We start from the raw sequence: 57,154 nt of genomic DNA, 5'->3' as shown, positions 1-57,154 counted from the left end.
CAACGCCTTGAATCCTGATGACGTCGGTTCCAGCACCCCTAATCTTAGCTCCCATACTATTCAAAAACGATGCAATATCAATAATTTCCGGTTCCTTAGCAGCATTACTAATGGTAGTAACGCCATTAGCCTTTACCGCTGCCAGAATCGTGTTGATCGTCGCTCCAACCGAGACCATGTCAAAGAAGATCGAAGCCCCATGAAGTCCGTTTTCCGTTGCATTAATATCGACCGAATCATCACTTTCATTGACTTCAGCACCTAAGGCCTTAAAGGCGCGAATGTGCTGGTCAATTGGCCGTGGTCCGATATTGTCTCCACCAGGGAAACTAATCGTGGCACGATGAAACTTGCCAAGGAGCGCTCCCATAAAATAATAGGAAGCGCGTAGACTTTTAATTGCTTTGCCGGGCAGTTCACCCTCAAGTATATTAGTTGGATCAATGTTTAAGACACCATCTGAAAAATCAGATGTTACGTTCATCGACTGGAGAATTAGCATAAGATTATGCACATCCAGGATATCGGGAACCATGTCAAGTTCCACTGGACTATCCGCCAAAATAGCGGCCGGTATCAAAGCGACCGTACTATTCTTAGCTCCGCCAACGGTGACGTCGCCATATAGAGGATGTCCTCCTGATATTTTTAGTATCGTCATAATTGGTAATCCTCACTTATATCATATCTTTCAATAATAATCATAGGAAAGTTTTCACCAAAACACAATACAAAATCAGAAATTATTTTATTAAGATTATAAAGAAGCCTAATTACTTCTTGTGGTTATGCATGTGTTCTTTGTCGGCAGCGGCGACAAACGCCTTGAATAATCCCTCGGGACGATTTGGACGTGATAAAAATTCGGGATGGTATTGTGCCGCAACGTAGAATTGATTATCTGGGACTTCGACCACTTCAACCAGGTGATCATCTGGTGAGGTTCCAGAAATAACTAAGCCAGCATCTTCCAGGTCTTTTCTAAATTTATTATTGAATTCATAACGATGACGATGACGCTCTGAGATTTCCTTCTTGTTGTCGTATGCAGCGGCAGCCTTACTCCCTGCTTTTAACTTGGTCTTATAAGCACCCAAGCGTTGGGTTCCCCCAGCATCCGTAACGTCATTTTGATCGGCCATCAGATCAATCACGTTATGCTTAGTCTGTGGATCAAATTCAGTTGAATTGGCATCCTTATAACCCACAACGTCTCTGGCATATTCGATGGTAGCAATCTGCATTCCAAGGCAAACACCTAAATAAGGCACATCATTTTCTCTAGCATATCGAGCGGCCTGAATCATCCCTTCAACTCCTCGATTACCAAATCCACCGGGAACCAAAATTCCGTCCATTCCCTTTAATTTTTTAGAAACGTTGTCCCTGTCAATCGTCCCAGCATCAACCATGTGAATGTTAACCTTATCGTCAGCCGCATAACCAGCATGCTTTAAAGCTTCATTAACGGACAAGTAGGCATCATTTAGATCAACATACTTACCAACAATGGCAATGTTAACCTCGCCCTTGAGATTTCTGATGTGCTTCTCCATCTTCTTCCAGTCTTTCATGTCAGCCTCTGGAGCCTTAACGTTAAAGTGCTTTAAAATCTCATCGTCCATGTCTTGTTTTTGAAAACTAAGTGGGATTTGGTACAAGTTAGGAGCGTCGATGGATTCGATGATATCCTTAACCGGAACATCACAGAACATGGCGATCTTTTTCTTCATCTCATCACTAACCGGTTTTTCAGCACGAAGAACCAGCATATCGGGTTGAATGCCAATTCCCCTTAATTCTTTAACACTGTGCTGGGTTGGTTTGGTTTTCATTTCCTTTGCGGCGTGCAAGTACGGAACAAGCGTAACGTGAATATAAAAAGTGTTCTCGTCACCGACTTCGTGTTTCATCTGACGGATGGCTTCCAAAAATGGGAGGGATTCAATGTCTCCAACCGTTCCACCAATTTCTGAAATAACAATGTCAGCGTCAGTACTTTGAGCGGCACTCATAATCTTTTGCTTAATCATTCCAGTAATGTGGGGAATGACCTGAACGGTTCTACCAAGATAATCTCCGTGACGTTCTTTTCTTAAAACTTCTTCATAGATTTTACCGGTCGTAAAGTTAGAGTACTTGTTTAAATTGTTATCAATAAAACGTTCGTAATGACCTAAATCAAGATCAGTTTCAGCACCATCATCGGTAACAAAGACTTCTCCATGTTGGTAAGGATTCATTGTTCCTGGATCAATGTTGATATACGGATCAAACTTTTGGATCGTAACGTTAAAACCACGATTCTTCAATAATCTTCCGATTGAAGCCGAAACAATTCCCTTTCCTAAGGAAGAAACTACTCCACCGGTTACAAAAATATACTTAGTCATGCTTAACTCCTCCATCAAATTTAGGTTACAACATAAAAAAAGCTCCCCATTCATTGAATAGGGAGCGGTTACTTATTCGAAATACTTCACATGTCTGTAAAGTGCCCAAATAGTATGTTAAGTGATTCTCCATGATTAGTCAAGTCTAATCATTGTCGTCGTCATCATCTTTTTTATCATCATCGTCATCTGGATTGACCTCTGAGAGGTCTCCTTCAACACCATCATCGTCGTCAATGGCGTCATCATCAGCATCAGGGTTTTCTTCATCAAGATCCTTATGATACTTATCCTTGTCGTCAGGGGTATCATCAAAATCATCCTGATCTTCTGGATCATCATTATCATAGTCGATCACGTCATCATCGTCAGCTGCATCAGCCATAAAAGCATTTACCTTACGATGCTTTTTGGGAGTGTTACTGTTGTCTTCTTCGCCTTCATTGATGGTGGCTTCATTAATTGATTCATATGGGTACCAAGTACGAAGACCCCAAACGTTATTGCCAAGGGAAATAAAGCTCCCATCAACATTAAGGTCTGTGTAGAATTGAGGTAAACGATCACGAATTACTTGGTTACTGTCTCCCAAGTATTTTTGTACTTCGTTGGTTAAATCAACGAATGACATGGTTTTACCAGCATCAGCTAAAATTGCATGAGCCACTTCAACCATTGATAATTCGCTTTTATCTTGCTTGTCTAATTCTTTAAGTTCCAATTCGACCACGCCTTTCTAGATTCCTAACAGACTAATAATACTAGTTTAACATTTAAATTGCAATTTGACTTGGTAGTCGCCGACTTTCTGTCCATCGGTATATAACTCATAGTTAATTTCAATCATTTGCCAACCGTTCTTCTCATCTCTAGATTGCTTAATGCTAGTGGTATGTGCCCCAACTTTCAGATTACCAAAGGGGGTTCGGTACAAGTCTTCGATTGTTTCATTCGGTTTAAAATGAAGTTCAAGATGATTTTTGCCAGCACGAGTTAACCGAATCGCATCTTTTCCAATCCGGTAGGTAACAGGAACATCAGGTTGTCCGTCAACGTGTTCAACGTAACGTAAATAACGATAGCCGTTGAGCATAACTAGTTGTCCATCTTCTTTAAAATGATGATGTTCGACGTTTTCGTCCTGCTTTATTTTGATTGCAATCTCAACTTGAACTTTTTCGATCTTTTCGTTTTCTGTCAAAATATCACCTCACAAATTTGATTTTACGCCGTTAGCAATGGAAATGCACTAACTTTGAGTTTGTCATGACGTTTATTTTTATTTCAGTTATAATGAAGAGAGATTAGTATAAGTGGAGGTCTTTTATTGAAGTATTACAGTCAACCATTGAAATATGACAAAGTATTTCGTGACCCCGTTCTGGGTCATGTCTACGTTGAACACCAAGTAATTCTCGATCTCATTAATACGCCTGAATTTCAACGTCTAAGACGAATCAAACAGTTAGGAACTACTTCATTAACCTTTCACGGAGCAGAACACACCCGATTTAGCCACTCTTTAGGAGTGTATGAAATTACTAGACGAATTTGTGATAATTTTAAGCGAAACTATCCGTCAAAAAAAGCGGGTGATGGCTTATGGGACGATTCAGAACGAATCGTGGCACTGTGTGCCGCTCTACTTCACGACGTTGGTCACGGAGCTTATTCACATACGTTTGAACACATTTTTCACACCAATCACGAACAGATTACCCAACAAATCATCACTTCAAACGAAACGGAAATTAACCACGTCTTAAGTCAGGTTGGTCCCGATTTTCCCGAACGCGTCGCCAGCGTCATTAACAAGACCTACGACAATCCACAAGTCGTCCAAATGATTTCAAGTCAAGTTGATGCCGATCGGATGGACTACCTTCTAAGCGATTCATATTACACCGGAGCCCAATACGGTAAATTTGATTTAGATCGGATTCTTCAGGTGATGCGGCCGTATTCCGGTGGGATTTGTTTTCGGGCAAGTGGTTTACACGCGATTGAGTACTACATTGTTTGTCGTTTTCAAATGTATCAACAAGTCTACTTCCATCCCGTCTCACGTTCAATGGAAGTTATTTTAAGTCATCTACTGATGCGGGCAAAAGAATTAGCCCTGCAACCAAAGAGCACCTTTAAACCAAGTCTTTTAATGCCAATTTTTTCTAACAACTATTCCCTAGATGATTATTTACAAATTGACGACGGGGTGCTTAACACCTACTTCGTCATGTGGCGCAAGTCAGAAGATCCGATTCTTTCAGACCTCGCCAAACGTTTCTTAAATCGACGTCCCTTTAAGTCCGCCAAGTACAACGATCAAACGGAATTTTTAATTCCCAAGCTCCAAAAGATCATCGAAAAGGCCGGATTTAATCCAAAGTATTACACTGCCACCGACAACAGTTTTGATCAGCCCTACGATGTCTATGATCCAAAGAGTAAACATCAAAACGCCCAGATTGAACTGATGGAAAATGATAGTAATCTGGTAGAACTTTCCCAGGCTAGTGACCTAGTTCGTGCCATTACCGGGAAACTAATTGGTGACAAACGCTTTTTCTTTCCGCGTGAAATGCTTAAACCAACGAAGAACGTCGAACTTTTTCAACCCTTGTACGATGAATTTCAAAAATACATTGATAATGACAACCTTATAATTCCAAAGGAGAACTAACATGGATATCAAACTAATTGCCATCGATATCGACGGCACCCTATTAAACGAAAAAAATTTGTTAGCACCCGCTACCATTGAAGCCATTACTAAAGCCCGCAATCAAGGTATACAAGTGGTTCTTTGTACCGGTCGCCCCATTACTGGCGTAAAGCCATACCTCAATAAGCTCGGGATTGACGGAGACGACGAATACGCCATCACCTATAATGGTGCTTTAGTCGAAACGGTTAGTGGCAAAGTGTTAATCAAAGAAACGGTTAAGTACGATGACTTTTTAGAAATTGAAATGATGTCACGCGAAATGGGCGTCCACTTCCAAATTGAAACGGTTGATTCCATTACCACTACCGATCGCGATATCAGTCCCTTTTCCGTTGAAGAAAGCCATCTTGTTTCGATGCCCATTAAATATCGAACTCCGGGCGAAATTACCCGTGACGTCAATATTTACAAACTGATGTACGTCGATTACCCGGACAAGATCACCAAAGCAAAGGGCAATCTACCAAAATCAATCTACGACCGAATGAGTGTCGTTCAGAGTTCACCGGTCTTTCTTGAGTTTATGAACTCAAATTCAAGTAAGGGCAACGCTTTACGGGATCTTTCCGAAAAGCTTGGTTTAAAACCCGATAACGTCATGGCAATCGGAGATCAGGGCAATGACATTTCGATGATCAAGTTTGCGGGACTTGGAGTATCCATGGGTAACGGAATCGATGAAGTTAAAAAGAACGCCCAGTTCGTTACTAAGCCTAATTCAGAAGACGGCGTAGCGTACGCCATCAATAAATACGTTAATCAGTAACAAACGAGCACAAAAAAATAATCTTAGCTTAAATGCTAAGATTATTTTTTTATCCATTATTTTTTCTCGTCATCCTTACTGTAGTCAAACCGGTGACTAAACAGTGGACTAACAGGACGATTTTCGTTAATTCTAGTAATTGCATCCCCAATTAGTGGTGCAACTGAGATTTGTTTGATCTTGTCAATCTTTTTATAGTCAGGCAACTGAATTGAATCGGTCACAACCAATTTCTTAATTGGTGAGGCTTCGATTCTTTCCGTTGCTGGACCAGACAAAACGGGATGGGTACAACATGCATAAACTTCTGAAGCACCAGCATCCATTAGAGCTTGAGCTCCCTTAGTAATGGTTCCAGCCGTATCAATCATATCGTCAATCATGATACAACGCTTTCCCTTTACATCACCAATGATGTTCATAACTTGAGCAACGTTAGCTTTTGGTCGACGCTTATCAATAATGGCAATTGGAGCCTTTAAAAACTCAGCCATGGCACGAGCTCGACTCACACCACCATGATCAGGTGAAACAACCACCGCGTCTTTTGCGAGCCCATTCTTGATAAAGTAGTCGGCAAGAAGAGGTGCACCCATCAAATGATCAACGGGAACATCAAAGAATCCTTGAATTTGAGCAGCATGTAAATCAAGTGCTACCAGACGAGTAATCCCATCTTTTTCCAGCATATCTGCCACTAACTTAGCGGTAATTGGCTCACGACTTCTGGCTTTACGATCTTGTCGCGCATAACCATAGTATGGGATCACTACGTTAATGGTCTTGGCACTTGCTCTTCTTAAAGCATCGATCATGATTAATAATTCCATTAAATTATCATTAACGGGATCAGAAGTTGATTGGATAATATAAACGTTATCGCCACGAATGCTTTCTTCAATATTAATTTGAATCTCACCATCGCTAAAGCGACTGACGGAAGCTTTTCCCAAAGGAACTCCCACTCGTTTAGCAATCTTTTCTGCAAGCGGACGATTTGAATTTAAAGAAAAAATCTTTAATTTTGGATCAGCATACTTTTCAGCCATTATAACCCCCACATTTTTTTCCTACCTAATCAATTCCATTATATTATTTTCAGAAAACAATTTCACTATTTAGCTCAAATTAATTAGCACCTTTAAAGGGCAACTTTTTATAGTAACCGGGCTTGTTAGTTTGACGCTCCCTAGCAATTCCCATGTCGTACTGATCCATGTCGTCAGTAATGGTCGACCCAGCAGCAATAAAGGTATGATCAGCGATGTGGACTGGAGCAATCAGGTTAGAATTGCTTCCAATAAACGAATCATCACCCACCGTTGTGGTGTGCTTATGAGCTCCATCGTAATTCGCAAAAATCACTCCGCAACCAATATTAATGTGTTTTCCAAGTTTAGCATTCCCAACATAGGTTAGATGACCCATCTTGGTTCCCTCACCAATGGTGGCACTTTTAACCTCACAGAAATTGCCAATGTGGACGTTCTTCTCAATCTTAGCACCCGGTCTTAAATGACTATCGGGTCCGATATCAGATCCGGGCATCATCTCAGAATCCTCAATCACCGAAGAGAAGACCTTAACGTTATCATGAATTTTACTGCCAGAAATTTTAGAGTGGGCACCAATGATACAGTTACTCCCAATTTCTGTTCCATTTTGCAGTTGAACTCCTGGTTCAATAATGGTATCTTGACCAATTTTAATGTCACTATCAATGTAGGTATCAGCAGGGTTAACAATCGTAACGCCATTTTGCATGTGCTGACGATTAATCCGGGCTTGCATAATTTGGGTGGCGCGGGCTTGAGCAACCCGATCGTTTACCCCCATCGATTCATTAAAGTTCGCCATCTTATAGGCGGCAATTGTGTGGCCCTCATTTTTTAAAACTTCAATGGCATCAGTTAAATAATACTCACCCTGAGCGTTATCATTATTAATTTTGTGCAAAGCCTCAAATAACGAATGATTATCAAACACGTAAACCCCAGTGTTAATCTCATGAATGCCCTGCTCTTCCGGTGTGGCATCCTTTTGCTCCACAATCTTTTCAACAATCCCAATGTCATTTCTAACAATCCGACCATATCCAGTTGGGTCAGGAGCTTGTGACGTTAAAATGGTTGCAGTGGCCTTTTTTTGTTCGTGATACTCAAAGAGTTGCTTAAGAGTGGAAGCTGTAAATAGTGGTGTATCACCACTAATGACTAACGTCTCACCATCTGAGTCCTTTAAAAGTCCTTCAGCTCGTGCAACGGCATCGCCAGTCCCAAGTTGTTTGTCCTGGACGACATACTCACAACGATTGCCAAGTTCATTTTCCACATCTTCAGCACCATAACCAACAATCGTGATGATGTTATCCATATCTAACTTGGATACCTGCGTCAAAACATGGTCAACCATTGACTTGCCGCAAATTCGGTGGAGAACTTTATATAACTTGGACTTCATCCGAGTGCCCTTACCAGCCGCTAAAATAATCGTATTCTTTGAACTCATTTTTGTTCCCCTTGTAATTAATTTTTAATTTGTACTCCCAAAAATTTTCTGGGCATAATTGCCAGGTTTAATCTCAATCTGATCGTCTTTAATATCCATTTTCAGTAATGAAGTAAAATCAGTCACCTTTCTGTGACCTGGGTCGTCGGTTTCAACAAAAACCGTACTGCCCACTAGATGACAGTCAAACTCATCAATCAGGGACGTCAGACCAGAAATCGTTCCACCACCCCGCAAAAAATCATCAACAATCAAAACGTTGGAGCCTGGCTTCAGGCTTCTTTTTGAGATTGTCATTCGTTTAACTTCTTGACTAGATGCGGAAACGTAGTTAACACTCACGGTCGACCCCTCAGTAATTTGAGAGTCGTGCCTAGCAATTACCAGTGGCACATTTAAATACGTGGCAGAAGCTTCGGCAACTGGAATTCCTCTCGTTGCCACCGTTAGTACTGCGTCAACTTTCTGAAACAGGTATTGGGTGGCAATAATCCGCCCAATGGTTTTCAACTTCTCCGGTTGGCCTAAAATATCGGACATGTAAACGTAACCACCAGGAAGATAACGATCGTTATCGTTTAAGATGTCAGAGACCTCTTTAATAAACTGATCAGCCGACTCTTTTAAAATGTACGGCGTGAATTTAGCGCCTCCAGAAGCTCCGGGAACGGTCTCAACCAGACCAATCCCACGTTGTTGAAATGCTTGCTTCACAATAGCTAAGTCCTCACTAATGGAAGATTTAGCAGAATTGTAGCGCTTAGCGAAAAAAGTTAATGGTACTAATGTATGAGGACGGTTTAATAGATAGTTTGTCATGTCTACTAATCGTTCACTTCTTTTAAATTTCATGCTTTCACCTCGTCATAAATTGGCACACAAGGAAATTTTAGCATAAATGTTCGTGTTTTACTTCACTTTATCGAAAAAAGAGTAAAAAAAAGAGGAACTAAATCAAATTAGCCCTCCCTAAAGTGATTATAAACCAGTGATCCAAAGTAAATGGCAACCTCAATAACAGCAATAAAGAAACTGACCGGCCAGTTCGTGTAGTATCCAAGCGTTAATCCAGCCCAAACTCCGATCAAACCAAAGATGATGGCAAGTCCGATCATTTTTCCGACTGAATGGGCAAAGTATTTAGCACTAGCAGCTGGCAAAGTCAAAAGGATAAAAATCAAAAGTGCCCCAACAATTTGAGCAGCAACTGAGACACTTAAGGCCAGCATTACTAGGAAAATCAATGAGAGAATCCCACTTGGAATTTTCTGAGCTCTGGCCCCTACCGCATCAAACGAGTCAAACTTTAAGTCCCGATAAATACATAAGGTCACGATTAACACAATCACCGATAGCCAAATCATCTGATGGACTTCAGAAGCACTGATTCCAACAATACTTCCGAACAGGATATTGGTGGCGTAACTAGCACTACTGTTTGAAAGGGCTAGAAATAAGACCCCTAGTCCAATAAAAAGAGCTGAAACAGCACTGATGGTATCCTCTCGTCTTTCGGCTACGGAACCGGCACTCATTCTCCCAACGAGAACCGAACTGATAGTGGTAAAGAGCAGCATCCCGTTTAACGGACTAATCCCCACAAACATCCCAAAGGAAGCACCGGCAAATCCAATCTCAGATAAGGTGTGGGTCAGAAACGGCATGTTTCTTGAAACCACAAATACCCCGATGACCCCACAGACCACCGCAATGATGGTACTTGCTAAAAAGGCATTACGCATAAATTCAAAACTAAACATCGGCTTGCCCCTTCCAAAATTCTTCAACATTTAAGTTCTTAATTGGCCCAAATTCATAATTATCCGGACGCAAAAACAGGTATTCGTTTGCAAACTTCTTTGCTAACGGAATGTCATGTGTGACAAAGATGACGGTTAAGCCCCTTTTGACGTTTAGATCCGAAACCACATCTAACAAACTTTCCTTAGCTTCTGGATCAAGACTGGCCGTCGATTCATCCAAAATCAAAAGATCGGGTTTCACTACCAGTGCTTGTGCTAAATAAGCTCGTTGTTTTTCCCCACCGGAAGTTCTTCCTAATGGCTCTTTGGCAATGTCATTAAGATTGGTCTCAGTTAGGACCTGATTTAACGTTTCACGATCTTTTCTTGAAAGCCATGGTAGTTTAAACCCACTAAAAGCCAAAGCAACAAAATCTTTTACCGACAATGGATACTCGGTATCAATATTTCTAAACTGGGGTACATACCCAATCTTGACCTGAGAACGATCTGGAATAAACTGAACCTTTCCACTGGTGGGCTTCAACTGACCAAGAATCACTTTGATCAAGGTGGTCTTTCCCACCCCATTCTGTCCTACGATACTTAAGAAATTACCACGTTTCACGTTAAAGCTTAAATCACTTAAAACGTGTTTATCCGCAAAATTAACGGTTAAATTTTCTACCTTTAAAACTAAGTCATCCATCTTTAAACTCCTACCATTTCGAGCTTCAATAATACTAACGAAACTTACTAACTAATCAATAGTTCTCAACTAATATAACACTGTTATCTTAAGACATGCAACTAACAGCTCGGGGAAATCATGGATTATCTTGACTAATTTAAATACTTTCATCATTTTACTAATAATATAAAGCAAAAAAAAAGACCTTTCGGTCAATTCATTAAACAAAGTTAATCTCGATGTTCTTGGTTAAAATATCAGTATAACTGTATGATACTTGTCCTAACTTCTCGTCTGGATCAAGTGTAATTAAAAATACAGCGGGAAATGTCTCAGCCAGAACTCCATCATATTCGTTTGTTCGTTTTCTTCCGGCTTGTGCAGTTACATGGATTTCCTGTCCAATGTGATTATCTAGAAATAATTTAATTTTAGATAGACTTGTTGGCATCATCAATCACCTCGCGTAGCACTATTATACATTAAAATCAATATAATGTAAAGGTAACCGTGAAAGTGCCTGCTATGACAGCAATCCGCTCACGTGAAACCGATTTGCCATTTTCACAAATTGATCAACCGATAATTGTTCGGGACGATCTGACTTATTAATGCCTAACCGTTTTAAATCCTGTTCAATTTGTTCTTTTACCTCAGGTTTCTTCCCAAAAATGCCCTGCAGATTATTCCAGAGAGTCTTTCTTCGGTGCATGAAGCATCCATGCGCAAAGCCAAAGAAGGCTTTTTCATCGTAAGCAATCACCTTTTTATTGGTTTTCGGAGTTAACTTGACCACTGCAGAATCAACCTTTGGTGAGGGAATAAAGGACTTGGCCGATACGTTAATTGCAATCTCAACGTTTTCTAGATACTGAGTGATAACTGTCAAAGCCCCATAGTCGCGATTGCCCGGCTTCGCACTAATCCGTTCTGCCACTTCCTTCTGCATCATCAACACCGTTGAATCAAATTTGACGTTTCCCTTTAGAATATCCATCAAGATTGGTTTGGTGACGTAGTAAGGTAAATTAGCCACGACTTTTAGGTGATGCTTTCCGTCAAAGTTTTCTTTAATTAATTTGGGTAAATTAGCCTTCAAGAAGTCTTGATTAATAACCTTAATATTGTCGTACGGACTAAGGGTTTCATCCAAGATTGGTAGAAGATTCTCGTCAATCTCAAATGCCATTACGGCATGCGCCGACCGAGCAATTTGTTCAGTTAACGCCCCAATTCCAGGCCCAATTTCAATCACATCATCTGCATCAGAAATTTGGGCAACTTCAACAATCTCCTTTAAAACCCCGAGGTCGTTCAAGAAATTTTGTCCTAAACTTTTCTTAGCGTTCAAACGGTAACGATTCAAAATAGCCTGCGTGCGAGCTGGGCTACCAATTGCGGGAATATTACTCATCTAATCCCTCCTTATCATCAAGTTGTTTTAATGCATCATCAAACTGTTTTTTCGTGATACCAAACATTCGTAATCTTTTTTGCATTTGCTTGGCGTTGACATACCCTAAATGAAGTAGTTCTCCTAATTCTAGACGGCGTTCCTTTGCTTCTTTAGTTCCAACTAAACCAGCTTGAATCAAGTCTTGTTTACTGATGACTTCAGGATTCTCATAACTTTCGGTATATACCTCAGACAACGCATCCCGAATTGCCTCCGGACTAGCATGCTCGACTCCAAGCGATCCCTTCTGTGTATCAGGAACTGCGTCGGATTTTTTCAAAAAGGCGTGCTTAGCTTCCGGAACCTCATCTGAAATTATTTTTCTGATTTTTTCACCGGAAAAATCTGGATCAGTAAAAACGATGATCCCACGGGTTTGTGCCAACCGATCAATTAGATCGAGGGTCTCATCCGAAATTGCAGAGCCCCGGGTTTCAATCGTATCAGCATCAACCGCCCGTTGAATTTGTTTGGTATCGTCTTTTCCTTCAACCACAATTACTTCTTTAATTCTTTTCATTTTAATTATCCAATCCAAATAATCTATTCGTATTTTCGTATGTCGCTTTCGCAACCACATCCGGGTCAAGATCTTTAAACCTTGCGACCGCTTCTAGCGTGTACAAAGAATAGGCTGGTTCATTTTGTCGTCCGCGAAACGGCTCAGGTGTCAAATATGGGGCATCCGTCTCTACCAGAATCTTATCCATTGGAGTTAAACGAGCGGCTTCATGAACCTCTTTGGTTTTCTTAAAGCTCACGACCCCACTGTACGAGACCACCATTCCTAAATCAATGAATTTTTTCATCCACTCACTATCACCGTTAAAACTGTGGATAATGCCACCGACTTCACCAATGTTTTCGTCCTTTAAAATCCGGTACACGTCCTCAAAAGCATCCCGGTTATGGACTGAGATTGGTAAATGCATGTTTTTGGCAATCTCAATTTGTCGTCGAAAGACCCGTTCTTGGACATCTTTGGGCGTAACATCTTGAAAATAATCCATTCCAATCTCACCCACAGCGACCACTTTAGGATTTTCAAGCTGTTTTTCAAGAAGTTCTTCCTGCTCATGACTATAATTCATAGCATCTTCTGGATGCCATCCAATAATTGAATACAGATTGTCGTACTGAGCTGAAAGCTCTAAAGAACGCTTATTTAGTTCAGTATTAGACCCCACGTTAGCCATCCTAACCACACCTAGTCGTTTGGCATGCTGAACGTAGCCATCAATATCATTTTGGAATGGTTGATCGTTTAAATGAGTGTGCGAATCAAATATTTTCATTGCCTATTCCTTTCATAATCGAAAAAGTTTCACTAATCATTGACTAGTGAAACTTTTTTACTACGCTAAAATACTACCATTATCTAAAGTTTGATCAACGGTAGCCACTTTGATTGAACCATCATTTTGTTCAACGGACAAAATCATTCCCTGACTTAATTCGCCACGCAGTTTCTTAGGTTTTAAGTTAGCGACAATGATTACTTTTTTACCAATTAGTTGCTTAAAGTCTGGATACCACTTGGCAATTCCAGAAACGATCTGACGGTCACCGTCATCTCCCGCATCAAGTTGAAATTTCAGTAATTTGTCTGCATTTTCAACCTTAGCCACGTTTTTAATCTCGGCGACCTTCAATTCAACTTTTTCAAAATCATTAAAGTCCAAGGTCTTCTTCTCTGACTTCAAAATCGTTTTTTCTGGGTCAAAGGCTTTCTTTTGATCAGCACGTTTCATCGCCGAACGACCCTTCGTCTTATCAGACTGGGTCATCTGATCCTTAATGAACTTCACCTCAACGTCGCGATCTAAACGAGGAAAAATTGGTTCACCATTCTCAATCACCCTTTGTTTTTCAGGAAGTCCAGAAAGAGCAGCATTCTTAATGTCAAATCCATCCATCTGATCTAAGCCTAATTGACGATACATTTCATTCGCCGCATTTGGCATGATCGGACTCACTAAGATCGCAATCAAACGAAGACTTGCTACCAAGTGGCTCATTACGTTTGCAAGTTTAGCTTGATCGTCTGGATTATCTGTCTTTTTGGCTAGTGTCCAAGGTTCGGTCTGATCGATGTACTTATTAGTTTGTGCAACTAATTTCCAAATCTCAGCCAAAGCATCAGATAAATGAGTGTCATTCATCAAACGCTTGAATTCTGAAACAGTTGTTTTAGCTACCTTCTGCAAATCAAGACTCGGCTGATCATCAGAATCATGATATGCGGGTGTAACACCGTCTTCATACTTATTGACCATTGCAATCGTTCGGTTCAACAAATTACCGAGGTCGTTAGCTAAGTCGTAGTTAATTCGATCAACAAAGTCTTCTGGAGTGAAGATCCCGTCACTTGCAAACGGAATCGCTCTAATCAGGTAGTACCTCGTTGCGTCTAAGCCATAACGATCAATTAGTGTCTCAGGATAGATCACGTTTCCCTTTGACTTGGACATCTTCCCGTCTTTCATGGTTAACCAACCATGACCATAAATTTTCTTTGGCAGTGGAAGCCCAAGCGCGTGCAAAATGATCGGCCAGTAAATAGTATGGAAACGCACAATTTCCTTTCCAACCATCTGTAGATCAGCTGGCCAAAATTTCTTGAACAACTCGTCATTATCACTGTCATAACCAAGGGCAGCGATATAGTTTGACAAAGCATCAATCCATACGTAAACCACGTGCTTCGGATTTGACTTGACGGGAACTCCCCATTTAAAGGTAGTTCTAGAAACCGCTAAGTCATCCAAACCTGGTTTTAAGAAGTTGTTAACCATTTCGTTCATTCTTGAATGTGGCTCAATGAAATCGGGATGCTCTTTGTAGTAATTCATTAACCAATCAGAATATTTACTCATCTTAAAGAAGTAACACTCTTCGTTAACAAGTTGAACCTCGTGTCCCGATGGGGCTTTTCCGCCAATCACGTTTCCATCAGCATCACGATAAACCTCTGCTAATTGCGATTCGGTAAAGTATTCTTCGTCTGAAACTGAGTACCATCCCGAATACTGTCCAAGATAGATGTCACCCTGATCTTGTAACGTTTGAAATATTTTTTGCACGGTTTTTACGTGTTTATCATCAGTGGTTCTGATGAAATCATCGTTGGAAATATCCAAATTAGCCCACAAGTCAGATATTTGAGTGGCCATCTTATCAACGTAACTTTTAGGATCAACACCCAACTTTTCTGCTTTTTGTTCAATCTTTAGTCCATGTTCATCGGTTCCGGTTAAATAAAACACATCGTAGCCAGATTCCCGCTTAAAACGAGCCAGTGCATCACAGGCAACCGTCGTATAAGCGTTCCCGATGTGTAATCTTCCTGATGGATAATAAATTGGTGTTGTAATGTAATATGTTGGTTTCTCAGCCATCCCAATTCGCTCCTTTATTCCTATCGTACAAACTAAATCGTACCAATATTATACTACTTTTGCCCTTTAAAACAGATCGAGTTGCATGGGAGCTAACCCACCAAAGTTCAATCCTAAAATCTTTTTTAACTGAAGGGCATTGTCAGCCGCATCATGACCAGAGTTGTTGTTAAAAATGACGCAAACTACCTTAGCTTTTTGGCGTAGATTATCAACAACTTCGGCAAAATGCTTTAATTCCTCTTCGTTATAACGATACAGAGTCCGTTTCTTACGCCACTGGGAGCTCTTTTCAAACCAGCCCTTTTGGTTTTGACCGTGCAGTCGAAGCATGACGAATTTCTTATCCGTAACAACGGGTTCAAAGGGCACGCCATCTGACAAATTGTGAGGTTCGTCAGCAATCACTTCACTCATTTTGAGGCTCTTGAGGTAGTCATGGACATCATTTGAGATCTCATCACCATACCAACTGGGATTACGAAACTCAACTGAGATAGGTAAACTTCCCATCCACTCACGAACAAGTCTAAGGTACCTAATGTTATCGTTGTTTAAACGGAAGTACGGTGGAAACTGAAATAAAACGGAGGCAAGCTGATTACCATCTACTAGCGGCGCAACCATCTCACCATACCGCATAAATTGCTCTCTTCTAACCTGCTCATTATCTTCACCAAACTGTGGCAAATGATGTTTGGTCATCAAATAATTGGCCTTTAAGATGAATTGAAAATTATTTGGAACCTGCTTTTGCCAATTCTCCACCGTCTTAATCTTGGGGATTCCGTAAAATGGATTATCAACTTCAACAATCGGAAAATGTTGCGCATACTCCGATAAAGTCACTTTGCGATCTTCCCCGTTAATCAGCGATGGATGATCAGACCAGGTTGTCAGTCCAATTAAAATCACGTTACCACCTATACTTTCAGTTTATCAAAGAAATCAACGGCGTCTTCTTGCACCATGGTAAACGGAAACGGAAAATTAAGTTCCTCTTGGTTAATCGCAATCACGTCAGCGTTAGGATTACGATAGTCCAACAGTCCGGCAAACGGGTAGACCCGCATTGACGTTCCAACAATCACAATCAAATCACTTTGACTCATCAGCCTGACACTATTCTCAATTGTCTGGGGATTAATTCCCTCGCCATACAAAACAATGTTAGGACGCAAAATTCCACCACAGTTTTGATGGTACATACTCTTCATGTATTCATGATAATCAACGTGTTTGCCGCACTTTTGACAGTAAATATCATAGAGGTTGCCGTGAAACTCATTCAGGTTCTTTGCGTCAGCCTTTTCGTACAGATTATCAACGTTCTGAGTGATGATACTAGCACGATTTTGACGGGTTAATTCCGCCTGTTTTTTGTGAATAACGTTGGGTTGAGCGTCTGGATAGTACATGTTTTTCTTGACGTACTCGTAGAATACCTCAGGTTCATTTACTAAGCAGTCGTGACTCAAGTAATATTCCGCTGGTTTACTGCTCTTATCATTCGTATACAATCCGCCCTTAGAACGATAATCGGGAATTCCAGAAGGGGTTGAAATTCCGGCTCCCGTTAAAAATACGATGTTTTTAGCATTATTAAACTTTTCTTGAATATTATCTTGATTCATATTGTCACCTTATCTCAATAAATATGGAATCCGTAAGTCTTGATACAACTCTTTAACCGTCTTTGAATATAGTTCTTTGAAGTAGTCTTCACTTGCCTTTTTACCAGCGGGACCACTTGTCACAAATGAATTTTGATCATCCGATTTGGTAAAGCCCACGTATGCTCTTTTGTTAGTCTTGGTCTCTTTTAATTCTGAGTGATAGAGATTAAAAACCTGTTTCACCTGCAAACCGAGTTGGCGCTTTGAGAAGACCGCCGTTAGCATCACAAAATCATTTAATTGTAATGGTGGAAGACCCCAGTTCTTCATCTGTTTATCAAAATCACGGTATAGTTTGACCACATCGCGTCTCAATGTAAATGGTGAATCAACTGGTTTCTCTGTGAGCATTGCGTAGAGTTCCTTGGCAGCTTTTAAAGAAATGGGAAAACTCGTCTGAAACACGTCTTCGTACTGATCAAAGTGGTCACCAAGAAAAATCATGGCATCCAGAATGGTCACCAATCGTAGTGGCATTTCATCGTCGACCTTCCCAGATTCAGGGGTAATCGTCTGTCTGACACCCTTAACATATTCTTTTTCAACCGCTTCATCAACTAAACCGTGCTTTCGCTGTTCAGAATAGACTACGAAGTGACACACATCATCGTACAATTCGGTTCCCATGTACATCAACTGTTCGTCAAGTTGCTTGTCACCACTAGTGAGTGGGAAATAAATTTGTGGGAACCCACGCAAGGTCATTAACAAGTGTAACAACTCATGAGTGGCAGTAAAATCAGGCTCGGTTAGATCTCTGATCTGCACGTAAAGTCGATCCCCATTTTGAACCACCTGTGCCTGATCATGGCGTACATAACCAGACTTTAAGTTCCCGATAAACTGAACTTCCACATCGCCCGGGAAAAAGTGACTCACTTCGTTGATTAGCCCTTGGGTCGTCTTACTTAATTGGACATTATCGTTACTCTCAGTCATCTGGTTTCAACTTCCCTTCTAAAATTCGTTTTGCGTTTTCTAAGTTTCTCTGATTTTTTGGTAATTGTTTGAGTGCGTTAACCACCGTGCTGAGATTATCACTAGTCGCCCCTGCTGACATGGCGAGCGATTTCATCTGGAGGTTCATGTGACCCCTTTGAATTCCATCGGTAACAAGGGCCTTTAGTGCGGCCAAGTTTTGCGCCAGTCCCACGGAAGCAATCACTTCCATGAACTCCATGGCGGAGTTAACGTTTAAAATTTGATAGTTAATCTTACTCATTGAAAAGAGTCGGGTTGCCCCACCGATAATTCCCGATGGAACCGGAATGTTAATTTCACCCTTTAGTCCTTTAGAAGTGACCGTCCATTGACTGACACCTCGGTATTGACCATCCCTAGCAGCATAGGAATGAACCGCACTTTCAACGGCGCGCCAGTCATTACCGGTGGCAACGAGGACGGCATCAATTCCGTTCATAATACCCTTATTATGAGTGGCTGCACGTTTTGGATACTTATTCGCGATGAGAGAGGCTTCGGCAATCTTTTTGGCAACATTTTTTCCGTCTAACTGTCCCCGCTTTAGAGCGTGAAACGGAACCACCCCGGACGCTTTAACCAAATTTTTATCCCCATAGTTCGACAAAATACTCATTAAAGACGACTGACTGGTGTTGATTTCAATGTACGTCGAAAGGGCCTCAAGCATCGAATTCATGATGTTAGCTCCCATCGCGTCACCGACGTCAACGAACAGTTCAATCACCAGATAATGATCGTAAAGAGGTGAGATGGTCAAATCATTTACGCCACCGTATTTATCAATTGTGGGATGAGCATCGTGTGCAATCTGCATCAATCTCACTCGATGAATTTCAACCCATTTAGTAAATTGAACCGGATCTTGAACCTTTAAAATGACCTCACCAGTCAAGATGCGACTCTGAGACTTAGCCTGAATGCCGCCACCAGCACGAAGCATGTTGGCGCCGTTACTAGCGGCCGCAATGACCGATGGTTCTTCAATCACCATCGGAATTAAGTGCTCAACCCCATTGATTACAAAGTTAGTCGCAATCCCCTCGGGCAGTCCGTAGTCGGTAAGGTAGTTTTCAATCATGTGGCTACTAGCGTCCACGAAGTGACTTTCAATCACATCAAGTTGTGTCCGATCAAGATCGGCAAATTCGGCAACCTGCTGCAACCGTTTTTGATATGATTTTTTATAAAATCCATTAAAATCGTTCAAAATGACACCTATTTTCTAAAATGAGGACTATTCTCAATGTATTCATTAATCAGTCCCTCACGAACGCCACCGTTTGAGAAAATGACCCGTTTAGAATCAATGAAATTCATCATGACCGTTAAACAAAGGGAGCCACCAATGATGACGTCAGCACGGTCATTTTCAAGGCCATTAATCTTTTGCCGCTCAGCCAAAGTCCGACTCAGAAACATTTCCACCGTGCTGTTGACCTGTTTTCTGGTTAACTGAAAATTTTGAATGTGATCAACGTGACTTAAGTGTTGGTATTGCCGGTTAATTCTTGCAATTGCGCGGGCCGCCCCACCAATCAAAACAATTGGATAATGAAGTGGTTTTTTAATCCATGGGATCCGACTATAAACCTCGATAACGTAACTCTCAGCCGCAAACAAATCCACTGGCTTCACCCGGTCAATCAGGTGAAATTGTTCCGAAATCTTTACCGCCCCAATGGGAACGCTGATACAATGAATATCCTTTTGGTTTCTAACGTGGATAATCTCGACGCTAGCACCACCCACATCCATTAGGAGATAATCTTTAACCGCCAACCGATCAGAGATTCCCAGATAATCATAGTAAGCCTCTTCTTTGCCGGTTAACACGCGAATCTTAATGTGAAGCTGCTTATAAACATTGTGTAAAAAATCCTTTTGATTTTGAGCTTGGCGCACCGCTGCCGTAGCAATGGCACGAACCACAACGTTTTTATACTTTGAATACTCTGACTTAAAGGATCGAAGCGCCGAGATCGTACGATTCATTGCAGTTATCTGTAAAATGTTATTTTGTCCGATTCCCTCAGACAATCTCGTATCGTTCTTAACGCGTTTAATCTCATGGTAATTTCCATCTGGATCAATACAATAAATTGCCATTCTAACTGAGTTTGAACCGATATCAATGATAACAAAGTTCTCCATTCGATTCTCCTCCTCAAGTATTTATTCATATTTGGTGCTATGACAATTTATCTATTTAAAATAATTAATCCCCATGGCATCGCGAACTTCTTCAAGGGTGTTTTCCGCAACAATGTTAGCCGCGTCGCTTCCGTTTTTTAAGACCTGGTAGACATACTCCGGGTCCTTAGCTAACTTTTCTCGACGTTGTCGAATTGGCTTGAGCTCATCTTGCAAAACTTCGTTTAAATATAACTTAATTTTAACATCTCCAAGACCACCGTGTTGATATTGCTTTTTAAGTTCACTAACTTTTTGCTTGTCGTGAGCGAAAATATCCAGGTACGTAAAGACCGTGTTCCCTTCAACCTGGCCTGGATCATCAACGTGAATGTGTTTTGGATCCGTGTACATGGACATGACCTTTTTCTTAATGGTGTAGGCATCGTCAGCAAGGTAAATGGCATTGTTAAGCGACTTACTCATCTTGGCATTTCCGTCAAGACCGGGAATGCGCCCCATGCCTTTCGGTGGGAAAAAGCCTTGTGGCTCAACTAGCACATCTTTGTGATAAGCACTATTAAAGCTTCTGACAATCTCCCTGGTCTGTTCAATCATTGGCTCTTGGTCTTCTCCGACCGGAACCACGGTTGCCTTAAAGGCAGTGATGTCAGCGGCTTGACTGACCGGATAGATGAAGAAACCGGCTGGTACACTTTCACCAAAATTTTTCTGTTTAATCTCAGTTTTAACGGTCGGATTCCGTTTCAACCGGGAAACCGTTACTAAATTAAGATAAATCATGGTCAGTTCATTTAAGGCGGGGATCTGAGATTGGACAAAGATCGTTGATTGCTTTGGATCAAGTCCAACCGCTAGATAGTCCAACGCCACCTGCAAGAGACTGTTCTGAATCTTCTTTGGATCACGAGCGTTATCGGTCAAAGCCTGCATGTCAGCAATCATGATGAACGGGTCGTAGTTGCCAGAATTCTGTAACTCTAAACGGCTCATTAACGAACCAACGTAGTGTCCAATGTGAAGTTTTCCAGTCGGACGATCACCAGTTAACACGATTTCTTTTTTTGCCATAGTAATTTTCCTTTCTTTAATAAAAAACGTCCTATTGAATAATCAATAGGACGCCTTGCACGTGGTACCACCTAAATTGCAGAGGTTTCTCTGCCACTCAAACTATAAGGTCGTTACCCATTATCCAGTTCGTATCGTCTGACTAATCTCAGTAAACATAGCCTCTCTGTTATTTGACTCCACTACTTACTAAACTAATACATATTAAATTCATTTTATGCGATTTATGACGGGTTGTCAAAGCACGAAAAAATTGACAGTACTGGCTTTTCAAATTAGAATTATTCACGAATTAAAGGGAGGAGTATGCACTTGAATAAGGATGAAAAAAACAAAGAGCAAGAGCGGGTCACCTGGGTTGGTTCCCAGTTGGACGAAAAAATCCAAGATACCCAAACCGAATATCAAAAAGCCAAGGCAGAAACTCAACGAGTTCAAAAAGATTACGGGACTAACACGTCCGCAAATTATTTGGAAGCTGATGACCGGATTGAAACCAGTGCCGACCTGCAACAACAGCGAAGCTTAACTAACAAAGTGGTTGAGGATCAAGCCATTGTTGAGGGTCAACTAGCCACTTATCAAGATCTTAAAAAATCACCCTACTTTGGTCGAATTGACATCTCAGACGAGGGCTTTTCTGACGTTGATCACCTGTACATTGGGAAGGCATCTTTCATCGACAAAAACGGTGAATTCTTAATCTATGATTGGCGAGCTCCCATTTCAAGTGTCTACTATAATGGTACGCTTGGAAAAGTTGCTTATGACACTCCCAATGGAAAACAAAACACCGACCTTTTAAAGAAGCGCCAGTTCCAGATTAAAAACGGTAAGATCATCAACATGTTCGACACTAACGAAACGGTTGGTGACGAACTCTTACAGAGTGCTTTAAGTGATGAAAATAACGAAAAGATGCAAAACATCGTGGCCACCATTCAGCACGAACAAAATGACATTATTAGAGATACCACCAGTAACCTGCTAGTCGTTCAAGGAGTGGCTGGGTCAGGCAAAACCTCGGCACTCTTACAACGGATTGCTTTTCTGTTATATCACAGTCGGGACTCTCTAAATGCTGACCAAATCCTACTCTTTTCTCCGAACCTCCTCTTTAGTAACTACATCAAGGATGTACTTCCAAGTTTAGGGGAACGTAATATGCGTCAGGTTACGTTAGCTGAATTTTTTGCCCACCGTCTTGAAGGCATGAAGGTTCAGACCCTTTTTCAACGTTACGAAGCTTCCGATCATGATTCTGATTCTCAACTTCGCGAATTCAAGAATAGTCAGAACTTCATCGATCAGATTGAAAACTACGTCAAGAATCTCACCTCTGATCAAATTAAGTTCGATGACATTCACTTTAATGGTGAAGTTTACTTTTCAAAAAAGGAAATTCGGAAGATTTACGCTAGTTTACCCAGTGGGATGACCAGCAGTGAAAAACTTCTTCAAACGAAGAATCGTTTAATCAAGAGACTGAAGAATCGCATTCACGATGAAACTAAGAAAAAATGGGTTGCTGACATTATCGACACCATGAGCGAAGAACAGTACCACAATCTTCTGGGTGAAAAACACTTAAATGACTTTGAGGAACTAGACGATGAACGAAACTACATCGCCACGCGACTAGTTAAAGATCGACTTAGTACCGTGTACGATGCCATCTACAATGATGAGTTTTTCGATCCATACGTTCAATACGCTGATTTTCTTGACCACGTTAAGTTGCCTGAAAAGGTTAAGCCAGATGCTTTTAAACAAAGTAAAAATGATTTCCTAAATCACATTGAATTTCACCAAATTGGTTTGGATGACACTGCCCCACTACTGTATCTGAGGGATCGTTTCAGTGGGGAAAACAAAAACGTTAAAATTAAGTACCTCTTCGTTGACGAGATTCAGGACTACTCAATTGCCCAGATTATGTATCTCAAGCTCATTTTTCCAAGAGCTAAGTTCAACCTAATTGGTGATAGTGAACAGGCCATCTTCAAGGACGTTGAATCAGCCCAAACGTTACTGGACAAGCTTAATAATGCCATCCCTAGTAAACATTCCCGGCTAATTCAGCTGAATCGTTCATACCGCTCAACTTACCCCATCACGTCCTTTGCCAAATCATTACTACCAGATGGAAATGACATTGAGGCCTTCAACCGAAATGGGGAAAAACCCGAGTTAATCGTGAAGGACAATTTTAATGAACTAACAAGTTCTTTATTTGACGTTATCAATGACCAACTTCAAAAACACGAAACCGTTGCGATCATTACTAGGGATGCCGCATCGGCCAAACAAGTTTATCAAAAGGTCAACGCTCACTTTGATGCTACATTATTAAAAGATAGTGACCGAGATATGACCTCACCAGTTGTCGTGCTTCCCGTCTACCTGGCTAAGGGACTCGAATTTGATTCGGTCATTGCCTGGGACGTCTCAAAAAAGAATTACCCTGATCAGCACTCACTTGGAGTCCTTTACACAATTCTGACGCGAGCCATGCATTCGTTAACCCTGTTGTGTAACGGCGAAGTTTCGCCATTGATTCCTAAACAAGCCATCAGTGATAATTTAATTAAAGTCAGCAAAAATTCAACGGCCGAATAAAAAACTCTCATTACGATTACGTAGTGAGAGTTTTAAACTATTAAAATAAACGATAAGCCATTCCCGGGAGTCGAACCCGGCACCTTTTCCTTACCATGGAAATGCTCTACCTACTGAGCTAGAATGGCATTCCCATTTTACCACACCAAAAATGGTACACTAGGATAGAATTCATAAAGATTAGAAAAGGACGATAATATGAAACGACATTTTAAACTTTCCCTCCTAGTCACTTGTCTCGTACTACTGATGATTCCACTCACAGCCTGCCACAAATCGGCATCCAATGACCAAAAGAAGATTCAGGTTGTAAGTTCCGTTAACTTCTATGGTGATGCTGCTCAGCAAGTCGTCGGAAAGTACGGTCACAACACGTCCATCATCAATTCAGACGTCGATCCCCATGACTTTGAACCGACAACAAATAACGCCAAAGAAGTCGCTAAGGCGAACGTCGTCATCTCAAACGGAATTGGTTATGACGATTGGATGAACGAATTAATTCATAACGCTGGAAACGACCATCAACAGGACGTAAACGTTGGCAAATTGATGCATAAAAAAGACGGTGACAACGAACACATCTGGTATAAACCTACTACCATGGACAACTTAGTTGACCATCTAGTCACCGTCTACAGTAAGATTGACCCTGATCACCACGAGTATTTTGAAAAAAACGCCCAAGCCTACAAGCATGAATGGGGCAAAACACAACGGTTAATCAAGCAGTTATCAAAGAATTCGCACGGTCAATCAGTTGCAACCAGCGAACCCGTCTTTGACTACTCGCTATCAGCCCTTGGCTACAAACTTAAAGATTATGGATTCTCAAATGCCATTGAAAAGGGCGTCGATCCTTCGGTCAGTGACATCTCCAACCTGCAAAGTGATATGCGCAACCATAAGATTGCCTTCTTCGTTAATAACACTCAGTCTGATAGTCCGGTGGTAACACAAATGGTTAAATACGCTAAAAAGCATCAGGTGCCCATCCTAAACGTATCAGAGACCGCTCCAAAGGGGCAAAATCACATGCAGTGGATGAACAATCAGTACCGCGAACTTGAAAAAATCCAAAAGCAACAATAAAAAAATGATGCTCAAAATTTGAGCATCATTTTTGATTTAGTTAACTTTTAAAGCTTGTTCCATTGCCTTTTGTTCCATCTGATTTTTAACTTTGTTCTGCATTTGCGCCTTAAATTCGTTCCCAGCTTGTTTTTGCAACTTAGCTTGGTCTTTTGGTGACATCTTTGGATTTTCGGCCATAGCTTGTTGCATCTTAGCTGCCACAAACTGTTTCCCAGAAGCGGCCATCTGCTGCTGAGCTTCGGGGTTTTGTTGTGATTGTTTCATTTGAGCGGCTTCTTGTTTCATGGCCTTCCCAAATGCTTTCGCCTGTTCAGGTGTAAATACCATATAACCAGATTTTACGTGGAATGTATTCGTACGTTTAATAAAAGCTTCTTTTTGAGCAAACATGAAAAAGACTTTGTAAAATTTGTTTTTGTAGACCCAATCCTGTTGCTTAGTAACTAGCTTGTTTGAGTCGCCACCCGGTTTGATTTCATTCGTAGTGTCAATCGCAGGTGTCACGGTTGGTTTCTTTTGATTTGCATTCTTTTTGTAGATCACAACTTTATCATTCGTCTGACCAATCTTCTTATACAATATCATGTTGGCTTGTTTATTCACGGATGTAAACGAAGTGGTCTTAACCGTGGTCTTCTTTTCCATCCCGAAATGGTCATGATAATTGGCAATCATTAGACCAATGGTAATGATAATCAAAGCAGCAAATAGCAGCCCTAAAGAGGTCGCTACTTTTTTATTCGCAATCAAATTCCAAGTTAGGAAAAAGGCAATTACAAAAATAATCAATAAAATAAATATCATTATTCTTGGCCTCCTTTATCATCAAAAGCAGCATCTTGGGTAACGTGACCCTTCTTTAAAGCAAACGTCAAAAGAAATGCTACCAGTGAGATTAGAAAGGCAACGCCAAAGGCAGCCATGTAACCCTTTAAGGTTGCATCAATGGCACCAGAACGGTATGCCAATGGATTAATCTTAAGTAAGTGTTTTGCTGGCATATTATTGCTAGTAACATTTGATAGAATTGAAATCATGACAGCAGTTGAAATTGAACCACAAATCTGCCGAAATGTATTATTAGCAGCGGTTCCGTGACCCATTTCTGAGACTGGTAAGGCATTCATTCCAGAAGTCGTTACTGGCATCATCGACATTGCAACTCCAAACATTCGAACTGCATAAAGGATCGTTACATAAATAGTTGGAGTATCCTTAGTCAGAAATAGGAACGGAAGGGTACCAACTGTAAGTAAGAATAATCCACCCATTGCTAAACGACGAGCCCCAAACTTATCAAATAGTCTTCCAGTAATTGGACTCATAAATCCGGTTAAAAGTGCACCTGGTAATAGGGTTAGTCCAGAATGAAAGGCACTCATCCCTCTAACAATTTGCAAGTAGAGTGGCAGTACCATTTCGACTCCAACCATTCCCATGAAGACCACCGCACTAACAATGGTTCCAAGTCGGAATTCACGTGATTGAAAAACATTCAAATTCAAGAACGGATTCTTCATGACAAGTTGACGCCAACCAAAGAGGATAATAAAAATAACCCCGATAATCAGTGACCAAACAACGGTCGGACTGCCCCAGCCGTCATTTCCAACTGATGAAAATCCATATAGTAAACTTCCAAAACCAATGGTTGAAAGAACCAGTGAGAAGTAATCTAACTTACTCTTCTTAGTTGGTAGAACTGGTTTAACAAAAAATAGTCCTAATATAATGACTACGGCAACAATTGGCGCAATAATCCCAAATAGATTTCGCCAAGATGAGGTATCAATCACCCATCCAGATAACGTTGGTCCAATTGCAGGAGCTAACCCAACAACGATTCCGGCCAGTCCCATGGCGGTTCCCCGTTTTTCTGCTGGAAAAATTGACAACATGATGGTCTGAAGTAATGGCATGGCAATACCAACACCAACTCCTTGAATCAAACGAGATCCAAATAAGAACCAGAAAGTCGGAGCAACCCAAGCCCCTACCGTTCCGATCTCAAAGATGATCATCGCTGATAAGTACAGCCATTTAGTGTTAAAACGCCCACTCAACCAGGCACTAACCGGAATCAAGATTCCGTTGACCATCATAAATCCAGTGGTTAACCACTGAACGGTTGAGGTATTAACATTAAAGGCATGCATTAATGTAGGAAAAGCCGTTGACAAAATGGTTTGGTTTAAAACCGTACAGAAAGTTCCAACCAAAAGAATAATGACAAACATGGTTCGATTATACTTTTTGCCATTAGCATCAACAGCAGGAATATTATGCATTATATATGCCCCTTTCAAAAACTTAATTAATTAATGTTTGCTCAAAATTACAACACTGACTACTATACAACCATCCAACGTCTATGTCAATTTAATTGACACGTGCATTATTTTACATATAATTAGTATTGTATTATTTAACGAATTCATCGAGTTTGATTAAGCATAGAAAGTAGGTAACCCCTTGGAAAATGAGAATGATCAAGACGTAGCTGACCTCAACGGACGACTCGGAAAAATCATCAAAAAGAATAACATTTCGGTTGGAATTGGTGACATCTCCAAATGTTCCGGTCTTTCCCAAAGTAAGATTCGCTACTGGGAACAACGAGGATACATCACCTCTTTACCAGTTCAAAAAAACCAAAATAAAAGATACAGCATTCACACCTTAATCACTGTTTTATTAATCAAATCATATCTCGAGTCCGGATTTACTTTAGCAACGGCAGTTGATAAGGCGAAACGCCACGAACAAATCAGCAAAGTTTTTAAAAAGTTAATCCTCGATCGGGTTCAATACGTTAAAACTAAAAATGGTGACTACTGCATTAATATGGGCCCTCTTTCAGATGACCCCAGTAAATCTGTCATCATCAAAGTAAGTGATCGTGGTAGTAAGATCACACTAATGGATACAAAAAAGACACTTCCTAATTAATTGGGAAGTGTCTTTTGGTTTAGACTAAATTATTTGTTTTCGCCTAATTTAACCTTGTCTAAAATGTTTAAGTCAGAATCAATATCGTAAACAATTGGTTGTCCAGTAGCAATCTCAACGTTCATGATGTCTTCATCAGAAATTCCTTCGATGTACTTAGTTAAAGCACGAAGGGAGTTACCGTGGGCAGCAACGATCACGTTCTTGTTGTCTAACAACTTCGGTGCAATGTGATCCTGCCAGAATGGAATAACTCGTTCCAAAGTAACCTTTAAGTTCTCACCACCAGGGATCGCCTTTGGATCTAAGTCAGCGTAACGACGATCTTTAGCAGCTGAGCCTTCATCATTTGCGTCCAAAAGTGGAGGCAAAACATCGTATGAACGACGCCAGATGTGAACTTGTTCCTTACCGAATTTTTCAGCAGCTTCCGCCTTGTTTTGGCCTTGAAGTGCACCATAGTGACGTTCGTTTAAACGCCAAGACTTCAAAACTGGAATCCATAATTGGTCACTTTCATCCAAGACATAGTCTAAGGTTTTGATGGCACGCTTTAAAACTGAAGTGTAAGCTTGGTCAAATTGAATGCCAGCTTCGGCAATTAATTTACCCGCATTCTTAGCCTGCTTAACTCCTTCTTCACTTAAGTCAACGTCAACCCAACCAGTGAATTGGTTCGATAAGTTCCATTCACTTTGACCGTGTCTAACAAATACTAATTTAGCCATTGTAATTACCCCTCTTTTGTTTTTATACTAACTCATTTTACATCATTTAAAACTTTTTTTCACTAACTTACTGATCTTACTGAACCAGCCTGGTTTTCGATTTCTCGCCACTTCGTCAACGTTTTGGACCCCCAAAACATCCAGTAAAAAGGTGAAAACAGGAACCGAAACGATTAATCCCCACGTCCCAAAGATGTGTTCGCCAACCAGTAGGACTACGAACGTAAAGAAGATTGGCAGTTCGGTCTTAGCCGACATAAACTTGGGGTTCAACACGTATGCTTCAAGTAGATGAACCAGCATGATGATGATGAAAATGTATATAACGTATCTAAAACCACCCACCGTGTAACCAATCAAGGTTAGAGGGATTAAAGAAATAATGACCCCAGCCACCGGAATAAGACTCAAGAAGAAAATCATGACGGCGAGGATTAAAAGCTGTGGGATTTGCATAATCCACAAACAAATCGTAGTTATGGTGGTGTTACAGATTGCGATGAAGAATTGAGCTTCAATCACGACCCCAAAGGTTTTAACGAAAGTCTTCGCAAAATACAGGATATCCGAGAAGAACCAACCAAAGGTACTGGTTAAAAACTTCTTAGAAAAGCGCTTCACCTGCTTCAATTCTAAGGTGAAGAAGAAACTCAAAAGTAGTGACATGAACATCGCAATCCCAGTTGAACCAATGCTCGTGATATAACTCCAAATCAGGTTCATGCTTCCCTTAATCTGGTTTGGTACATTAAAGTTTTTTAGTAACCATAGAACCCATGAACGTAATTCGGGGTTTTTAATCGAGTGTGGACTTTCGTAAAAGGTAATCAACGTCTTGGTTATCTCAACCCCCTGCTCAGCGATTTGGGGCAGATACAGAATACTCACCAGCACAATGGCTCCCACGATTAATAAGTAAATCACGATGACCAAGATTGGGATCGGAATCTTAATCCGAGCTCGAATCCAAAGTACCAGCTTGGTTATTAATAACGTAAAGATAAAGGTCAGAAGAATGGTGGTCATCATTGAACGACAGAGATACAAAACCACGATGATTAGTAACAAGACCGCTGCTCGTCTTAACTTCGTGTTATTTAAAAATTTTTGCCACCAATTGGTTAAATTATCCATTTTGGTTTTAATCCATCCCCTCTCCATCCATAATTCTTATTTAACGCTTTACTCAGGTCAATTTTAATAGTAGTACGCAGTATTTTCATTATAGCATCTAATGTAATTTGTTAAAATTCATGTCAGTCTATTTTACGAGTTTCACAAAAAAAGGTTATAATGACCATATAACTATTGAATTAAAGAGAGGTTTTTATATGCTTGAAAAGACGTTTTACAGTGAATTTATCAAACACAGTTTTAATATTCCATTAAAGGTAACATACTGGGATGGTTCTACCAAGACCTATGGTAAGGGTGAGCCTAAAGCTCACATTACCATCCACAAGGCAATTCCAATCAAAGATATTACCAGTAATGCTTCAATCGCTCTAGGTGAAGCATACATGGATGGTGTAATCACTGTTGAAGGGATTTCTTTAGAAGATTTAGTTGCAGCAGCCTACCTTGATAGTAGTAGTTTCTTACACAACAAGAAATTCATTAAGTGGCTACCAAAGTCTTCTCATTCAGAAGCAGCAAGTAAAAAAGATGTCCAAAAGCATTATGACATCGGAAATGAATTCTACAAAATCTGGCTGGATAAGACCATGACCTATTCATGTGGTTACTGGGAAAGTCCAGAGGATAGCCTGTACGATGCTCAGATGAATAAAGTTCATCACATCATCAAGAAACTAAACCCACAGCCTGGTGGTACTCTTTTAGATATCGGTTGTGGTTGGGGTACTTTAATGTTAGTTGCCGCTAAAGAATACGACTTAAAGGTCACTGGTGTGACCCTTAGTCAGGAACAATGCGATTACGTTAACGAACAGATCAAGAAGTACGGTCTTGAAGATGTCGCTGAAGTCCGCCTTCAAGATTACCGTGAACTACCAAAGTCAGAAAAGTGGGACTACATCACGTCAGTCGGAATGTTTGAACACGTTGGTAAAGAAAACCTTGACGAATACTTCAAGGTCGTTTCAGACCACTTAGCCGAAAACGGAAACGCACTCATCCATGGAATCACTAGACAACAAGGTGGTGCAATCAATGGTTGGCTTAATAAGTGGATTTTCCCTGGTGGTTACATTCCTGGTTTGACCGAAAACTTAGACCACATTATTGATAATGGCATGCAAATCTATGACCTGGAATCATTAAGAAGACACTACCAGAAGACGACGGAAACATGGGATAAAAACTTCAATGCACACCGAAAAGAAATTGAAAACATGTTTGATGAACGTTTCTGCCGCATGTGGGACTTATACCTTCAAGCCTGTGCCGCTTCATTTAAGGTTGGAAATATCGATGTTATGCAGTACCTCATTTCAAAGGGACCAGCTGGTGCATCACTTCCAATGACCCGTGACTATATGTACAAATAACTTAATATAATAAATAGTAAAAGACGTAACTTCAACTGATGAAGTTACGTCTTTTTGTTATCAAATATTTATTAAAGGACAAACGTTAACAGAAACACCGCCGCCAGTCCTGCCATCACTGAAACTAGCATGGATCTGGTCCAGTAGGCAATCCCAATTACCAACACGGCAGCGATTAATTCTGGTCCCTGACCACTAATTGAAAAGGCATATGATTGATTAATAAAAATATCCTTTATTACCAGTGAAGTAAACAGACAAATTGGTACAAATTCCATCCATTCGGTAAACCACTTTGGAATCTTGCGCTTTCTAAAAAATGCTAAGGGTATAAATCTTGGAGCTAAGGCAACCAAAAAACACAGCAGTATTAACAGAAAGTGTTGCATCGCATCCCATTTCATAACAATTCTCCCAACTTATTCCTTTGGTGTACCCGCAGGGTTTTTAAACGTCTTAAGAAAAATACTCTTCTTGTTGGTCTTCCGCTTGCGAATTCGGAAATACTTATCCAACAAAAATCCGACAAACGACGCCACTAGGGTAGCTGCTACCAATCCTAGCGTTGATTTTGTTAACACTAAGAAGAAAATTGCAAGACCAGCAGCAAGAAGTGCAATGAACACTTTTAACAGGTCTTTTAACTGCATCACAATCATATACAAGAAGAGCGCTGTGAGTGCAAAATGCACCACAGTCAGATCAATTGTAAGAGCTGACCCAATTAAACTCCCCACTAAGTTACTAATGGTCCAGAAGAATAAAGTAAAGTGTTCCACCTGCAACGCATCCTTCGGGGTCCATTTCTTGTCAGTTGAAAATTTTAAATAGTTCACAGCGTAATTTTCGTCATTTAAAGAACAGGCAAAAAAGAACGTAAAGAGCGTGTTCTGCCCGTGAAGATACTTAGAAAGACTTGATCCTAATAATGCGTATCTCAGCTCTAGGAAGAACAGCATCAACACAATCGTTAGAAGTGGTGAATTAATGGTTAACATGGATGCGATCAAAAATTGGGCACCACCGGAAAAAACCAGCAGTGATACCAAAATCGTGTTAAACGTGTTAAATCCCGCAGCGTGTAGCAAAATCCCACACGCCAAACCAATTGGAATGTAACTCAAGTCTAAGGGAAATGAGACCTTGAAATTGGCTTTCCAAGTAGGTTCATTAGGATTCGGTACTAATTTTGTCAATTGAAATCCTCCACTTGATTTCTCGAATAAATAACCTAAAAAATTAATTAACTTTTTGCGTACATTGTTCATTATAAGAAAAAATGGCAAAATAACAAACCATAATTTTGTTCTAATGGTAATTATCAGAAAAATTCCACGATTTCACGGAACAATCTCGAAAAGAAGCCAACCTTATCAACGCTTTGGCAGGTAACGATTGGCGCTTTTCCACCATCATGATTTAAAAATTCCACCTTCTGATTTTTAAATCCAACTTGATTAGTTCCAATCTTCTGATTTTTAAGCACGGGAGCCGATACCGCATTATCTTTAGCATGCTTTGGATCAAGTCTAATGTGGTTGCTAAACTCATTTGGTTGAGAAACTTTGCCCCACAGGGTAACTGGTTTGCTCATCTTGACTTTAACCGTCCGTTTTTTCCCGTTAATCACCTTTAGATGATTCTCGGTAAACTGCTCGTTATCGTACTTCATGGGGCGATAATTCTTGATTACATGTTCCATTAAGTTCTTAGTAACGATAAATCGTTGATTAGGCTTAGCACCCATGACTACCGTGATAATGCGATGACCATGGTGATTATCTAAAGTCCCTGCGAAGTTTTCGCCCGCTTTCTTAGAAGTTCCCGTTTTTAGGCCATCCACGTTTAGGGCTGGATCGTAATATCGTTGTCCCTTCAACATTTCGTTAGAAGTTTTGACAACTTCTTTCGGTTTCTGGTCGGTATCACCAAAGGTATACTGCGTTTTCTTAGTGGTTTTTAGCACATCCGGATACTGTGAAATGATTTTGGAAGAGATGATTGCCGTGTCCTTTGCTGACATCTCATTTTCAGAATCACCAGTCACCCTTGGTAAGTTCATCGGTGCAACCTGTTTATTAGTCAGACCACAGGCATTATAGAATTTGGCGTCTTTAACTCCCAATTCTCTGGCAGTCTTTCGCATGGTTTTGGCAAAATTCTCACTGTTACCAGAGATTTTATCACCAAGTGCCATCGCACTCGCGTTAGCTGAACCAATCAAGGCCGTTGAATAGAGTGCCCTTACCGTATATTTCTTATGGGCCTCTAATTTAACGTTGGTGAACCCTTTTTTGGTACTTAATTTGGCAACTGCAGGTGAAATATTCACCTTAGTGTCCCATTTCAATTGATGATCATGAACTCGTTTTTGAACTATGTATGCGGTGAGTAACTTACTCATCGAGGCTGCCGGTAAGTTTCTAGCAGAGTTTTTTTGATAAATAATCTGTCCTGATTTAGCGTCTACTGCGATGGCAGCTTTACTATCGATTTCGTTCGAGTTGCCCTTGACCAAGGTCTCTGGAATCATGGCAATAAGCGCTAACGTCATGATTAAAAATGAAACGAGAAATTGATGACCATTATGATTACTTTTCTTGGTTTTCATTTTTCTCTCCTATCACATGTTTATTTTTCCGTAATGGATGCTTAACATCCAATGGAAGGTAAATCTTAAATGCGGTTAATTTTTTCGTTGAAGAAACGTTAATATAACCACCCTGATTGGTGACAATCTCACGAACAATGGCAAGTCCTAAACCAGTTCCACCAGTTTTGGTATTTCGTGACTCCTCAACCCGGTAAAAACGATCAAAGATGTGATCGAGTGAACCCCTTGGAATCTGTTCGCCATCGTTTGAAACGATAATCTCAACTCCCTCACTACTAAACGGCTTAGCAGAAAGATAGATGTGACGGCCACCCTTTCCATACTTAAAAGCATTTGAAATCAGGTTATTAAATACCCGACCTAACGATTCCGCGTTGGCTTTGATCCAAATGTCGCGCTTGAGTGGCTTCATCTCAATCGTCATCTTGTGCTTAGATGCATCAAGTTTAAATGAGGTCTGAAGCTGTTCCAATAGGGCATTCACATCAATGTTATCAATTTTTTGCGACGGCTTAGACTTGTCACCTGCCTTAGCATACTCAAAGAGCCGGTCCACCAACTGTTTCATTTGTTGCGCCTTTAAATAAGCAATATGCGAATACTTTAAAATGTCGTCTTCATTTTGATACTGACCGTCTTCAATAAGACCAAGATACCCCAGAATTGAAGTCAAGGGCGTTCTTAAATCATGACTAACACTGGTGACCAACTTGTCCTTTGATGCTTCCACTTCGCGCTCATCATTCATGGATTCAATGACACTGTCAACGAGCGCATTGATACTCTGAATGACCCGCTCGGTATCTCCCTTTAATTCAAAGGGAATTCGATGGTCAAAGTGCCCGTTCGCAATGTAATGCAATTCCGAAATAATGTGACGGAGTTGCATTTGGTGATAGCGCCGAATCAGCCGCCAGTAAATAATAATGACGTCAATCACACCCATGGCAATGATGAAGAGATTCTCCCAGCTAAGCAATCGAAAGTGCATCGGCCCAAAAGTCACTGACTGCTTAATGATAAAGATTCCGTCCCTAAGACCGGGGTTACTCTCAATTGACTCAGTAATAATGACGGTAATCGCCAAGTTTAAAAGGAGTAATAATATTAAAGTAACTACTCCTTCACCAAATAATTCAGTTTTTTCCTTCGTCGTTAATTTCAAACTCAAGATTCCTTTTATTATGCTTCCACTTTGTAGCCGACGCCCCAAACGGTTTGAATTACTTTTTCACCGCCAGTGGCTTCTTCAATCTTGTCGCGTAAATGACTGACGTGGACCATCACGGTTTTAGCCGAAATGATACTTTCTTGTTTCCAGACGCGCTCAAAAATCTCATCAGCAGAAAAGACCCGGTTCGGATGGCTGGCAAGCAGGTACAAAATGCCAAACTCCAGAGCGGTTAACTGAATTTCTTTGCCATCTTCCGTCTTAACTTCGTGTGAATCTTTGTTGATGGTAAGTGGACCCACGTTTAAAATATCGGGCTTGTCCTTAGTGACGTCGTTTTGGCTTCTTCTAAGCAGGGAACGAACTCGTGCCATGATTTCCAACGGGTTAAATGGCTTGGTCACGTAATCATCAGCTCCAGAGACCAGTCCCTGAATTTTATCCATATCAGCCGTTTTAGCGGACAACACAATGATTGGAATCTGTGAATCTTTGCGAATCTCTTTAATGACGTCGATCCCACTCATTCCGGGCATCATAATATCCAAAATTACCAAGCCGATGTCTGGTTCAGTACGTAAAAGTGAGAGGGCATCACTACCGTTATAGGCCGAGATTGGTTCGTATCCTTCGTTTTTAATATAAATTTCTAATAACTGTGCGATTTCTTTATCGTCATCAACAACTAAAATTTTCATTTTAATTACCTCGAATTCACTATTTTCTTTCAGTTTATCAGATTAAAAACAGAGATTAACCAAAATTGTTTTAATATTATAAACATTTAAACTTTCACATCAAAAAAATCGTAGACCAGTTGATCCACGATTCATTAATTAATTTCGGTTCCCGGTAAATAGTCCATTGGTAATTGGGAAACGATGACGCATGTACAAAATTCCCGCAATTCCAATCACACCAATCACTGCATCAACAATCGGACTGGTAATCGGGTTAATCACTCTCGGAATATACGTTCCACCAAAGAAGACTAACATCCAAATTGCGAACAATAGAACCATCATCAAAGCTCGAATGATGCCATTATATTTATGCTTTACTCCTGGAGCAAACAAGTTAGTCATAAGTGGCATCCCGGCACCAGCAACAATTGAGGAAACGAAGATTCCAGTAATCCCCATTACACCACCTTTTGATGCTTGCGAGGAATTAATAAAGAACATGGCTGCGTATAAGAAACAGAACAGGACCAAAAACCACAAAAAGTTGTACGTGGCATCAATCACATAGGTGATGGGTGTCATCTTCTGGGGTTTCTTTGGCGGGTGAACCGTAACCTGCACTTTTTGAGCAACCGTTCCATACAGATTCTTTGCGGTAACCCCACTCTTTTGAGCCTTTTTTAGTTCGTTTACCATCGTACTGATCTGAGCAGCTTGCTTTTCTGGTTCCAATTTGGTTTCCGAAAGTTCCTGCTTAAACTTATACATATATTCAGCATTTCTCTTGGTCAAACCAACGTGATCAAATTGTTCTCGTTCAGCAATCTTAGTGTTTGAGTGATGTTGATGCTGTTTTGCTTTAGCATTTCGTTTTCGATTATCTTCCTCGCTCATAATTTCCTCCTAGACGTTGAACCTAAATTCGGCAATGTCGCCATCCTGCATGACGTAATCCTTACCTTCAACCCGCAATTTTCCAGCCTCTTTAACGGCATTTTCACTTCCATATTTATCGAGGTCTTCAAAGGACATAATCTCAGCTCGAATAAAGCCCCGTTCAAAATCAGAATGGATAATTCCAGCGGCTTGAGGTGCCTTAGTGCCCTTCTTGAAGGTCCAGGCTTTGGTCTCTTTGCCACCTGCAGTAAAGAAGGTTTCCAGTCCAAGCAATTTGTATGAAGCCCGAATTAACTTATTTAGACCGGGTTCACTAACTCCTTCAGCTTCAAGAAAGTCAGCTTTGTCATCATCACCTAGTTCAGCAATTTCCTGCTCAGTTTCGGCAGCAATCCCAATTGCCTGGGCCCCGTGCTTTTGAGCATAGTCCTTAACCAGTTTGAAATACTTGTCACTTTCTGGATCAGCCATCGATTCTTCACTAATGTTAGCGACATACAAAACGGGTTTAGAGGTTAAAAGAAACAATCCCTTAACAATTTTCTGCTCGTCTTCATCAAAATCAATATCCCGAACAGCTCCACCATCTTCAAGCACCGGTTTAATCTTGTTTAAAACATCCAGTTCTTCCTTGGCTTCGTCCGAGCCCTTTGCTGCTCTTTGAACTTTACCAATTCGTTTATCAACGGCATCTAAATCAGCAATCCCAAGTTCGACGTTGATCGTTTCAATATCGCCAATGGGGTCAACGGTTCCAGTAACTGAGGTGATATTGTCGTCATCAAAGGCCCGCACCACGTGGACAATGGCGTCCACTTGACGAATGTTTTCAAGAAACTTGTTTCCAAGTCCTTCACCTTTACTAGCACCCTTTACAATCCCCGCGATGTCGGTAAATTCAAAAGTAGTTGGTACCACCTTTTTAGCTGGGATCAATTCCTGAATCCGGTCTAACCGCTTGTCTGGCACTTCCACCATTCCTACATTTGGATCAATCGTTGCGAAAGGATAGTTAGCCATTTCAGCACCAGCTTTAGTAATGGCATTAAAAAGTGTTGACTTACCAACGTTCGGCAACCCAACGATTCCCGCTGTTAAAGACATCCTGCTTACCTCTTTTAGTTAATTTCTTCGTGTTTTTCTAGTATTTTCTTTAAACGTTTCTCAAATTGTCGTCGACTAATCATCACAATGTGACCACAACCCATGCACTGAACCTTAATGTCAGCTCCCATTCGAATGATCTCCCATCGATTTGTGCCACAGGGATGCTGTTTCTTCATTTCAACGATATCATTCATTCCATACATAAAAATATCCTCCCTAGTCGAGATGAATATCCAATAGGTCTAAAATCCGGTTCAAATCGTCGTTTGACATGTAATCAATCTGGATTTGCCCCTTACCAATCTTAGAATTGGTCTCATTAATCAAAACTTTGGTTCCAAATTTATCTTGAAGTTGGTCCTCGCTCTCCTTAATGTAGGGAGACTTGGACTTTTTCACTGGTCGTTTACTCTTAGTTGAATGAGCCTTGTTAGCCTTAGCAATCAGCTTTTCTAACTGTCTAACCGTCAAGGTCTCATCTTTGGCTTTCGTAGCTAAACTCAAAAGTTGTGATTTCTCTTTGACTGACAAAAGAGCGCGCGCCTGTCCCATTGACAGTTGTTTTTTCTGCAACATGTCTTTAACTGACTGGGGCAACCCCAGCAAACGAAGATAATTCGCAATATAAGGGCGGCTCTTCCCTAAGCGTTCTGAAACTTGTGCTTGCGTTAAATTCAATTTCGTCATTAAAGTATCGTACGCTTGAGCTTCTTCTAGTGGATTAAGGTCCTCACGCTGTAAGTTTTCCATTACAGCGATTTCCATCATTTGCTCTTCGGTGGCATCACGAATGATTGCTGGAATTTTAGTTTTCCCAGCAGCTTTAGATGCCCGAAATCGACGTTCACCAGCAATAATCTGGTAATTATGATTGTCAACGTCGTGGCGCACAATAATTGGCTGAAAAACTCCTGATTCTTTAATGGATTGGGTTAAATCGTCAAGAGCCTTCTGATCAAACTTCTTTCTTGGTTGATAAGGATTAGGTGAAATCTCGGTCAGGTCAAGATCAACGACTGCTTCGTCATCACTATTAACGTCATTGTCCTTAAACAATGCTTCAATTCCACGTCCTAATCCCTTACTATTTTTGTTGGTCATGGGCAGCTAACACTTCCTTTGTCAATTCCATGTATACTTTGGCGCCTTTTGATTTGGCATCATAGTCAATGATCGGTAGTCCATGACTGGGGGCTTCCGATAAACGAACGTTTCTGGGGATGACGGTGGTGTACACCTTATCTTTAAAAAACTTTCTGACCTCACCATTGACTTGTGCTCCAAGATTAGTACGGGAATCAAACATAGTCAATAACACTCCCTCAATCTTGAGATTGGGATTGAAATGTTTCTGGACCAAACCAATGGTATTAAGCAATTGGCTCAATCCCTCTAGGGCATAATACTCGGATTGAACCGGGATCAGAATCGAATCACTGGCGGTAAAGGCGTTAATCGTGATTAATCCCAAAGAAGGTGGGCAGTCAATTAAAATGTAATCGTACTTGTCAGAGACACTCTCAAGTGCCGTTTTCAAGCGTGTTTCACGCGCCATCATGGGGGTCAACTCAATCTCTGCTCCAGATAATTGAATGGTAGCAGGAACAATATCGAGATTTTGATGAGCCGAATGTAGGATAACGTCTTCAATCGGCTCTTCATTAACTAAAACATCATAAATATCTTTATTAATTTTTTGCTTACTAAGGCCAACACCACTAGTGGCATTCCCCTGGGCATCGGCGTCAACCAGCAGGACCTTCTTGCCCTTTGTAGCTAGATCAGCCCCCAAGTTAACAGCAGTAGTGGTCTTACCAACGCCACCCTTTTGATTTGCAAGCGATATAACGGTTCCCATGTTGTTCCCTCCTTCTTACTTGATCGGATCCTTATTTGGAGTTCCAGCTTTTCTTGGATACTTCTTCGGTGTCTTGGTCACTTTATCAATGACAATTATATTTCTGACTTCATCGTTTTCCGGTAATTTAAACTCAAAGTCATTTTCGACTCTACCACCTAAAGTTGTAATCGCCTTTTTTGCTCCCTTCAGTTCTTCAGGAGCCCTAGCGGCCTTTAACGCAATTAACTTGCCACCAATCTTAACCAGTGGAAGGCACAACTCAGACATCACACTCAACCGCGCCAGTGCCCGTGCGGTCGCAAAATCAAATTGTTCACGATCTTTCGACCGCTTCCCACCAAATTCCTCGGCACGAGCATGAACAAGGCGCACGTTAGTCAGTCCCAGTTCACTAACTAGTTGTTTCAAAAAGATAATCCGCTTATTAAGTGAGTCCACGATGGTGACCTCTAAATCGGGGTTAATAATTCTAAGTGGGATTGACGGAAACCCGGCTCCCGCACCAACATCTACAATTGATCTTGCTTTTTTAAGCTCTGGTATGTAAAAAACGGGGGTAAGTGAATCGTAAAAGTGCTTTAGATACACGTCATCACGTTCAACGATGGTCGTCAAATTCACCTTTTGATTATACGACACTAAGAGTTCGTAGTACTTTTTAAACTGTTCTACTTGAAAGTCCGATAGTGAGATATCGTGCTTTAACAATGCCGCTTTAAACTGTTCTGGATTCATTTACTTCTCCTATGTAAAACAAACAATTGGAAACTACTTAAAGTTAAACCAATTTAAATTAGACCCTTTATTCATTATAACGAAAATTTAAAGATTTCGTTACCAAAAAAAGGAAAAAAATTGCCTAGCAATTTACTCCGTTCCGTTTAATCTTGCATCTTTTGAACTTCAGATTTAAACCAGTCATTAAACGCTTGGGCGTCAATGTCAACGGCAACCTTAGCATTAGTTTGACCATGATGATAAGCACCACGAATATCACCAACGGTGGCACCATTGGCGGGTCCAGTAGTTTGAATATCAATCCACATCTCTTCAGTAGTAAGTAATTCTGGGTGTAGTAGGTAGAAAATCGTATTAACATCATGCATGGCCACGCCTGCATCACTTTGATCCCCATCACTAGTGATAATGGCAGAGAGCATCTCTCCCGCTCGATTCATTTTCTTAATTTCAGCTAAAGTTTCGTTAGTAAGAAGAGCTTTTTTGGTCACATCAAGTCCAATCATCACGATTTTAACGCCACTTTGATACATTATTTTGGCCGCATCTGGGTCAGTAAAGACGTTAAATTCAGCAGCACTGGTCATGTTACCACGTCCAAGTGCTCCGCCCATGGCAACAATCCGCTCTAACTTGGCTTTTACTTCTGGATATTCAGACAGTAGGAGGGCAACGTTAGTATAAGATCCCGTTGCGACCAACGTGACTGGCTCTTCACTGTCCATAATGTGGTCATGAAGGGCTTTCACCGCGGTCATTTTCAATGGCTCTGGCAGTTCACCCGTAAAATCATAACCGCGCATCCCAGACTCACCGTGAATCCGAGCCGCATCTTCAAACGGCTTTATCAAAGGATTGGCGGCTCCACTAGCGACTTTCACTCGCTCACCATCATGAAAAAAATTAATAATTTTGAGGGCATTAATCGTGGTTTTATCAACCGTCACGTTTCCAGCGACGGTGGTCACCAAGTCCACATCCAGTTCTGGCTCATTGAGTGCCACTGACAAAGCCGCAGCATCGTCAATTCCTGGGTCCATGTCCATAATAATTTTTTGCATAATATCCCTCCGTTTTAAATCCGTCGTTATTAGTCAAGTTTACCACACGCATAATTGAATTAGCTGCTTTAGATTAAAAGCAATCAAAAAAGAGACGGCCTAAGCTGTCTCTTTTTTTAAATATGGAAGTAAACTCACTGATGGTCGTTTTACTCGATCGAGAATTCCTAATCCATCTAGAACCGTTCCACCAATTACATTTACTCGATTAATATCTTCAATGTGACGATCGGTCGATTGATTATCATACAACATTACTGGTAAAATCTTGTAAGTTGATAATCCATCCTGAGTTTGTGAATCACCAACCCGACTTGAGGTAACAATCAACAAGTCATCATCCTCTAAAGAATCCATCAATTCTGATAACATGACATCAACTTTCTTCAGTTCCGATGAGAATTGATCCAAATCACCTTCCATAGCGGAGGTTTGAAGATCTGGAACTTGAACGTAAATAAAACCGCTCCGAACCTTTTCCAGTTGATGATTTAATTCAACAAAAGCAGAGGTATTATCGGGTACCTGGATCCGTCTGGAAAAGTCCTGAACCTGAAGATATTCCACAAATCGGGAAATGATCACGGAACTCTTTTCCGCTTTATAAACCTCTTCAAAGACGCTTGACACCCGTGAATTAACGGCACAATCAAACATTTCTCGCAATCCAGAAGCGGGCCGGTTAACCACGGAATTAGTTCGAACTAATCCGTAAGCGCCCTCGGGATTGACTTCATCTGATGAAGAACGACCCCCATCAAAAAAAATGTTAAAAAGGCCCAACCGCCGAAGTGACGGTAAGTCCGACTTTGATGATTGATTCAAAACGTGTGAAAGGATGTTATCGCTTGAAGCGTTAAGTTGTTCTGCTTCATTGTCCGAGCGTAATCCGAGTGATGCTAAATCCACAACAATTACCCTTTTATAACTCACGTTTTCATCTCCCATGCGACTTAATAAAATTTAATTATATTCTATAATGCAATAATAAAATGCCCATGTCAATTGACTTAGCAGTAAAATGATAGTATCACAATTCACAACCGAGGTTTAAAAAATGAAATCAATTAATGAAGACAACATCATATTATTAGGTGACTCGTTAACTCGTGGTTTTGACGGAGAAAAAGATTTAGTGCACAATTGGCCCTATTATTTAGGTCAAATTTTACCATTTAACTTCATCAAAAACGCGGGTCAGAATGCTGGGACCATTACCGGCAATTGTGAACTAGACTTAACCTATCAGGTTAACCACAACAATTTTCGTGACTACGACATTGCCACGATCTTTTACGGTACCAACGATTTTGCCCACCGCTACGATACTTTAGAAGTAGTTAAAAGGATGTTAAACGAAAACATCCAGCAAATCAGGGCTGAAAATCCGTCCATCCAAATTCTAGGAATCCTTCCATTGAACCGCTTCGATGGTGGCGCCGATAACTACCACATTGAGGGACTCGCCCACTACACGTTTGGTCAGCTCCTTTGCGGCTTAGCCACCGTTTATCGCCAAAATAACATTCCGTATCTGAACTGGCGTAAGGTGGCACCAACCCTTGTCGACGACGATAATTACAAAACCAGACTGCATGACCATCGTCTTCACCCTAATTCCGCTACTTACAAAATGATGGCTGAAATCATTGCAAAGTTTATTAAAGCAAACGTCAACTAAAGGGAGCCATAATCGGCTTCCTTTTTTATTTAACCTCATCCAGACCCTTAAGTTTGAGTTGATTATTAACATCTTGTTTAACATCAGCCCGATAGTTAGTCGTTTTTGACGCTTTTTGACCCTGATCGTTGGTTGAATCAGTTTGAACCGCAAAATCAACGGTGGCTTTCCCCTCACCAGTACTTGTAACCTTTTTAACGTTTACCTTAATCTGAAGATCCTTAACGTCTGGTGCATGATCTTTTTTCGCAATCGTAATCATCTGATTATAGGCTGGGTTACTTTTCCCACCAACAAAGTTTTGGTCGTACTGAACCTGATCAGCTGATTTTTCGTCAAAAACATCATGGTTCAGCGGCTCCCACACGGCTTTAAGCAGACCAGTCGCCGCCTTTTTATCAACCAGCTTTTTAAACGGAAATTTGATCTCAGAATGATTATTCTTCATCCCGAGGTACTGAACCTCACTTTTCATTGGTTTGCCGTCAACACTAAGAGTGGCCCAAATTGATGAATCATCACCAATGGGTAAATTATTGACCTTCGCCTTGCCGTTCGCACCAATTTGAGCAACCGGGTGATTGTCAACGTAGACGATGGCGTCTGGGACACTTTGAAGTCCAAACGAAACCACGTTAAACGTCAGGTTCGCCGTATCAGATGACTTCATCAAATTAAACTGTCCGGAAGTCTTAAGTTGCTTACCACCAGCCGTGGCAGTCGCCTCAATCTGATGAACTCCCGGGATGAGTGACTTCACGTTCAAATCACCATTGTCATCCGTTTTATCTACTTTGTTTCCATCAATTGTCACGTTTGCCTTTGAAAGATTGGTCTTAATTTTAGGATCAATTGGTTTAACTACCAGTTGATAACGTGGAAATACCAGGAAATTCTTCCCCGTTTGTTTATAAACCAAGTTGCTTCCGGCCGCTTTCTCACCGTTAATCTGCATTTTGAGCCGATTAACTGCTTCCGGATTTTGATCGAAATCGTTAACAAGGGGTTGAAGGGCCTTTTCACTTGGAGCACCCGTTTGCCCGTCAATTTTGATTCCAGCAATCACCTGCTTTTGTTCGTGATTACGCAGGGCATTCACCAAGCGGTCACCACTGGCTTTTTTTGAGTAATACTTTGTCCCGGAAACTCCGACCACAATCACGATGATAATTTCCAACACGAGTAAAAAGGCCAAGAATTTATGTGATTTACGTTTTTCTGCCAATCTAATTTCCATCCTTTTATAATATTGAGGAAATCATAACATACACCAAACAAAAAGAAACGTAGCACAGAATGCTCGTTTCTTTTCTAGATTACTATTAATCGTTATTGGTACTATCCGATACTTTCTTAACTGACTGGTTACTCTTGATGATAAACGGAAGATCATCAGAATCATCACTGCCAGGATTTTTGACCAAGATGGCATTGTACTCAAACGTCTGATGACGAACTGAACTATTGTCATCGTCGTCATTGTTATTGAAAGTATAGTCAACCTGATAAGTGACCTGCGTCTCCCCACTATCATAAGGTGCGACCGACTCGGTCCTCTCACTGGTTTCAAATGACTCAATCTTATCATTGTCATTATAACTTTTGACCATCTTCAGCATATCCTGACAAGCAGGACTACTATTTCCACCATCAAAGAAATGAGAAATATCCACGTCGTTGCCGGCACCACTGACTTGAGTCCAGAGTGGATTCAAGACCCGATCTGCCTGATCCTTTGTGGCAATCCCATCAAACTTCGGCTCAATCGTGTTGTTGTTATCACTATCTTTTAAATTATATGGTTTACTCTGAATTAATTTACCAGACTTGCCCTTCATCTGAACCTGAACGTTCATGTTCGTACTGAATGGGTAGTTAGAGAGCTTAAAGCTCCCATTATCACCGATCGTCCCAACTTTCTTATTTTGAATCAACACGTCTGATCCTGGTTGACCCTTTACGGTAAAGGTAATAATTCGCAGTGGTAAGGACGCTGAACTGGCACCATCAATCCAGTCGAACTGACCATTATTGTGTAATTCACGGCCATTGACTTTTCCAGCAGTGGTAATGTTATAAAGACCCGGTGCAAGTGGCCCAATCTTCTTAGCCTTTTGACTGCCCATGTTGCTGGTAATCTGCTTGCCGTTCACACTAAAAGAGACCCCATTCAGGTTAGTGGAAATATTAGAATAAACGGGTTTGACCATCAGTTTATACTTAGGAAAAACTAACCAGGTGTTACCTTCCTGCTTAAACTGCAGGTTGTCGGTCACCGGATTATCGTTATCGCGCATGAACTGACTTCTAAGCTTTGATAACTGGTCCTTGTTACTAGCATAATAATTAATGGTTGGCTTCATTGCTTTCCCACTAATCTTAAAGTTCGGGTCGTTTGTTTCCGATACATTGGCCAAATTCTTTTCCTGATCATTTTTAATCGCTGAGATGACCCGGTCGACTTGATTAGCTTTTGAATAGTAATTCCTTCCAAATAAGTAACCACCGATAAGTACCACTACCAAGACCACCACAATCACCCAAATCACTTTAGTAAGTGGTCTCATCTTCTTTTGCTTTCGCGGACGATTAACGTTACTTGTCTGACGCAGGGGCTCACTCCCTGATGTCTTGTGACTTGGTCCTGCTTGATTTTTTGGTGATCCATTAGGAGTTAGTTTATACCCACAATTGGGGCAGAACTCATCGTTTACATTAATTCGATGTCCACAATTGGGACAAAAAGACGCTTCTTCACTCATTTTGACTCCTCCTAGTATCCCTGACCAAAGTTAGCAGCAAAGTTGTTAATGATCTCTTGACCCAAAGTCTGAAGTTGAGAGCCCAGGCTGTTACCCAAAATAGCTACTAGGACAGCGGAAATGATTGCCACAATAACCGTTACAATCAGTAAAACATAGAAACTATCAATCGACCCAAAATTCTTAGAAAAGAGCATTTCATAGATTAACGCCCAACCCGAAATGGTGATGGCCAGGTCGACCACGTAGAGACCAATTAAAAACAAAATCCCAGCGGGCATCACGGCGGATAGGAGCAGGCCCACCAACAGTAAAATAATTCCAACGTTTAAAAATTTACCGTACTCATTCGTATAATCACTGAGGCTCATATTGTTGTTCATGACAAAGTGAACACCGACATAGCCTAAAATCCAAGCTAACAGACCGATTACGGCAATAATCAGTCCTAGTCCCATAACGCTCGTGTTAATGACACCGTCCATCTTATGAATAAGTGAGTATGGAACTGATTCAGAGGCCAGTCCGCTCTTCATTCTCATTGCTAAAATAAACGAAACTAACCAAGTCAAAACGGCGAAGATTCCAAGCGAGATATATCCCAGATACTTTTCACTAGTAGCCTCATATTTGACTGGATGTTTAATCGATTCAATGAAATAATTAAACACGCTGGTTAACCCGTTAGAAACGTCAGCCTGTGAATTACGGGGGTGTTGCTGCTTTTTTGCTTCATTATGTACCTTGTTACTGCTTGTTTGACTGTTGCCAGTCAACTTAGTTCCACACTTGACACAAAACTTTGCGCCTGGCTTGTTATTAAAATGACAATTAGGACATTCATTCATATTAGTTCCTCCAATTAAATAAATATTAAGATTTTCTTACGTTTACATTATCACATACTGATTAGCTCAATCAAAGGGCTAAGGCACATAAATAAAAAAATCAATTAATTAAGGCACGGGATATCGGCCATTCAGTCATTCCCGCTCACCAAGTTTCCTCAGTGTTAGTGAATTTTGATGAACTACAATCCCATCATTTGATTATTCAACTTATTTAATTATAATTATTATAAGATAATAAAGGAGGCGTGCTTATGATTCATTGTACTGGAAACGATGTTTTTATAAATGACCAAAAACTATACAATACCGTGCAAATGGAGATGCAGGATTCCCATAACTTTTACGAATTTGCCGTCCACATTGCTTATGCCTTAGAGGGTAAAATGGCTGTTAATGACATTGCCAAAATCGTGGAGGCCGCTAGTAATAACCACCTAAAGGTCACCGAGAACATTAACGTTTGTCCTAAAGCTCTTCAAGAAGCACTCAAAAAATCACAGTACCTATAAGAAATTCCTTAGCCAATTCAAGCTAAGGAATTTTTTTGGTTTCAGATGATGTTGTCTAAAAGGCATCCGAAGTAATATGATTAGTATCACTGATTAAACCTCAAACTACTATTAATGGAGAAAAAATGAAAAACAAGCGCAAGGTTTTACGAAACATTAACGATCTTATCTGTGGCATTGCCCTGGTAATTGCCATCATGTTCGCCCACTTCAATATCTTACTAATCACGGTCTTAATCGTTTTTATTGATGAACTCTTATGGGGCATGTTCGGCAAAAATAAGAAAACTAAGTGGTATTTAATTGCCGCGATTATTGGTTTAATTGGTGCCATCGGTTACAACTTCATCTAAAATAAAAAATACTAGGACAACGTCCTAGTATTTTTGAACTAATTTAAATTAGCATTTTTTCATTTCAGTTTGGCTGACCCATTGGTGGTTAACGTATTCTTTGCCACCATTAGTTGGTTTGAAGGTTACAGCATAGGCAGGACCGTCACAAACTTTAACAATCTTACCCTTAGCACCTTTCATGCCAGGCATGTGATCAGCTTCAACGGTAACTTTTTCGCCCTTCTTCAAGGTAGCACCTTGTTTGTCAGCCTTAAGTTGGTCCTTGGTAACAAACTCATGATTTTTAACTTCAGCTTTACCATCGGTTGGCTTGTAATCGATGACATAAAGTGGTGAGTCATATGCTCCGGTAACCTTAGCCTTGGCACCCTTCATGCCCTTCATGTGGTTAGCTGATAATTTAACTTCTGAACCAACCTTAAACTTAGGATTCTTAGCGGCAGCTAAGTCAGTTGGAAGATTCATCTTATGCTTCATTTGCATATTCATGTCCATTGACTTATCGCCCTTGGTTTCCTTCATGTCCTTTTTACTCATTGTTTTTTCGCTACTGCTACTCGACATATTTGATGACGAACTGGACTTAGAACTACTCTTGCTTTCTCCACAACCAGTAAGTACCAATCCCACACTAGCTACGGCAGCTAACGTAAATAATGTTTTCTTCATTTTCATCTTTGAAGAGCTCCCTTGATATTTTTATGATGTTTCAACTGTTAAGATAGCACCGTTGATACCAAAAAGTTACTAAATTGACTTACCGTAAGCATATTTTAAGATTCTTATAGATTCCTTCAAAATTAAGTAATATGTTTGCACATTTAACCCTAAAAGTTCATGCTAAATATATATAATCTTATGTTTGTGAGGTGAAAATTATGGGTACAGAAAGTTTAATCATTTCAATTGTTGCATTAGTTGTAATTTTGATCATTCTAATCGCTTTAGCATGGTTGTTCTACAAGTTCCTCGGTGGTAGAGACAAGGCTGCTTGGAAATCATCAATGCAAATGGCATTCACAATTGCCTTTGGAATCATCGTTGCATTCATCGTAATGGGATTGTTCAAGATGATTGTCGCAGCCATTGCGGCCATGATCGGTATGCAAGGCGGAATGATGTAATTTACTAAAATAATGCCAATTGGCATTATTTTTTTTATTATCACGGTCAATTCGAGAGGCACAACAATAATGAGAGTAAGTATTTTACAACACACTTCTGATGAGGGACCTGGAGCAATCTCCGCCTGGATTCATTACAACCATCACCAGATGTTCGTTTATCATCCTTCCCAGTTTAAGGTGCTACCAGACGCATCTAAGACCGACATGTTAGTGATCTTAGGCGGGCCAATGAGCGTCAACGACGACACAAACTGGATCAAATCCGAACGAGAACTAATTAAACGGATGATTAGCCAAAGAAAACCAGTCTTTGGCGTCTGCTTTGGTGCCCAACAAATGGCCAAAGTTCTAGGAGCTTCCGTCTTTGACTCGCACACTAAGGAAGTTGGGTTTGCTCTTGTCTACTTAAAATCAAAACTCATCCTCGGATTATCCAACCAACTAGAAGTGCTCCACTGGCATGAAGAAACGTTTCAAATTCCAGATGGTGCCTCGTTATTGTACTCAAGTGATCAACTTACTAATCAGGGATTTGTAAAGAATAATCTCGTTGGCCTCCAGTTTCACCTCGAGCCCAAACACGACAACGTTACCGAAATGGCAATTAACGACTACTCCTACCTCAATGGTTCTGTTTTCAAGCAGTCTAAGAACACCATCATTAACCACCCAATTTCAAAACAGAACCATCGCGATTTATTCAAGATTTTGGATTACATCGCAAACAAATAGCACCCACTTAGAAAAGTGGATGCTTTTTTGATTTTATTTAAAAGCAAAGTACTTCGAAACAAAGTAATTAATCACAATGGCCATGACTTGCGTCCCAACCACACAGATAAAACTATTGAACAACGTGGGACTCCCAATCAACCCGTGAACAACAGGAAGTTGGAACAACCAAGCCGAATAATTTAAGTGGTCTAAAAACAAAATCTTAATGAAAAATTGCGGAAACTTATCGATCATTACATAAGTCATCAAAAAGTCGAGGACCAAAACAAACAATCGTCCCGAAACAAAGTTAACGATCTGAGCCTGAAGTGTCTTGGACTGCGTTCCACTGTTAAAAACAAAGTATTTGTTCACCACGAAGGCAAACGCAATCGACAGCACTTGGGCAATCAAGACCGGGGTAAAATCACTGGTAAAAATCTTCATCGAAACGAATCGACTGACAAAGTAGACCAGGGTGGTCATAGCGCCCCAAAACAAGTATTCAATTTTTTCATCAAAAACTAATCTTTTTACGATATCTAAGTAGTTAGTAGTATTAGCGTCGTTTGTATCATTCATGATATGCATCAAACTCCTTCCTAGTCATTTTATCACAATCAATTAAGTTATAAATTTGTGATTTCCTTAAAACTTAATCTTTTCGGTCGTGTTAAAATAAAATCATTCATTAACGAAAGGAATGGACGACATGGATTTAAGCACGTTTATCGGGCTCGTCATTATGATGGTAGTCGTTTTCGTGGTGGTAACCATCATTACCGTCTTAGTGAGTCTTCATCGCGCCAAAAAGCGACAGGAAAAAGAGAACCAACATTCTGATTCCAAGTAGTTTAGCTACGTGAAAACGTTAAAGCTACGATTATAAGCCATAAAACTGTATAATGAGTGAAGAAAGAGAAGCGTGATTTTTAATCGGGATGGTGCCATGAATCACATTGTTTTAGTGACTGAAAAATTATCATTAGCACTTAGTTTCAACCAAACCTTTAATGACAACGGCTACTTTGTCGACGATTTATACGATGTTTCAAGCTTACTATCATCCATTCAAAAGTATGAGGAACAAGCCATTATTTGGGACCTGAGTACCGTTGCAGCTCAAAAGTTGATCGACCTTGTCCTTAAAATCCGCCAAACGGCCTCACTTCCAATTCTCGCTCTGGGAGAAAAAAAGGACGAGCGTATTGTTGACCAATTATTTAAAGTGGGCATCGACGACTACATCATCCAACCATACAACGCTGACGAGGTCATGCTGCGAATGAAGCATCGTGCGCGCTTCTACCAAGACGAAAATCAGCGTCTCAAACCAGAAAAGCATCAGAAGGTTAAACCACGATTTCACTTTTCTGACATCGACGTTGACTTAGACCAGAAGGTTGCCACCAAAAACGGTACCTCACTTCGACTAACGCCTAAGGAATTCAAGCTCTTAGAGTACTTTCTGACCCACCCTAAACGGATCCTCAGTCGTGAACAAATCCTAAACGGCGTTTGGAACGATCTTTACATCGACCAATCTTCCCGCATGCTTGAAATGCACATCAGTCATCTAAGGGACAAGATTGAACCTAATCCCAAAGAACCGGTCTTAATCAAAACGGTTCGCGGCTTTGGTTATGAATTTGAAGCTGAATTAAATAAACAATAATAAATGATATCTAAACCACTAATAGGTTTAGATATCTTTTTATTTGTTCTTCATTTCATTATTTTGAATCCTGACCACCTGTCGATAGGCATCATTCATCCACTCCAAGTAGTTTTTATCTTCAGGAATCGTTTCGGTCAATTTTACAACCGGAACATCATGATCCTTTGCTAACTTGACGAGGTTCTTGACCATTTTACTGTCAGCCTGCGTGTTATCAACAAAGAAAGCAATCCGATGGTGAGTGATATCATCCCTGATTCTCTGAATGCTCTTAGGCGACGGATCAACCTCCTTCTCGGTCGCGTTGCCAAAATCAGGATCATTTACCTGATATCCCATGTACTGAAGGGCATCATCGAAAACCGGTTCACTGACGTCGACCTTGCGATTTAACTGGTGATCGTTCAGATTATCCCGTGCTTTTTCTGCCTGCTTTCTAACTGGTTCATACTCTTTTAAATACCGCTTGGCATTATCATGAAAATAACGTTTGTGATTCGGCTGTTTTTCGCTGTAGACGTCTGCCAATCGATAGACGAGTTTACTAACGGTGTCAGGATCGTACCAAATGTGCTCGTTATCCCCATCTTTTCGGTTCATTACCTTTGAAACGTTGACAACCGACGTCTGATCACTTCCATTCTTGACCAGCTTTTTCATCCAATCATCGTACCCAATGCCGTTTTCAACGACCACGTCTGCTCTTACAACTTGATTCGCATTACTCGTTGACGGATCAAAATCGTGTGGGTCACCGCTTCCCTTGATAATCGGCTGAACGCTCCCTTGATTTCCCAAAACATTTTTCGCAATTTGACCGTAAAAATTAGTTGAAGTAACCACCCTCAGCTTATGGTTGGCCCGTTCACCTGCTGATTTTTCCCACAACCAACTAACACGATGACACAAAATAAGATTAAAATTGCTGTTATACTTAACTTAAACTTTTTTATCATTGTTTTTCTCCTTTGAAAAATCATACGAAGTTAAGTTGACCATCATTAAGCAAATAATACTCACCTAATATAACACTGTTATCTTAAATTAAGCAATCAATCCACTGGAGGAATTTTCATGGCAAACGTTCGTAACCAGGATAAAACCCATTCCCTATTACTAGATGCCGGTTTTGAGGCCTTTTTAAAAAACGGGTTTGATAAGACAAAGATTCGTGAAATTTGCCGAAACGCTAACCGGACCACTGGTTCCTTTTACAAACACTTTGAATCTAAAGACAAAATCTTGGATGAAATTATCGATCCCTTTATTAAGCAACTAAAAGATGAATACGAGAATCAGTTTAATCAAGGAATGGCTAAGATCAGCCCCGATAGCGTCCAAACGGTGTGGAAACAAAACATTTTGAATATGAATCAAATCATCCATACCCTCTACGCTAATCCGAAGTATAAGGAATTAATTCTTTTTAAATCAGAGGGGTCAAAGTATGACAATCTAGCCGAAATGCTAACGAAGTACTTTACCCAAAAAATTGCTAACGCCATTGGGATCATGCAAGAACGTAACATCATCCCCATTAGCTTTAAGTTTAACTACCAGGAACTGCATTTTCACGTGTTCTCGTTTTATGCTACTTTTTGTGACATTTTGAAACATCGGTATAACGAACAAGAGGCCATCATGCTGTGTAACAACCTCTACGACTTCTTCTATCCGGGATGGATGGCATGGCTATCCATTTAGTTTGATTTTGATAACAATGTTATTTAATACCTCTTCAAGCACGATTGAAGGGGTCTTTTTGGTTTTACCAAACATTTACATAAAAAGACCGTAAAATTTACTTAACATTTACATTCACCTTATATACTTGGTTCGTAAACAAAATAATGTCCATTTAAACCAAAGGAGATTTCGTCCATGTCATTAGGCAAAAAGAAAAGGGTTGCATTGATATTAACGTGTGGACTGCTGGCGCTGGGACTCGCCGCGTGCGGATCATCTTCTTCCACCAAAGCCAAAAACGGTAATAAGATTACCGCCGTTGGTTCCACGGCACTTCAACCACTGGTCGAGCAAGCGAGTCGGGAGTATCAGGTTAGTAACCCGAAAGTTAATGTAAACGTCCAGGGTGGTGGATCCGGAACTGGCTTAAGCCAAATCCAACAGGGAGCCGTCAACGTTGGTAATTCAGACGTCTTTGCCTCCCAACAACCTGGGGTTACCGCTCGTGACTTAGTTGACCACAAGGTCGCCGTGGTGGGAATCGCACCGGTTGCAAATAAGAAGGTAGGAGTCAAAAATCTCTCCATGAAACAATTGGAACAGATTTTTACCGGGAAGGTCACCAACTGGAAGCAAGTCGGCGGAAACAACGTCAAGATCGTGGTGATTAACCGGGTCGAGGGAAGTGGAACCCGGATGACCTTTGAACAGTCCGTTTTAAGGGGCAAAAAAGCCGTCAACGCCCAGCAACAAGACTCAAACGGAACGGTGCAACAAATCGTCTCATCAACTCCTGGAGCGGTTAGTTACCTTTCGTTTCCATATTTAAACAATAAAACGCAAAGTATTTCCATCGACAAGGTACAACCAACCGACTCCAACGTGGAAAATAACAATTGGAAAATTTGGTCGTATGAACACATGTATACCAAGGGCAAGCCCACTGGAACTACCAAAAAATTTATTGATTACATGCTTTCAGATCATGTTCAACAGAAATTAGTCAAGCAGATCGGATACATTCAAGTTAAAAATATGAAATTTGAAAAGAATGCTGAAGGTCAAGTTCAAGCGGTTAAATAATTATGAAAGTGGTTTTTATATGAATGACATTAAAGAAAAATTACTGAAACCATCAAAAGAAACTCATCAAGACAAAGTTGGTCATTTTATTAGTCTCATATGTATCGGATTGATCGGGATCCTCGTTATTACCATCCTCTTCTTCATTACCACCAAGGGACTGGCAACCTTTACCTCCGATCACGTCAGTATCATTGATTTCTTCACCAAGGGAACTTGGAATCCAAGCCAAATGGGGCCAAATGGCAAACCAGAAGTTGGCGCACTACCAATGATCGTCACGTCATTTGCGGTTACCCTATTATCCGCCATTCTTGCCACCCCATTTGCCATCGCCATGGCCCTCTTTATGACCGAAATTGCACCCAAACGAGGACAAAAGATCCTGCAACCAGTAATCGAATTGCTCGTTGGAATTCCATCCGTCGTCTACGGGTTTATCGGTTTAATGGTCTTGATTCCCATCGTTAGAACGGTGTTTGGCGGGACTGGTTCTGGGATTTTACCAGCTACCATCGTCTTGTTCGTCATGGTTCTTCCGACCATCACCTCAATGTCAGTGGATGCCTTAAAGGCCGTCCCGCGGGACTATCGGAGTGCTGCCCTTTCACTTGGAGCCACTAAATGGCAGATGATGTACAAAGTGGTCTTACGGGCTGCCACTCCAGGAATCCTGACCGCGATGATCTTCGGAATGGCGCGAGCCTTTGGTGAAGCACTAGCCGTCCAGATGGTTATCGGAAATGCAGTCCTCATGCCAACTAGCTTGACAAGTCCAACTGCAACTTTAACCAGTCAACTGACGACCCAAATGGGTAATACCATCATGGGAACGTTGCCTAACAACGCCCTGTGGACACTGGCCTTAGTTTTACTAGTAATGTCACTAGTATTCAACGTCATCGTAAAACTAATTGGAAAGAGGAGTGCATTTAAAAAATGAAAATAAATGCCAAAAAAATTAATAAGTTCGCCATTGGGACCATCTGGGCCTTAGTCTTAGTCGTAGTTCTGATCTTAATCTTCCTACTCGGTTACATCCTCATCACCGGTCTACCCGATATCTCGTGGAAATTTTTAACCACCACGTCCAGTTCGATCAGTGCGGGCGGTGGGATTCGAGATCAGCTCTTTAATTCCGTCTACCTGCTGGTACTGACGATCATCATCTCGCTGCCAATCAGTCTTGGGGCTGGAATTTACCTTGCGGAATACGCCAAAGACAACTGGCTCACAACACTCGTCAAAACGGCCATTGAAGTCTTAAGTTCATTACCTTCCATTGTCGTTGGTTTGTTTGGCTACCTGGTGCTAGTAATCAAGTTTCAACTTGACTACTCCATCCTGTCAGGAGCGATTGCTTTGACCATCTTCAACTTGCCACTCCTTACTAGAAGTGTCGAAGATTCCATCGAAGAGGTCCCAAAATTACAAAGAGAAGCTGGGTTATCGCTCGGACTCTCCAAGTTTAAAACCATCACTGGAGTGGTACTGCCACTAGCCATCCCGGGCATCATCACCGGTGTCATTCTTAGTTCCGGCCGAATCTTTGGGGAAGCTGCCGCCCTAATCTACACCGCTGGTCAAAGTGCCCCAATCGTAAGTTACACCGACTGGAATCCCTTCAGTCCCAGCAGTTTCTTAAATCCCATGCGTCCAGCCGAGACTTTAGCGGTTCATATCTGGAAACTAAATACCGAGGGCATTGTCCCAGATGCACACGTCGTTTCAAGTGGAGCATCAGCCGTTCTTATCATTGTTATCTTAGTCTTTAACCTGTCGTCGCGCTTCTTAGGTAACTGGGCTTACCGCAAGATGACTGGGACTTCTAGAAAAAAGCGAGGTTAAAACATGGCTCAACAAAATTACGATTTAGACCACCATCAAATTATTACACCACCAGGAGAAATGGCCCTTGAGACCGAAGACATGAACGTCTTCTACGGAAAAAAGCAAGCCACCTTTGATGCTTCCCTTGCCTTTGCTAGGTTCAAGATCACCGCTCTCATTGGAGCCTCTGGATCAGGTAAATCCACCTTTCTTCGTTGTCTTAACCGAATGAACGACGGTGTGGCAAACGTCACTGGTAAAATCATGTATCGAGACGTGGACATCAACCAAAAAAAGTTAAACGTCTACGTTCTTCGAAAAAACATCGGCATGGTCTTCCAGCATCCCAACCCATTTGCCAAAACCATTCGGGAAAACATCAAGTTTGCCCTGAAAAAGCACGGTGTAAAAGATCCTAAGGAACTTGATCAGCGAGTGGAACAGAGCTTAAAAGCCGCCGCCTTGTGGGACGAAGTCAAAGACAAATTGGACACGAGTGCCCTTGCTCTATCTGGTGGACAAGCTCAAAGACTCTGTATCGCCCGTTCAATCGCCATGCAACCTGACATCTTGTTGCTAGATGAACCAGCGAGCGCCCTTGATCCCATCTCAACGTCTAAGATTGAAGAAACCCTTCTGGAGCTAAAGAAAAAATATACGATTATCATTGTGACCCATAACATGCAGCAAGCTGCCAGAGTCAGTGACTATACCGCTTTCTTCCATCTAGGGCACGTCATGGAGTACGCTAAAACAGCGGATATTTTCACCAGACCACAGGTCAAAGCCACTGAAGACTACATTTCCGGTAACTTCGGTTAAGGAGAAGCAAATGACAAGTAAAACCAAACCAAAAGAAATTATCAAAACTGAAAACGTCAATCTATACTACGGAAAACAGAAAGCTTTACACGGTATTAATTTAAATTTTAAACAAAATGAAATTACCGCCCTCATCGGACCATCAGGATGCGGAAAGTCAACGTACCTACGTTGTTTAAACCGAATGAACGATTTAATCCCGGATATTACCATTACCGGAAGCTTCACGCTCAATGGTCATAATATTTACGGTCCAAAGGAAGACATCGTGGAACTCCGAAAAGAAGTCGGAATGGTTTTTCAACAACCCAATCCCTTCCCCTTTTCCGTGTATGATAACGTCACCTTTGGCTTAAAATTAGCTGGCGTTAAAAATAAACAAATACTGGACGAACGCGTCGAAGAGTCTTTAAAACAAGCGGCCATCTGGGATGAGGTTAAGGATAAACTTCATAAAAGTG

At 40.9% G+C, this 57,154-nt stretch carries 62 protein-coding genes and 1 tRNA gene (2 of these 63 only partly in view); 19 read left to right on the top strand and 44 right to left on the bottom strand.

What is annotated here, in order from left to right; genetic code table 11:
* From murA to AC6UDD_RS06745, 4 genes are all read right to left on the bottom strand, one after another.
* Positions 1-661, bottom strand: the 5' portion of a protein-coding gene (gene murA / locus AC6UDD_RS06760; RefSeq protein ID WP_500719983.1) for a UDP-N-acetylglucosamine 1-carboxyvinyltransferase. 614 nt of this gene lie to the left of the window's left edge; the window shows 661 of its 1,275 coding nt (coding positions 1-661); its start codon is at positions 659-661; its stop codon lies off the left edge, out of view.
* 112 nt (positions 662-773) lie between these two features.
* Entirely contained in the window at positions 774-2,393 is a 1,620-nt protein-coding gene (gene pyrG, locus AC6UDD_RS06755) for a CTP synthase (protein WP_500719981.1), read from the bottom strand.
* A 145-nt stretch (positions 2,394-2,538) separates the two neighbouring features.
* Positions 2,539-3,114: a DNA-directed RNA polymerase subunit delta gene (gene rpoE / locus AC6UDD_RS06750; RefSeq protein ID WP_500719978.1), complete on the bottom strand. Its 576-nt coding sequence runs from the start codon at positions 3,112-3,114 to the stop codon at positions 2,539-2,541.
* 45 nt (positions 3,115-3,159) lie between these two features.
* Positions 3,160-3,594 (bottom strand): YwiB family protein, encoded by a 435-nt coding sequence (locus tag AC6UDD_RS06745; protein ID WP_500719975.1) that lies wholly within the window; start codon positions 3,592-3,594, stop codon positions 3,160-3,162.
* Between the two features lie 126 nt (positions 3,595-3,720).
* Here AC6UDD_RS06745 and AC6UDD_RS06740 point away from each other — a divergent pair, with 126 nt between their 5' ends.
* Both AC6UDD_RS06740 and yidA read left to right on the top strand, forming a co-directional pair.
* Positions 3,721-5,073: an HD domain-containing protein gene (locus AC6UDD_RS06740; protein WP_500719972.1), complete on the top strand. Its 1,353-nt coding sequence runs from the start codon at positions 3,721-3,723 to the stop codon at positions 5,071-5,073.
* 1 nt (position 5,074) lies between these two features.
* Positions 5,075-5,884 (top strand): sugar-phosphatase, encoded by an 810-nt coding sequence (yidA, locus tag AC6UDD_RS06735; protein WP_500719970.1) that lies wholly within the window; start codon positions 5,075-5,077, stop codon positions 5,882-5,884.
* A 56-nt stretch (positions 5,885-5,940) separates the two neighbouring features.
* Here the strand turns inward: yidA and AC6UDD_RS06730 are convergent, their stop codons facing one another.
* The 16 genes from AC6UDD_RS06730 to trpS all read right to left on the bottom strand — a co-directional run bounded on the left by AC6UDD_RS06730 (position 5,941) and on the right by trpS (position 21,561).
* On the bottom strand, positions 5,941-6,933 hold the full coding sequence (locus AC6UDD_RS06730; protein WP_500719967.1) for a ribose-phosphate diphosphokinase: 993 nt from the start codon (positions 6,931-6,933) through the stop codon (positions 5,941-5,943).
* 79 nt (positions 6,934-7,012) lie between these two features.
* Positions 7,013-8,392, bottom strand: coding sequence for a bifunctional UDP-N-acetylglucosamine diphosphorylase/glucosamine-1-phosphate N-acetyltransferase GlmU (glmU, locus tag AC6UDD_RS06725; protein WP_500719965.1), 1,380 nt, complete (start codon positions 8,390-8,392; stop codon positions 7,013-7,015).
* Between the two features lie 24 nt (positions 8,393-8,416).
* Positions 8,417-9,244 carry a pur operon repressor gene (purR, locus tag AC6UDD_RS06720; protein WP_500719963.1) on the bottom strand — a complete coding sequence of 276 codons (828 nt, stop codon included), beginning with the start codon at positions 9,242-9,244 and terminating at the stop codon, positions 8,417-8,419.
* Between the two features lie 107 nt (positions 9,245-9,351).
* The gene (locus tag AC6UDD_RS06715) at positions 9,352-10,152 is read right to left on the bottom strand and encodes a metal ABC transporter permease (protein ID WP_500719960.1); all 801 of its coding nucleotides are present in this window, start codon (positions 10,150-10,152) and stop codon (positions 9,352-9,354) included.
* Complete coding sequence (locus tag AC6UDD_RS06710; RefSeq protein WP_500719957.1) at positions 10,145-10,843, bottom strand: metal ABC transporter ATP-binding protein; 699 nt, start codon at positions 10,841-10,843, stop codon at positions 10,145-10,147. Before AC6UDD_RS06710 ends, AC6UDD_RS06715 begins: the two co-directional genes overlap by 8 nt.
* Positions 10,844-11,045: 202 nt before the next feature.
* Complete coding sequence (locus AC6UDD_RS06705; protein ID WP_500693999.1) at positions 11,046-11,276, bottom strand: Veg family protein; 231 nt, start codon at positions 11,274-11,276, stop codon at positions 11,046-11,048.
* Between the two features lie 72 nt (positions 11,277-11,348).
* A complete protein-coding gene (gene rsmA / locus AC6UDD_RS06700) occupies positions 11,349-12,239 on the bottom strand; it encodes a 16S rRNA (adenine(1518)-N(6)/adenine(1519)-N(6))-dimethyltransferase RsmA (protein ID WP_500719955.1) in 891 nt (296 codons plus the stop codon).
* A complete protein-coding gene (gene rnmV, locus AC6UDD_RS06695) occupies positions 12,232-12,801 on the bottom strand; it encodes a ribonuclease M5 (protein ID WP_500719952.1) in 570 nt (189 codons plus the stop codon). The genes rsmA and rnmV overlap by 8 nt, the downstream gene beginning before the upstream one ends.
* Position 12,802: 1 nt before the next feature.
* Entirely contained in the window at positions 12,803-13,576 is a 774-nt protein-coding gene (locus tag AC6UDD_RS06690) for a TatD family hydrolase (RefSeq protein WP_500719949.1), read from the bottom strand.
* A 60-nt stretch (positions 13,577-13,636) separates the two neighbouring features.
* On the bottom strand, positions 13,637-15,679 hold the full coding sequence (gene metG, locus AC6UDD_RS06685; protein ID WP_500719947.1) for a methionine--tRNA ligase: 2,043 nt from the start codon (positions 15,677-15,679) through the stop codon (positions 13,637-13,639).
* Between the two features lie 66 nt (positions 15,680-15,745).
* Complete coding sequence (locus tag AC6UDD_RS06680) at positions 15,746-16,594, bottom strand: DUF72 domain-containing protein (protein WP_500719943.1); 849 nt, start codon at positions 16,592-16,594, stop codon at positions 15,746-15,748.
* A gap of 8 nt (positions 16,595-16,602) precedes the next feature.
* The gene (locus AC6UDD_RS06675; RefSeq protein WP_500719940.1) at positions 16,603-17,313 is read right to left on the bottom strand and encodes an NAD-dependent protein deacylase; all 711 of its coding nucleotides are present in this window, start codon (positions 17,311-17,313) and stop codon (positions 16,603-16,605) included.
* 9 nt (positions 17,314-17,322) lie between these two features.
* Complete coding sequence (locus AC6UDD_RS06670) at positions 17,323-18,294, bottom strand: IpaB/EvcA family protein (protein WP_500719938.1); 972 nt, start codon at positions 18,292-18,294, stop codon at positions 17,323-17,325.
* Positions 18,287-19,546, bottom strand: coding sequence for a hydroxymethylglutaryl-CoA reductase, degradative (locus tag AC6UDD_RS06665; protein ID WP_500719934.1), 1,260 nt, complete (start codon positions 19,544-19,546; stop codon positions 18,287-18,289). The genes AC6UDD_RS06670 and AC6UDD_RS06665 overlap by 8 nt, the downstream gene beginning before the upstream one ends.
* 8 nt (positions 19,547-19,554) lie before the next feature.
* Entirely contained in the window at positions 19,555-20,490 is a 936-nt protein-coding gene (locus AC6UDD_RS06660) for a Ppx/GppA phosphatase family protein (RefSeq protein ID WP_500719932.1), read from the bottom strand.
* 51 nt (positions 20,491-20,541) lie between these two features.
* Positions 20,542-21,561 (bottom strand): tryptophan--tRNA ligase, encoded by a 1,020-nt coding sequence (gene trpS / locus AC6UDD_RS06655; RefSeq protein WP_500719929.1) that lies wholly within the window; start codon positions 21,559-21,561, stop codon positions 20,542-20,544.
* A gap of 306 nt (positions 21,562-21,867) precedes the next feature.
* On the opposite strand from trpS, the gene helD reads away from it, so the two are divergent.
* Positions 21,868-24,180 carry an RNA polymerase recycling motor HelD gene (gene helD / locus AC6UDD_RS06650; protein ID WP_500719927.1) on the top strand — a complete coding sequence of 771 codons (2,313 nt, stop codon included), beginning with the start codon at positions 21,868-21,870 and terminating at the stop codon, positions 24,178-24,180.
* 55 nt (positions 24,181-24,235) lie between these two features.
* Here the strand turns inward: helD and AC6UDD_RS06645 are convergent.
* A tRNA-Thr gene (locus tag AC6UDD_RS06645) sits at positions 24,236-24,308 on the bottom strand.
* 70 nt (positions 24,309-24,378) lie between these two features.
* Here AC6UDD_RS06645 and AC6UDD_RS06640 point away from each other — a divergent pair.
* Positions 24,379-25,272: a metal ABC transporter solute-binding protein, Zn/Mn family gene (locus AC6UDD_RS06640; protein WP_500719923.1), complete on the top strand. Its 894-nt coding sequence runs from the start codon at positions 24,379-24,381 to the stop codon at positions 25,270-25,272.
* Positions 25,273-25,308: 36 nt separating this feature from the next.
* Here the strand turns inward: AC6UDD_RS06640 and AC6UDD_RS06635 are convergent, their stop codons facing one another.
* Both AC6UDD_RS06635 and AC6UDD_RS06630 read right to left on the bottom strand, forming a co-directional pair.
* Entirely contained in the window at positions 25,309-26,079 is a 771-nt protein-coding gene (locus AC6UDD_RS06635; RefSeq protein ID WP_500719919.1) for a DUF4811 domain-containing protein, read from the bottom strand.
* Positions 26,079-27,563 carry an MDR family MFS transporter gene (locus AC6UDD_RS06630; protein ID WP_500719916.1) on the bottom strand — a complete coding sequence of 495 codons (1,485 nt, stop codon included), beginning with the start codon at positions 27,561-27,563 and terminating at the stop codon, positions 26,079-26,081. Before AC6UDD_RS06630 ends, AC6UDD_RS06635 begins: the two co-directional genes overlap by 1 nt.
* Positions 27,564-27,747: 184 nt before the next feature.
* On the opposite strand from AC6UDD_RS06630, the gene AC6UDD_RS06625 reads away from it, so the two are divergent.
* Complete coding sequence (locus AC6UDD_RS06625) at positions 27,748-28,224, top strand: MerR family transcriptional regulator (protein ID WP_500719913.1); 477 nt, start codon at positions 27,748-27,750, stop codon at positions 28,222-28,224.
* Between the two features lie 29 nt (positions 28,225-28,253).
* Here AC6UDD_RS06625 and AC6UDD_RS06620 read toward each other — a convergent pair whose 3' ends face one another.
* A complete protein-coding gene (locus AC6UDD_RS06620; RefSeq protein ID WP_500719910.1) occupies positions 28,254-28,952 on the bottom strand; it encodes a 2,3-diphosphoglycerate-dependent phosphoglycerate mutase in 699 nt (232 codons plus the stop codon).
* A 42-nt stretch (positions 28,953-28,994) separates the two neighbouring features.
* Entirely contained in the window at positions 28,995-30,086 is a 1,092-nt protein-coding gene (locus tag AC6UDD_RS06615) for an AI-2E family transporter (protein ID WP_500719908.1), read from the bottom strand.
* A gap of 197 nt (positions 30,087-30,283) precedes the next feature.
* Here AC6UDD_RS06615 and AC6UDD_RS06610 point away from each other — a divergent pair, with 197 nt between their 5' ends.
* Entirely contained in the window at positions 30,284-31,462 is a 1,179-nt protein-coding gene (locus AC6UDD_RS06610) for a class I SAM-dependent methyltransferase (protein WP_500719905.1), read from the top strand.
* A gap of 71 nt (positions 31,463-31,533) precedes the next feature.
* On the opposite strand, the gene AC6UDD_RS06605 is transcribed toward AC6UDD_RS06610, so the two are convergent.
* The 13 genes from AC6UDD_RS06605 to AC6UDD_RS06545 all read right to left on the bottom strand — a co-directional run bounded on the left by AC6UDD_RS06605 (position 31,534) and on the right by AC6UDD_RS06545 (position 42,527).
* Positions 31,534-31,866, bottom strand: a complete 333-nt coding sequence (locus AC6UDD_RS06605; RefSeq protein ID WP_500719902.1) for an AzlD domain-containing protein — start codon at positions 31,864-31,866, stop codon at positions 31,534-31,536.
* Positions 31,867-31,881: 15 nt separating this feature from the next.
* Positions 31,882-32,658 (bottom strand): AzlC family ABC transporter permease, encoded by a 777-nt coding sequence (locus AC6UDD_RS06600; protein WP_500719900.1) that lies wholly within the window; start codon positions 32,656-32,658, stop codon positions 31,882-31,884.
* A 125-nt stretch (positions 32,659-32,783) separates the two neighbouring features.
* Complete coding sequence (locus tag AC6UDD_RS06595) at positions 32,784-34,073, bottom strand: D-alanyl-D-alanine carboxypeptidase family protein (protein WP_500719897.1); 1,290 nt, start codon at positions 34,071-34,073, stop codon at positions 32,784-32,786.
* A complete protein-coding gene (locus AC6UDD_RS06590) occupies positions 34,054-35,241 on the bottom strand; it encodes a sensor histidine kinase (RefSeq protein ID WP_500720047.1) in 1,188 nt (395 codons plus the stop codon). The genes AC6UDD_RS06595 and AC6UDD_RS06590 overlap by 20 nt, the downstream gene beginning before the upstream one ends.
* 17 nt (positions 35,242-35,258) lie before the next feature.
* Positions 35,259-35,945: a response regulator transcription factor CroR gene (gene croR / locus AC6UDD_RS06585; protein ID WP_500719895.1), complete on the bottom strand. Its 687-nt coding sequence runs from the start codon at positions 35,943-35,945 to the stop codon at positions 35,259-35,261.
* 138 nt (positions 35,946-36,083) lie between these two features.
* Positions 36,084-36,824, bottom strand: coding sequence for a DUF1129 family protein (locus AC6UDD_RS06580; protein ID WP_500695787.1), 741 nt, complete (start codon positions 36,822-36,824; stop codon positions 36,084-36,086).
* A 9-nt stretch (positions 36,825-36,833) separates the two neighbouring features.
* A complete protein-coding gene (gene ychF / locus AC6UDD_RS06575) occupies positions 36,834-37,931 on the bottom strand; it encodes a redox-regulated ATPase YchF (protein ID WP_500699625.1) in 1,098 nt (365 codons plus the stop codon).
* A 14-nt stretch (positions 37,932-37,945) separates the two neighbouring features.
* On the bottom strand, positions 37,946-38,137 hold the full coding sequence (locus AC6UDD_RS06570) for a DUF951 domain-containing protein (RefSeq protein ID WP_500719891.1): 192 nt from the start codon (positions 38,135-38,137) through the stop codon (positions 37,946-37,948).
* 13 nt (positions 38,138-38,150) lie between these two features.
* Positions 38,151-39,035, bottom strand: coding sequence for a ParB/RepB/Spo0J family partition protein (locus AC6UDD_RS06565; RefSeq protein WP_500719888.1), 885 nt, complete (start codon positions 39,033-39,035; stop codon positions 38,151-38,153).
* A complete protein-coding gene (locus AC6UDD_RS06560) occupies positions 39,019-39,792 on the bottom strand; it encodes a ParA family protein (RefSeq protein ID WP_500694026.1) in 774 nt (257 codons plus the stop codon). The genes AC6UDD_RS06565 and AC6UDD_RS06560 overlap by 17 nt, the downstream gene beginning before the upstream one ends.
* A 15-nt stretch (positions 39,793-39,807) precedes the next feature.
* Positions 39,808-40,530, bottom strand: a complete 723-nt coding sequence (rsmG, locus tag AC6UDD_RS06555; protein WP_500719884.1) for a 16S rRNA (guanine(527)-N(7))-methyltransferase RsmG — start codon at positions 40,528-40,530, stop codon at positions 39,808-39,810.
* A gap of 146 nt (positions 40,531-40,676) precedes the next feature.
* The gene (gene rihC, locus AC6UDD_RS06550) at positions 40,677-41,594 is read right to left on the bottom strand and encodes a ribonucleoside hydrolase RihC (RefSeq protein WP_500719882.1); all 918 of its coding nucleotides are present in this window, start codon (positions 41,592-41,594) and stop codon (positions 40,677-40,679) included.
* Positions 41,595-41,693: 99 nt separating this feature from the next.
* Complete coding sequence (locus AC6UDD_RS06545) at positions 41,694-42,527, bottom strand: phosphopentomutase (RefSeq protein ID WP_500719880.1); 834 nt, start codon at positions 42,525-42,527, stop codon at positions 41,694-41,696.
* 124 nt (positions 42,528-42,651) lie between these two features.
* Here AC6UDD_RS06545 and AC6UDD_RS06540 point away from each other — a divergent pair, with 124 nt between their 5' ends.
* On the top strand, positions 42,652-43,275 hold the full coding sequence (locus tag AC6UDD_RS06540) for an SGNH/GDSL hydrolase family protein (protein ID WP_500719877.1): 624 nt from the start codon (positions 42,652-42,654) through the stop codon (positions 43,273-43,275).
* Positions 43,276-43,300: 25 nt separating this feature from the next.
* Here the strand turns inward: AC6UDD_RS06540 and AC6UDD_RS06535 are convergent, their stop codons facing one another.
* The 3 genes from AC6UDD_RS06535 to AC6UDD_RS06525 all read right to left on the bottom strand — a co-directional run bounded on the left by AC6UDD_RS06535 (position 43,301) and on the right by AC6UDD_RS06525 (position 46,885).
* Positions 43,301-44,500 (bottom strand): zinc ribbon domain-containing protein, encoded by a 1,200-nt coding sequence (locus AC6UDD_RS06535; RefSeq protein ID WP_500719874.1) that lies wholly within the window; start codon positions 44,498-44,500, stop codon positions 43,301-43,303.
* 97 nt (positions 44,501-44,597) lie between these two features.
* Positions 44,598-46,037 carry a zinc ribbon domain-containing protein gene (locus AC6UDD_RS06530; protein ID WP_500719870.1) on the bottom strand — a complete coding sequence of 480 codons (1,440 nt, stop codon included), beginning with the start codon at positions 46,035-46,037 and terminating at the stop codon, positions 44,598-44,600.
* Between the two features lie 11 nt (positions 46,038-46,048).
* Positions 46,049-46,885 (bottom strand): DUF6574 domain-containing protein, encoded by an 837-nt coding sequence (locus tag AC6UDD_RS06525; RefSeq protein ID WP_500719867.1) that lies wholly within the window; start codon positions 46,883-46,885, stop codon positions 46,049-46,051.
* A 254-nt stretch (positions 46,886-47,139) separates the two neighbouring features.
* Between AC6UDD_RS06525 and AC6UDD_RS06520 the strand changes: the two genes are divergently transcribed.
* A complete protein-coding gene (locus AC6UDD_RS06520; RefSeq protein ID WP_500719863.1) occupies positions 47,140-47,397 on the top strand; it encodes a hypothetical protein in 258 nt (85 codons plus the stop codon).
* Positions 47,398-47,522: 125 nt separating this feature from the next.
* Positions 47,523-47,750: a hypothetical protein gene (locus AC6UDD_RS06515; RefSeq protein ID WP_500707444.1), complete on the top strand. Its 228-nt coding sequence runs from the start codon at positions 47,523-47,525 to the stop codon at positions 47,748-47,750.
* Positions 47,751-47,798: 48 nt separating this feature from the next.
* Here AC6UDD_RS06515 and AC6UDD_RS06510 read toward each other — a convergent pair whose 3' ends face one another.
* Complete coding sequence (locus tag AC6UDD_RS06510; protein ID WP_500694036.1) at positions 47,799-48,428, bottom strand: YdhK family protein; 630 nt, start codon at positions 48,426-48,428, stop codon at positions 47,799-47,801.
* A 203-nt stretch (positions 48,429-48,631) separates the two neighbouring features.
* On the opposite strand from AC6UDD_RS06510, the gene AC6UDD_RS06505 reads away from it, so the two are divergent.
* Together AC6UDD_RS06505 and AC6UDD_RS06500 are read left to right on the top strand one after the other, a co-directional pair.
* Positions 48,632-48,877: a hypothetical protein gene (locus AC6UDD_RS06505; RefSeq protein ID WP_500694037.1), complete on the top strand. Its 246-nt coding sequence runs from the start codon at positions 48,632-48,634 to the stop codon at positions 48,875-48,877.
* Positions 48,878-48,946: 69 nt separating this feature from the next.
* On the top strand, positions 48,947-49,612 hold the full coding sequence (locus tag AC6UDD_RS06500; protein WP_500719860.1) for a type 1 glutamine amidotransferase: 666 nt from the start codon (positions 48,947-48,949) through the stop codon (positions 49,610-49,612).
* Positions 49,613-49,645: 33 nt separating this feature from the next.
* Here AC6UDD_RS06500 and AC6UDD_RS06495 read toward each other — a convergent pair whose 3' ends face one another.
* Complete coding sequence (locus tag AC6UDD_RS06495) at positions 49,646-50,176, bottom strand: GtrA family protein (RefSeq protein WP_500719856.1); 531 nt, start codon at positions 50,174-50,176, stop codon at positions 49,646-49,648.
* A 130-nt stretch (positions 50,177-50,306) separates the two neighbouring features.
* Between AC6UDD_RS06495 and AC6UDD_RS06490 the strand changes: the two genes are divergently transcribed.
* Both AC6UDD_RS06490 and AC6UDD_RS06485 read left to right on the top strand, forming a co-directional pair.
* Positions 50,307-50,447: a hypothetical protein gene (locus AC6UDD_RS06490; RefSeq protein WP_500719854.1), complete on the top strand. Its 141-nt coding sequence runs from the start codon at positions 50,307-50,309 to the stop codon at positions 50,445-50,447.
* Positions 50,448-50,543: 96 nt separating this feature from the next.
* On the top strand, positions 50,544-51,269 hold the full coding sequence (locus AC6UDD_RS06485; RefSeq protein ID WP_500719852.1) for a winged helix-turn-helix domain-containing protein: 726 nt from the start codon (positions 50,544-50,546) through the stop codon (positions 51,267-51,269).
* 39 nt (positions 51,270-51,308) lie between these two features.
* Here the strand turns inward: AC6UDD_RS06485 and AC6UDD_RS06480 are convergent, their stop codons facing one another.
* Entirely contained in the window at positions 51,309-52,160 is an 852-nt protein-coding gene (locus AC6UDD_RS06480) for a metal ABC transporter solute-binding protein, Zn/Mn family (RefSeq protein ID WP_500719849.1), read from the bottom strand.
* Positions 52,161-52,346: 186 nt separating this feature from the next.
* Between AC6UDD_RS06480 and AC6UDD_RS06475 the strand changes: the two genes are divergently transcribed.
* The 6 genes from AC6UDD_RS06475 to pstB (AC6UDD_RS06450) form a co-directional block, all read left to right on the top strand.
* Entirely contained in the window at positions 52,347-52,976 is a 630-nt protein-coding gene (locus AC6UDD_RS06475) for a TetR/AcrR family transcriptional regulator (protein WP_500719845.1), read from the top strand.
* Positions 52,977-53,153: 177 nt separating this feature from the next.
* Positions 53,154-54,041: a phosphate ABC transporter substrate-binding protein PstS family protein gene (locus AC6UDD_RS06470; protein ID WP_500719842.1), complete on the top strand. Its 888-nt coding sequence runs from the start codon at positions 53,154-53,156 to the stop codon at positions 54,039-54,041.
* A gap of 19 nt (positions 54,042-54,060) precedes the next feature.
* On the top strand, positions 54,061-54,984 hold the full coding sequence (gene pstC, locus AC6UDD_RS06465; RefSeq protein WP_500719839.1) for a phosphate ABC transporter permease subunit PstC: 924 nt from the start codon (positions 54,061-54,063) through the stop codon (positions 54,982-54,984).
* Between the two features lie 2 nt (positions 54,985-54,986).
* The gene (gene pstA / locus AC6UDD_RS06460) at positions 54,987-55,889 is read left to right on the top strand and encodes a phosphate ABC transporter permease PstA (protein ID WP_500720044.1); all 903 of its coding nucleotides are present in this window, start codon (positions 54,987-54,989) and stop codon (positions 55,887-55,889) included.
* A gap of 3 nt (positions 55,890-55,892) precedes the next feature.
* Entirely contained in the window at positions 55,893-56,693 is an 801-nt protein-coding gene (pstB, locus tag AC6UDD_RS06455; protein WP_500719836.1) for a phosphate ABC transporter ATP-binding protein PstB, read from the top strand.
* Positions 56,694-56,703: 10 nt separating this feature from the next.
* Positions 56,704-57,154: the 5' portion of a phosphate ABC transporter ATP-binding protein PstB gene (gene pstB, locus AC6UDD_RS06450; protein ID WP_500719833.1), read on the top strand. It continues 323 nt past the right edge of the window; 451 of the gene's 774 nt are visible here — the first part of the coding sequence; the start codon lies at positions 56,704-56,706; the stop codon falls past the right edge of the window.

The sequence above is a fragment of the Fructilactobacillus sp. X2R1C3 genome, from assembly GCF_059901425.1.
Note: the sequence above shows the minus strand (reverse complement) of the source record. Positions and strands in the feature narration are given on the sequence as shown.

Excerpts from the sequence above, each read along its gene's own strand:
- pyrG (WP_500719981.1), bottom strand. The coding sequence starts at position 2,393 with ATGACTAAGTATATTTTTGTAACCGGTGGAGTAGTTTCTTCCTTAGGA.
- yidA (WP_500719970.1), top strand. The coding sequence starts at position 5,075 with ATGGATATCAAACTAATTGCCATCGATATCGACGGCACCCTATTAAAC.
- AC6UDD_RS06730 (WP_500719967.1), bottom strand. The coding sequence starts at position 6,933 with ATGGCTGAAAAGTATGCTGATCCAAAATTAAAGATTTTTTCTTTAAAT.
- glmU (WP_500719965.1), bottom strand. The coding sequence starts at position 8,392 with ATGAGTTCAAAGAATACGATTATTTTAGCGGCTGGTAAGGGCACTCGG.
- purR (WP_500719963.1), bottom strand. The coding sequence starts at position 9,244 with ATGAAATTTAAAAGAAGTGAACGATTAGTAGACATGACAAACTATCTA.
- AC6UDD_RS06715 (WP_500719960.1), bottom strand. The coding sequence starts at position 10,152 with ATGTTTAGTTTTGAATTTATGCGTAATGCCTTTTTAGCAAGTACCATC.
- AC6UDD_RS06710 (WP_500719957.1), bottom strand. The coding sequence starts at position 10,843 with ATGGATGACTTAGTTTTAAAGGTAGAAAATTTAACCGTTAATTTTGCG.
- AC6UDD_RS06705 (WP_500693999.1), bottom strand. The coding sequence starts at position 11,276 with ATGCCAACAAGTCTATCTAAAATTAAATTATTTCTAGATAATCACATT.
- rsmA (WP_500719955.1), bottom strand. The coding sequence starts at position 12,239 with ATGAGTAATATTCCCGCAATTGGTAGCCCAGCTCGCACGCAGGCTATT.
- rnmV (WP_500719952.1), bottom strand. The coding sequence starts at position 12,801 with ATGAAAAGAATTAAAGAAGTAATTGTGGTTGAAGGAAAAGACGATACC.
- AC6UDD_RS06690 (WP_500719949.1), bottom strand. The coding sequence starts at position 13,576 with ATGAAAATATTTGATTCGCACACTCATTTAAACGATCAACCATTCCAA.
- metG (WP_500719947.1), bottom strand. The coding sequence starts at position 15,679 with ATGGCTGAGAAACCAACATATTACATTACAACACCAATTTATTATCCA.
- AC6UDD_RS06675 (WP_500719940.1), bottom strand. The coding sequence starts at position 17,313 with ATGAATCAAGATAATATTCAAGAAAAGTTTAATAATGCTAAAAACATC.
- AC6UDD_RS06670 (WP_500719938.1), bottom strand. The coding sequence starts at position 18,294 with ATGACTGAGAGTAACGATAATGTCCAATTAAGTAAGACGACCCAAGGG.
- AC6UDD_RS06660 (WP_500719932.1), bottom strand. The coding sequence starts at position 20,490 with ATGGAGAACTTTGTTATCATTGATATCGGTTCAAACTCAGTTAGAATG.
- trpS (WP_500719929.1), bottom strand. The coding sequence starts at position 21,561 with ATGGCAAAAAAAGAAATCGTGTTAACTGGTGATCGTCCGACTGGAAAA.
- helD (WP_500719927.1), top strand. The coding sequence starts at position 21,868 with ATGCACTTGAATAAGGATGAAAAAAACAAAGAGCAAGAGCGGGTCACC.
- AC6UDD_RS06640 (WP_500719923.1), top strand. The coding sequence starts at position 24,379 with ATGAAACGACATTTTAAACTTTCCCTCCTAGTCACTTGTCTCGTACTA.
- AC6UDD_RS06635 (WP_500719919.1), bottom strand. The coding sequence starts at position 26,079 with ATGATATTTATTTTATTGATTATTTTTGTAATTGCCTTTTTCCTAACT.
- AC6UDD_RS06630 (WP_500719916.1), bottom strand. The coding sequence starts at position 27,563 with ATGCATAATATTCCTGCTGTTGATGCTAATGGCAAAAAGTATAATCGA.
- AC6UDD_RS06620 (WP_500719910.1), bottom strand. The coding sequence starts at position 28,952 with ATGGCTAAATTAGTATTTGTTAGACACGGTCAAAGTGAATGGAACTTA.
- AC6UDD_RS06615 (WP_500719908.1), bottom strand. The coding sequence starts at position 30,086 with ATGGATAATTTAACCAATTGGTGGCAAAAATTTTTAAATAACACGAAG.
- AC6UDD_RS06610 (WP_500719905.1), top strand. The coding sequence starts at position 30,284 with ATGCTTGAAAAGACGTTTTACAGTGAATTTATCAAACACAGTTTTAAT.
- AC6UDD_RS06605 (WP_500719902.1), bottom strand. The coding sequence starts at position 31,866 with ATGAAATGGGATGCGATGCAACACTTTCTGTTAATACTGCTGTGTTTT.
- AC6UDD_RS06595 (WP_500719897.1), bottom strand. The coding sequence starts at position 34,073 with ATGAAAACCAAGAAAAGTAATCATAATGGTCATCAATTTCTCGTTTCA.
- croR (WP_500719895.1), bottom strand. The coding sequence starts at position 35,945 with ATGAAAATTTTAGTTGTTGATGACGATAAAGAAATCGCACAGTTATTA.
- AC6UDD_RS06580 (WP_500695787.1), bottom strand. The coding sequence starts at position 36,824 with ATGAGCGAGGAAGATAATCGAAAACGAAATGCTAAAGCAAAACAGCAT.
- ychF (WP_500699625.1), bottom strand. The coding sequence starts at position 37,931 with ATGTCTTTAACAGCGGGAATCGTTGGGTTGCCGAACGTTGGTAAGTCA.
- AC6UDD_RS06570 (WP_500719891.1), bottom strand. The coding sequence starts at position 38,137 with ATGTATGGAATGAATGATATCGTTGAAATGAAGAAACAGCATCCCTGT.
- AC6UDD_RS06565 (WP_500719888.1), bottom strand. The coding sequence starts at position 39,035 with ATGACCAACAAAAATAGTAAGGGATTAGGACGTGGAATTGAAGCATTG.
- AC6UDD_RS06560 (WP_500694026.1), bottom strand. The coding sequence starts at position 39,792 with ATGGGAACCGTTATATCGCTTGCAAATCAAAAGGGTGGCGTTGGTAAG.
- rsmG (WP_500719884.1), bottom strand. The coding sequence starts at position 40,530 with ATGAATCCAGAACAGTTTAAAGCGGCATTGTTAAAGCACGATATCTCA.
- rihC (WP_500719882.1), bottom strand. The coding sequence starts at position 41,594 with ATGCAAAAAATTATTATGGACATGGACCCAGGAATTGACGATGCTGCG.
- AC6UDD_RS06540 (WP_500719877.1), top strand. The coding sequence starts at position 42,652 with ATGAAATCAATTAATGAAGACAACATCATATTATTAGGTGACTCGTTA.
- AC6UDD_RS06530 (WP_500719870.1), bottom strand. The coding sequence starts at position 46,037 with ATGAGTGAAGAAGCGTCTTTTTGTCCCAATTGTGGACATCGAATTAAT.
- AC6UDD_RS06525 (WP_500719867.1), bottom strand. The coding sequence starts at position 46,885 with ATGAATGAATGTCCTAATTGTCATTTTAATAACAAGCCAGGCGCAAAG.
- AC6UDD_RS06520 (WP_500719863.1), top strand. The coding sequence starts at position 47,140 with ATGATTCATTGTACTGGAAACGATGTTTTTATAAATGACCAAAAACTA.
- AC6UDD_RS06515 (WP_500707444.1), top strand. The coding sequence starts at position 47,523 with ATGAAAAACAAGCGCAAGGTTTTACGAAACATTAACGATCTTATCTGT.
- AC6UDD_RS06510 (WP_500694036.1), bottom strand. The coding sequence starts at position 48,428 with ATGAAAATGAAGAAAACATTATTTACGTTAGCTGCCGTAGCTAGTGTG.
- AC6UDD_RS06505 (WP_500694037.1), top strand. The coding sequence starts at position 48,632 with ATGGGTACAGAAAGTTTAATCATTTCAATTGTTGCATTAGTTGTAATT.
- AC6UDD_RS06500 (WP_500719860.1), top strand. The coding sequence starts at position 48,947 with ATGAGAGTAAGTATTTTACAACACACTTCTGATGAGGGACCTGGAGCA.
- AC6UDD_RS06495 (WP_500719856.1), bottom strand. The coding sequence starts at position 50,176 with ATGAATGATACAAACGACGCTAATACTACTAACTACTTAGATATCGTA.
- AC6UDD_RS06490 (WP_500719854.1), top strand. The coding sequence starts at position 50,307 with ATGGATTTAAGCACGTTTATCGGGCTCGTCATTATGATGGTAGTCGTT.
- AC6UDD_RS06485 (WP_500719852.1), top strand. The coding sequence starts at position 50,544 with ATGAATCACATTGTTTTAGTGACTGAAAAATTATCATTAGCACTTAGT.
- AC6UDD_RS06475 (WP_500719845.1), top strand. The coding sequence starts at position 52,347 with ATGGCAAACGTTCGTAACCAGGATAAAACCCATTCCCTATTACTAGAT.
- AC6UDD_RS06470 (WP_500719842.1), top strand. The coding sequence starts at position 53,154 with ATGTCATTAGGCAAAAAGAAAAGGGTTGCATTGATATTAACGTGTGGA.
- pstC (WP_500719839.1), top strand. The coding sequence starts at position 54,061 with ATGAATGACATTAAAGAAAAATTACTGAAACCATCAAAAGAAACTCAT.
- pstB (WP_500719836.1), top strand. The coding sequence starts at position 55,893 with ATGGCTCAACAAAATTACGATTTAGACCACCATCAAATTATTACACCA.